At 58.3% G+C, this 56,325-nt stretch carries 51 protein-coding genes, 2 tRNA genes, 3 rRNA genes and 1 pseudogene; 46 read left to right on the top strand and 11 right to left on the bottom strand.

Annotated elements, in window-relative coordinates; genetic code table 11:
* Positions 1–157: 157 nt before the first annotated feature.
* Positions 158–1,633, bottom strand: a complete 1,476-nt coding sequence (locus C8C98_RS04745; RefSeq protein WP_121453335.1) for a flagellin — start codon at positions 1,631–1,633, stop codon at positions 158–160.
* A gap of 333 nt (positions 1,634–1,966) precedes the next feature.
* On the opposite strand from C8C98_RS04745, the gene C8C98_RS04740 reads away from it, so the two are divergent.
* From C8C98_RS04740 to C8C98_RS04725, 4 genes are all read left to right on the top strand, one after another.
* Positions 1,967–3,442, top strand: coding sequence for a flagellin (locus C8C98_RS04740; RefSeq protein WP_121453334.1), 1,476 nt, complete (start codon positions 1,967–1,969; stop codon positions 3,440–3,442).
* Positions 3,443–3,657: 215 nt separating this feature from the next.
* Positions 3,658–5,091, top strand: coding sequence for a flagellar filament capping protein FliD (gene fliD / locus C8C98_RS04735; protein WP_121453333.1), 1,434 nt, complete (start codon positions 3,658–3,660; stop codon positions 5,089–5,091).
* A gap of 62 nt (positions 5,092–5,153) precedes the next feature.
* Entirely contained in the window at positions 5,154–5,609 is a 456-nt protein-coding gene (gene fliS / locus C8C98_RS04730) for a flagellar export chaperone FliS (RefSeq protein ID WP_121453332.1), read from the top strand.
* 3 nt (positions 5,610–5,612) lie between these two features.
* The gene (locus tag C8C98_RS04725) at positions 5,613–5,912 is read left to right on the top strand and encodes a flagellar protein FliT (protein WP_099656757.1); all 300 of its coding nucleotides are present in this window, start codon (positions 5,613–5,615) and stop codon (positions 5,910–5,912) included.
* Positions 5,913–6,006: 94 nt separating this feature from the next.
* On the opposite strand, the gene fliE is transcribed toward C8C98_RS04725, so the two are convergent.
* A complete protein-coding gene (fliE, locus tag C8C98_RS04720; protein ID WP_099742110.1) occupies positions 6,007–6,318 on the bottom strand; it encodes a flagellar hook-basal body complex protein FliE in 312 nt (103 codons plus the stop codon).
* A 173-nt stretch (positions 6,319–6,491) separates the two neighbouring features.
* Between fliE and fliF the strand changes: the two genes are divergently transcribed.
* From fliF to fliR, 13 genes are all read left to right on the top strand, one after another.
* Positions 6,492–8,180, top strand: coding sequence for a flagellar basal-body MS-ring/collar protein FliF (fliF, locus tag C8C98_RS04715; RefSeq protein ID WP_121456029.1), 1,689 nt, complete (start codon positions 6,492–6,494; stop codon positions 8,178–8,180).
* 26 nt (positions 8,181–8,206) lie between these two features.
* A complete protein-coding gene (gene fliG, locus C8C98_RS04710; RefSeq protein ID WP_121453331.1) occupies positions 8,207–9,202 on the top strand; it encodes a flagellar motor switch protein FliG in 996 nt (331 codons plus the stop codon).
* A complete protein-coding gene (locus C8C98_RS04705; RefSeq protein WP_099743589.1) occupies positions 9,186–9,923 on the top strand; it encodes a flagellar assembly protein FliH in 738 nt (245 codons plus the stop codon). The genes fliG and C8C98_RS04705 overlap by 17 nt, the downstream gene beginning before the upstream one ends.
* Positions 9,924–9,948: 25 nt before the next feature.
* A complete protein-coding gene (gene fliI / locus C8C98_RS04700) occupies positions 9,949–11,307 on the top strand; it encodes a flagellar protein export ATPase FliI (RefSeq protein WP_233195030.1) in 1,359 nt (452 codons plus the stop codon).
* Positions 11,308–11,321: 14 nt separating this feature from the next.
* Positions 11,322–11,786 carry a flagellar export protein FliJ gene (locus tag C8C98_RS04695; protein WP_121453330.1) on the top strand — a complete coding sequence of 155 codons (465 nt, stop codon included), beginning with the start codon at positions 11,322–11,324 and terminating at the stop codon, positions 11,784–11,786.
* 124 nt (positions 11,787–11,910) lie between these two features.
* Complete coding sequence (locus C8C98_RS04690; protein ID WP_233574454.1) at positions 11,911–13,107, top strand: flagellar hook-length control protein FliK; 1,197 nt, start codon at positions 11,911–11,913, stop codon at positions 13,105–13,107.
* Positions 13,108–13,298: 191 nt separating this feature from the next.
* Entirely contained in the window at positions 13,299–13,883 is a 585-nt protein-coding gene (gene fliL, locus C8C98_RS04685; RefSeq protein ID WP_233574453.1) for a flagellar basal body-associated protein FliL, read from the top strand.
* Positions 13,884–13,901: 18 nt separating this feature from the next.
* Positions 13,902–14,906: a flagellar motor switch protein FliM gene (fliM, locus tag C8C98_RS04680; RefSeq protein ID WP_099656752.1), complete on the top strand. Its 1,005-nt coding sequence runs from the start codon at positions 13,902–13,904 to the stop codon at positions 14,904–14,906.
* Positions 14,896–15,327, top strand: coding sequence for a flagellar motor switch protein FliN (gene fliN, locus C8C98_RS04675; protein ID WP_099656751.1), 432 nt, complete (start codon positions 14,896–14,898; stop codon positions 15,325–15,327). Before fliM ends, fliN begins: the two co-directional genes overlap by 11 nt.
* A gap of 7 nt (positions 15,328–15,334) precedes the next feature.
* On the top strand, positions 15,335–15,682 hold the full coding sequence (locus C8C98_RS04670; protein WP_121453329.1) for a flagellar biosynthetic protein FliO: 348 nt from the start codon (positions 15,335–15,337) through the stop codon (positions 15,680–15,682).
* Positions 15,675–16,475: a flagellar type III secretion system pore protein FliP gene (fliP, locus tag C8C98_RS04665; RefSeq protein WP_370450326.1), complete on the top strand. Its 801-nt coding sequence runs from the start codon at positions 15,675–15,677 to the stop codon at positions 16,473–16,475. Before C8C98_RS04670 ends, fliP begins: the two co-directional genes overlap by 8 nt.
* Before the next feature lie 15 nt (positions 16,476–16,490).
* Positions 16,491–16,760 (top strand): flagellar biosynthesis protein FliQ, encoded by a 270-nt coding sequence (gene fliQ, locus C8C98_RS04660; RefSeq protein ID WP_099656748.1) that lies wholly within the window; start codon positions 16,491–16,493, stop codon positions 16,758–16,760.
* 13 nt (positions 16,761–16,773) lie between these two features.
* Positions 16,774–17,544 carry a flagellar biosynthetic protein FliR gene (fliR, locus tag C8C98_RS04655; RefSeq protein ID WP_121456025.1) on the top strand — a complete coding sequence of 257 codons (771 nt, stop codon included), beginning with the start codon at positions 16,774–16,776 and terminating at the stop codon, positions 17,542–17,544.
* 57 nt (positions 17,545–17,601) lie between these two features.
* Here fliR and C8C98_RS04650 read toward each other — a convergent pair whose 3' ends face one another.
* Both C8C98_RS04650 and C8C98_RS04645 read right to left on the bottom strand, forming a co-directional pair.
* The gene (locus C8C98_RS04650) at positions 17,602–18,234 is read right to left on the bottom strand and encodes a response regulator (protein WP_370450325.1); all 633 of its coding nucleotides are present in this window, start codon (positions 18,232–18,234) and stop codon (positions 17,602–17,604) included.
* Positions 18,224–19,342, bottom strand: coding sequence for an ATP-binding protein (locus C8C98_RS04645; RefSeq protein ID WP_121453328.1), 1,119 nt, complete (start codon positions 19,340–19,342; stop codon positions 18,224–18,226). The genes C8C98_RS04650 and C8C98_RS04645 overlap by 11 nt, the downstream gene beginning before the upstream one ends.
* A gap of 179 nt (positions 19,343–19,521) precedes the next feature.
* On the opposite strand from C8C98_RS04645, the gene C8C98_RS04640 reads away from it, so the two are divergent.
* The 7 genes from C8C98_RS04640 to C8C98_RS04610 all read left to right on the top strand — a co-directional run bounded on the left by C8C98_RS04640 (position 19,522) and on the right by C8C98_RS04610 (position 26,022).
* On the top strand, positions 19,522–19,968 hold the full coding sequence (locus tag C8C98_RS04640) for a hypothetical protein (protein WP_121453327.1): 447 nt from the start codon (positions 19,522–19,524) through the stop codon (positions 19,966–19,968).
* 49 nt (positions 19,969–20,017) lie between these two features.
* Positions 20,018–20,380 (top strand): response regulator, encoded by a 363-nt coding sequence (locus tag C8C98_RS04635; RefSeq protein WP_007853722.1) that lies wholly within the window; start codon positions 20,018–20,020, stop codon positions 20,378–20,380.
* 36 nt (positions 20,381–20,416) lie between these two features.
* Positions 20,417–22,561 (top strand): chemotaxis protein CheW, encoded by a 2,145-nt coding sequence (locus C8C98_RS04630; protein ID WP_121453326.1) that lies wholly within the window; start codon positions 20,417–20,419, stop codon positions 22,559–22,561.
* A 52-nt stretch (positions 22,562–22,613) separates the two neighbouring features.
* Positions 22,614–23,102, top strand: a complete 489-nt coding sequence (locus tag C8C98_RS04625; RefSeq protein ID WP_121453325.1) for a chemotaxis protein CheW — start codon at positions 22,614–22,616, stop codon at positions 23,100–23,102.
* Positions 23,103–23,209: 107 nt separating this feature from the next.
* Complete coding sequence (locus C8C98_RS04620) at positions 23,210–24,115, top strand: CheR family methyltransferase (RefSeq protein ID WP_121453324.1); 906 nt, start codon at positions 23,210–23,212, stop codon at positions 24,113–24,115.
* A gap of 77 nt (positions 24,116–24,192) precedes the next feature.
* Positions 24,193–24,894, top strand: coding sequence for a chemoreceptor glutamine deamidase CheD (cheD, locus tag C8C98_RS04615; RefSeq protein ID WP_099742104.1), 702 nt, complete (start codon positions 24,193–24,195; stop codon positions 24,892–24,894).
* 15 nt (positions 24,895–24,909) lie between these two features.
* Positions 24,910–26,022, top strand: a complete 1,113-nt coding sequence (locus C8C98_RS04610) for a chemotaxis response regulator protein-glutamate methylesterase (RefSeq protein ID WP_121453323.1) — start codon at positions 24,910–24,912, stop codon at positions 26,020–26,022.
* 94 nt (positions 26,023–26,116) lie between these two features.
* On the opposite strand, the gene C8C98_RS04605 is transcribed toward C8C98_RS04610, so the two are convergent.
* On the bottom strand, positions 26,117–28,012 hold the full coding sequence (locus C8C98_RS04605; protein ID WP_121453322.1) for an ATP-binding cassette domain-containing protein: 1,896 nt from the start codon (positions 28,010–28,012) through the stop codon (positions 26,117–26,119).
* A 567-nt stretch (positions 28,013–28,579) separates the two neighbouring features.
* On the opposite strand from C8C98_RS04605, the gene C8C98_RS04600 reads away from it, so the two are divergent.
* The 16 genes and pseudogenes from C8C98_RS04600 (at position 28,580) to C8C98_RS04525 (ending at position 45,063) form a co-directional block, all read left to right on the top strand.
* Positions 28,580–30,108, top strand: a 16S ribosomal RNA gene (locus tag C8C98_RS04600).
* 91 nt (positions 30,109–30,199) lie between these two features.
* A tRNA-Ile gene (locus C8C98_RS04595) sits at positions 30,200–30,276 on the top strand.
* 32 nt (positions 30,277–30,308) lie between these two features.
* A tRNA-Ala gene (locus C8C98_RS04590) sits at positions 30,309–30,384 on the top strand.
* A 371-nt stretch (positions 30,385–30,755) separates the two neighbouring features.
* Positions 30,756–33,634 (top strand): 23S ribosomal RNA (locus C8C98_RS04585).
* Between the two features lie 152 nt (positions 33,635–33,786).
* Positions 33,787–33,899: ribosomal RNA gene (gene rrf / locus C8C98_RS04580) — 5S ribosomal RNA — on the top strand.
* The 16S, 23S and 5S rRNA genes sit together here with 2 tRNA genes alongside, the layout of an rRNA operon.
* Positions 33,900–34,095: 196 nt before the next feature.
* Positions 34,096–35,102, top strand: a pseudogene (locus C8C98_RS04575) (IS3 family transposase); the annotation flags it as partial.
* Between the two features lie 179 nt (positions 35,103–35,281).
* Positions 35,282–35,677, top strand: a complete 396-nt coding sequence (locus C8C98_RS04570) for a MerR family DNA-binding transcriptional regulator (RefSeq protein WP_121453320.1) — start codon at positions 35,282–35,284, stop codon at positions 35,675–35,677.
* 121 nt (positions 35,678–35,798) lie between these two features.
* Complete coding sequence (locus tag C8C98_RS04565) at positions 35,799–36,182, top strand: PaaI family thioesterase (protein WP_121453319.1); 384 nt, start codon at positions 35,799–35,801, stop codon at positions 36,180–36,182.
* Between the two features lie 30 nt (positions 36,183–36,212).
* Positions 36,213–37,403, top strand: coding sequence for an isovaleryl-CoA dehydrogenase (locus C8C98_RS04560; protein ID WP_121453318.1), 1,191 nt, complete (start codon positions 36,213–36,215; stop codon positions 37,401–37,403).
* A gap of 28 nt (positions 37,404–37,431) precedes the next feature.
* Complete coding sequence (gene can, locus C8C98_RS04555) at positions 37,432–38,091, top strand: carbonate dehydratase (RefSeq protein ID WP_121453317.1); 660 nt, start codon at positions 37,432–37,434, stop codon at positions 38,089–38,091.
* Positions 38,092–38,144: 53 nt separating this feature from the next.
* A complete protein-coding gene (gene aceK, locus C8C98_RS04550) occupies positions 38,145–39,944 on the top strand; it encodes a bifunctional isocitrate dehydrogenase kinase/phosphatase (RefSeq protein WP_121453316.1) in 1,800 nt (599 codons plus the stop codon).
* 65 nt (positions 39,945–40,009) lie between these two features.
* The gene (locus C8C98_RS04545; protein ID WP_121453315.1) at positions 40,010–41,215 is read left to right on the top strand and encodes an acetyl-CoA C-acyltransferase; all 1,206 of its coding nucleotides are present in this window, start codon (positions 40,010–40,012) and stop codon (positions 41,213–41,215) included.
* 96 nt (positions 41,216–41,311) lie between these two features.
* On the top strand, positions 41,312–42,391 hold the full coding sequence (locus tag C8C98_RS04540; protein WP_121453314.1) for a DUF695 domain-containing protein: 1,080 nt from the start codon (positions 41,312–41,314) through the stop codon (positions 42,389–42,391).
* 62 nt (positions 42,392–42,453) lie between these two features.
* Entirely contained in the window at positions 42,454–43,107 is a 654-nt protein-coding gene (locus C8C98_RS04535; RefSeq protein WP_121453313.1) for a pyridoxamine 5'-phosphate oxidase family protein, read from the top strand.
* A 106-nt stretch (positions 43,108–43,213) separates the two neighbouring features.
* Positions 43,214–43,882 carry an SDR family oxidoreductase gene (locus tag C8C98_RS04530; RefSeq protein WP_121453312.1) on the top strand — a complete coding sequence of 223 codons (669 nt, stop codon included), beginning with the start codon at positions 43,214–43,216 and terminating at the stop codon, positions 43,880–43,882.
* A gap of 50 nt (positions 43,883–43,932) precedes the next feature.
* Positions 43,933–45,063, top strand: coding sequence for an acyl-CoA dehydrogenase family protein (locus tag C8C98_RS04525; RefSeq protein WP_121453311.1), 1,131 nt, complete (start codon positions 43,933–43,935; stop codon positions 45,061–45,063).
* Between the two features lie 88 nt (positions 45,064–45,151).
* Here the strand turns inward: C8C98_RS04525 and C8C98_RS04520 are convergent, their stop codons facing one another.
* The gene (locus tag C8C98_RS04520) at positions 45,152–45,628 is read right to left on the bottom strand and encodes a DUF421 domain-containing protein (RefSeq protein ID WP_121453310.1); all 477 of its coding nucleotides are present in this window, start codon (positions 45,626–45,628) and stop codon (positions 45,152–45,154) included.
* A 131-nt stretch (positions 45,629–45,759) separates the two neighbouring features.
* On the opposite strand from C8C98_RS04520, the gene C8C98_RS04515 reads away from it, so the two are divergent.
* The 4 genes from C8C98_RS04515 to C8C98_RS04500 all read left to right on the top strand — a co-directional run bounded on the left by C8C98_RS04515 (position 45,760) and on the right by C8C98_RS04500 (position 49,206).
* Positions 45,760–46,464 carry a DUF4197 domain-containing protein gene (locus C8C98_RS04515; RefSeq protein WP_099742089.1) on the top strand — a complete coding sequence of 235 codons (705 nt, stop codon included), beginning with the start codon at positions 45,760–45,762 and terminating at the stop codon, positions 46,462–46,464.
* Positions 46,461–46,895, top strand: coding sequence for a YchJ family protein (locus tag C8C98_RS04510; protein ID WP_121453309.1), 435 nt, complete (start codon positions 46,461–46,463; stop codon positions 46,893–46,895). The genes C8C98_RS04515 and C8C98_RS04510 overlap by 4 nt, the downstream gene beginning before the upstream one ends.
* Before the next feature lie 116 nt (positions 46,896–47,011).
* Complete coding sequence (locus tag C8C98_RS04505) at positions 47,012–47,665, top strand: HAD family phosphatase (protein WP_121453308.1); 654 nt, start codon at positions 47,012–47,014, stop codon at positions 47,663–47,665.
* Between the two features lie 68 nt (positions 47,666–47,733).
* Positions 47,734–49,206, top strand: a complete 1,473-nt coding sequence (locus C8C98_RS04500; protein WP_199726547.1) for a patatin-like phospholipase family protein — start codon at positions 47,734–47,736, stop codon at positions 49,204–49,206.
* A gap of 97 nt (positions 49,207–49,303) precedes the next feature.
* Here the strand turns inward: C8C98_RS04500 and C8C98_RS04495 are convergent, their stop codons facing one another.
* The 4 genes from C8C98_RS04495 to C8C98_RS04480 form a co-directional block, all read right to left on the bottom strand.
* Positions 49,304–49,984: a glutathione S-transferase family protein gene (locus C8C98_RS04495; RefSeq protein WP_121453307.1), complete on the bottom strand. Its 681-nt coding sequence runs from the start codon at positions 49,982–49,984 to the stop codon at positions 49,304–49,306.
* A 132-nt stretch (positions 49,985–50,116) separates the two neighbouring features.
* Entirely contained in the window at positions 50,117–50,791 is a 675-nt protein-coding gene (locus C8C98_RS04490) for a glutathione S-transferase family protein (RefSeq protein WP_121453306.1), read from the bottom strand.
* A 100-nt stretch (positions 50,792–50,891) separates the two neighbouring features.
* Positions 50,892–51,380 (bottom strand): limonene-1,2-epoxide hydrolase family protein, encoded by a 489-nt coding sequence (locus tag C8C98_RS04485; protein ID WP_233574451.1) that lies wholly within the window; start codon positions 51,378–51,380, stop codon positions 50,892–50,894.
* A gap of 48 nt (positions 51,381–51,428) precedes the next feature.
* Positions 51,429–52,187, bottom strand: coding sequence for an SDR family NAD(P)-dependent oxidoreductase (locus tag C8C98_RS04480; RefSeq protein WP_121453305.1), 759 nt, complete (start codon positions 52,185–52,187; stop codon positions 51,429–51,431).
* Between the two features lie 146 nt (positions 52,188–52,333).
* Between C8C98_RS04480 and C8C98_RS04475 the strand changes: the two genes are divergently transcribed.
* On the top strand, positions 52,334–53,224 hold the full coding sequence (locus C8C98_RS04475; protein ID WP_121453304.1) for an AraC family transcriptional regulator: 891 nt from the start codon (positions 52,334–52,336) through the stop codon (positions 53,222–53,224).
* Between the two features lie 188 nt (positions 53,225–53,412).
* Here C8C98_RS04475 and C8C98_RS04470 read toward each other — a convergent pair whose 3' ends face one another.
* A complete protein-coding gene (locus C8C98_RS04470) occupies positions 53,413–54,420 on the bottom strand; it encodes an AraC family transcriptional regulator (RefSeq protein ID WP_121456021.1) in 1,008 nt (335 codons plus the stop codon).
* A gap of 318 nt (positions 54,421–54,738) precedes the next feature.
* On the opposite strand from C8C98_RS04470, the gene C8C98_RS04465 reads away from it, so the two are divergent.
* Positions 54,739–56,289 (top strand): histidine-type phosphatase, encoded by a 1,551-nt coding sequence (locus tag C8C98_RS04465; RefSeq protein WP_121453303.1) that lies wholly within the window; start codon positions 54,739–54,741, stop codon positions 56,287–56,289.
* Positions 56,290–56,325: the final 36 nt, after the last annotated feature.

Below are 56,325 nucleotides of genomic sequence, written 5' to 3'. Positions count from 1 at the left end.
CTGGCAGCTACTGTTTTTGATGCTTTGGTGTGCGCTGTTGCCGCACCTTGTGGTGCCAGGCAACAAAAAACCCCGGTACCTTTTACGGCCACCGGGGTGTGAGGGCAGGGTGGACTGCAGGCCCACCAACCTGCCATCCAAAGGCAATGGCGCTTTTTTACTTGAGCAGCGACAGCACGCCCTGCGGGATCTGGTTGGCCTGGGCCACCATGGCTGTACCGGCCTGTTGCAGGATCTGGGCGCGCGACAGGTTGGCGGTTTCTGCCGCAAAGTCGGCATCCAGAATGCGCGAGCGCGAAGCGGACAGGTTTTCAGAAGTGATGTTCAGGCTGGAGATGCTGGTTTCAAAGCGGGCTTGCAACGCGCCCAGTTTGGCTCGCTCGCCACTGATGAAGGCCAGCGCTGAGTCTACGGTTTTGAGGGCCTCGGTGGCTTTGCCAAAGGTGGTGATGTCCAGGTCCGACACCTTTTGCAAGGTGGATGCCGAGTCGGCAAACACGTCGGTGGCCGCTGCGGTGGAGTTGTCGATGGCAAACGACTTTTCCGAATCCAGCGTGATGTAGCCGCTGGTCAGGGTGCTGTCGGCTGTCGAGTCTGCCGCTAGCGTTGCGGCTGCGCCCGAATTGGTGCCGTCGGCCGCCAGTTTTTGTACCGTCACGGCCCCGGAGTTCACTACAGCGGTGTCGGCCACGCGGATGTCATTGCCTGTGGCATTCGTCAGGATGATGGCGGTGCCGGTGTTGTCCAGCGCAGCAGTCACCCCGGTCTTGGACGATTGGTCGTTGATGGCGGCAATGGCGGAAGACAGACCGTCCGCTGTGCTGGCGGCACTCAATGTGAAAGAAACGGCCTGATCGGTGCCATTGTCAGAGCGCAGATTCAGCGAGTAGGCGCCCGCTGAACCGAAGGCCAGCTTGACTTCTGTGCGGGCGGTCGCGGTCACGCCGGTGTCGGCTTTGACAAAGTTCACGTTGTCAGCCACCGTTTTGGCGGTTTGGTTGGCGGCGACGTTGACCACTTTGCTGCCGATAGAACCATTGATGGTGACGGCCGCGCTGGTGACACCGTTGGCACCCCATGCGCCAGAACCAGTGGCGACACCTGGAGACTGGACTTGGTTGTTGCCGTACACCGTGGTGCGCAGATTGGCCGTGGCCGCTGTGATGGTCTGGTTGGCGTTGGCGCCCACTTGGAATTGCTGGGTTCCAAACGTGCCGTCCAAGAGCTTTTGTCCGTTGAACTCGGTGGTTTGCGAGATGCGATCGAGTTCGGCCACCAGCTGCGAGACTTCTTGCTGCAGCGCTTTGCGGTCGCCGGAGCTGTTGGAGGCATTGGCCGATTGCACCGCCAATTCGCGCACCCGCTGCAGGATGTCGCCTGCGGATTTCATGGCCCCTTCCGTGACTTGCGCCAGGGAAATACCATCGTTGGCATTGCGTGCCGCCTGGTTCAGCCCACGGATCTGGCTGGTAAAGCGCTCTGAAATCGCCAGCCCGGCCGCATCGTCCTTGGCGCTGTTGATGCGCAGGCCCGACGACAGGCGTTGGATGGAAGTGTTCAGCGAACTTTGGCTCATGCCGAGGTTGCGCTGTGCGGTCAACGATGCGACGTTGGTATTGATAGTGGCTGCCATTGCGTTACTCCTGCAGAGCTGAAGACAAACATTTCTGCCGGTTTAAGCGTTGCCCCTCCGGCGGACTTCTTGGGAACGATGGATGAATTGTGGGCAGCGGCTGTTTTTGTGTTAGGGCGATAAGACACAGAAAAACCGCTCAATCTGTGCGTTTGCCCCTAAAGTTTTCCCAGGAACACCCGAAAACCTAAGCAACGGGACGCATGACACAAGAGTGAGGCCCGCCGTTCACCCGAAAGCCCCGGAGCTGCTGGTGAGCACTGTGGCCAGGTAGACCTGGCGCCCAGTTGGCGGAAACGCCATATTCAGTCAGTTCTTTTCAGGAGATTTGCCATGGCAGCCACTATCAATACCAACGTTGCATCGTTGACCGCACAGCGCAATCTGGGCGCAAGCCAGAGTTCGCTGAACACTTCCATCCAACGCCTGTCGTCGGGCTTGCGCATCAACAGCGCCAAGGACGACGCCGCTGGCTTGGCGATTTCGGAGCGCTTCACTTCGCAGATCAAGGGCCTGAACCAGGCAGTGCGTAACGCCAACGACGGTATCTCTTTGGCGCAAACCGCTGAAGGCGCGCTGAAGGCTTCCGGTGACATCCTGCAGCGTGTGCGTGAACTGGCGGTGCAATCGGCCAACGCCTCGAATAGCGCTGGTGACCGCAAGGCGCTGCAGCAAGAAGTCTCGCAGCTCGTTTCTGAGCTCGATCGCATCTCGCAAACTACCGAGTTCAACGGCCAAAAGCTGCTGGACGGCAGCTTTGGTACCCAGCAATTCCAAGTGGGCGCTAACGCCAACCAGACCATCACAGCGGCTACCGGCAACCTGCGCACTGCGGTGTACGGTAACAACCAAGTTGCTGCGGCTGGCGCTGCGGCCACCTCGGGTGCTTGGGGTGCCAACGGCGTGACGAGCTCTGCAGTGACCATCAATGGCTCTGTGGGCAGCAAGGTGGTCAATGTGGCCGCTAACGACACTGCCAAGACCATTGCTGACAATGTGAATGCAGTGAAGGGCGATACCGGCGTGACGGCTACGGCGCGTACTGAAGTGAGCCTGACATTTGGCGCTGCGGGCTCTTACTCGCTGAATCTGCGTTCGGATAACAGCACTGATCAGGCCATCTCTTTCACCCTGAGCGCGGCTGGTACCGCAGATGGTTTGTCGGCCGCGGTGTCTGCCATCAACGACCAAAGCTCCAAGACAGGCGTGACTGCATCGTTGAACACTGCTGGAACGGCAGTGGTGCTGACAAACGCTACCGGCAATGACATCCGTGTGGCTGACACCGCAGTGGCAAACTCTGGTGCTGTCACGGTGCAAAAGCTGGCAGCCGATGGCAGCAATTCGGGTGCAGCAGCCACCCTGGCCGTAAACACAACGGCAGATAACTCCGTATCGAGCGGCTACATCACGCTGGATTCTGACAAGTCCTTCTCTGTGGATGCCTCTACTGCGGCGGCGACAGATGCGTTTGCTGACAGTGCTTCTACCTTGAAGAAGGTGTCTGACCTGGATGTGACCACCTTTGCCAAGGCCACGGATGCGCTCAAGACGGTGGACTCGGCCCTGTCGTTCATCAACGGTGAACGTGCCAAGCTCGGTGCTTTGCAGTCTCGCTTTGAAACCTCGATTTCGAACCTGCAGGTGACTTCTGAAAACCTGTCATCCTCGCGTTCGCGTATCCTGGATGCTGACTTTGCTTCGGAAACTGCCAACCTGTCGCGTGCCCAGATCCTGCAACAGGCCGGTACCGCCATGGTGGCCCAGGCCAACCAGTTGCCTCAAGGTGTGTTGTCTCTGCTGCGTTAAGCGAGTCGCAGCAAGAGGTGTAGAAACACCTTGATTGGCATGGCGGCGGCAGTTTTCTGCCGCCGCCATTTGGCCTTTGAACGCCGGGAGGCGGTAAAGCGTTTGGACGTGCAAGCCAGGAGCGTCCGAATTGAGGGGTTTCCTGGCGTGTTTACGGGCGTTCTTGGTGCGTGATCAGCACCATAATTTCTGTAGAAGCAGTTCAGGAGGTTTCCATGGCTACTATTTCATCGGTTGGGGTTGGCACCACTGGGCTGGACTCTGCCGGCATCATCGAAAAATTGGTGAACCTGGAGAAGGCGCCGCTCACCACGCTCACCACCCAGAAGGCCACGGTCAACGCCAAGATTTCCGCGTTTGGCCAGATGAAGTCGCTGGTTTCCACGTTGTCGGATGCCGCGAGCAAACTCAGCAGCGTGACGGGCTGGAATGCGGTTTCCACAACCTCCTCAGACAGTAAGTACGTCAGTGCTACTGCGGTGGGTGGCACATTGCCCACCACTTTCAGCGTGGAGGTGCAAAGCCTTGCCAAAGCGCAGGCCACCGCCTCTGCTGCTCTCTTGCCCGTAGGTGGCGCGCTGGGGGCTGGCACGTTGCGGCTTGAGTTGGGCAAGTGGAGTGTTTCGCCGGCTTCGTTCGCGCCGGCTTCTGGCGTTCCTGTGGATATCGAGATTTCGGCGTCTGACAAGCTTAGTGACGTGGCCAGCAAGATCAATGGCGCCAATGCCGGGGTGACGGCCAGCATCCTCACCGATGCATCCGGTGAGCGCCTGCTGCTGCGCAGCAAAACAACGGGTGAGGCTGCCGGGTTTCGCTTGAGTGCGATGGAGGGCGGGGATACAGACATCACCAGTGCTGCCAACACAGATGCCTCTGGTCTGTCGCGTTTGGTTAATGGCAGCACGGTGACCCAGGCGGCGGCGGACGCCAAAGCCAAGGTAAACGGCATTGCCGTTTCCTCTGGCACCAATACCTTTGCGAGCACTGTCTCTGGTGTGTCATTCACGGCCGTGCAGGTCACTACCGCTCCGATTGATATATCGGTGGCGCAAGACACTTCAGCAGTTTCGACCAATATCGACGCCTTTGTTTCTGCATACAACGCCATCAATCAGCTGATCAACGAGGCGACCAAGTTCGACTCGACGGCTGGCACGGGGGCGTTGTTGCAAGGCGACTCGACCACCATTTCCTTGCAGAACATGCTGCGCTCTGCGGTGCAGACGGTGTCGACGGGTTCTTCGGTGTTTCAGCGCTTGGCAGATGTGGGCATTACCCAGCAGCGGGGTGGCGATTTGGCGGTGGATAGCACCAAGCTGAAAAAAGCCATGACTGAGAACATGGACGAGCTTAAGAACATGTTCCGCAATACGGGTGGAGGCTCGGCTGATGGTGTTGCAGTCAAGGTCAAGGCCATGGCCACCAACTTGCTCTCTGATGCAGGCTTCTTCAAGTCCAAAGACAATGCCTTGCAATTGGCGCTCAAGCGCAATGCGAGCGAGGTGACGCGGGTGGAAGCCAAAGTGGATGCGTTTGAGAAGCGGATCACCGCACGCTACAACGCGCTGGACACCCAGATGTCCAGCCTGACGGCCTTGAATGCCTACATTTCCCAGCAAGTCACCACATGGAATAAATCCTCGGGTTGATGGCCTTTAGTTTGCGCGGCATTGGCCGATAACTAAATCATCACCTCGGAAGGATTGTCAGCATGTTTACCGCCCACAACCCTCGTGCAGTCAACGCTTACCAGCGTATCAATGTAGAAACCAGCATGCACACCATTGACCAGCACCAGCTGGTTAGTTTGTTGTATGAAGGCGTGCTTGGTTCCGTGGCCACGGCCAGGGGGGCATTGGCGCGCGGCGATGTTCAGGTCAAGTGCAACAGCATTGCCAAAGCCATCCGCATCATTGAAGAAGGTCTGAGCACGGCGTTGGACCGTGTCGATGGCGGTCCGTTGGCTGAAAACCTGGGTGCGCTGTATGACTACTGTGTGCGAAAGCTGATCTCTGCCAATGCGCACAACGACGACGCCATGCTGCAAGAAGTCATGCGCTTGATCGAGCCCATCGCTACGGGTTGGAACGAAATCAAAAAGAACGCCATGTCTCCGCAAGTTGCTGTGCCAGCCATGTCTGGAAAGCCAGTGCTGATGGAGGCTTAAATCATGTCCAGCATGTTGATTGATTACTACAAAGCCATTGAAGACAGCAGCGCCAAGATGCTGGAGGCCGCCAAGCTCAAGGATTGGGACGGTGTGGTGCGCTATGAAGGCGCTTGTGCCGTGCTGATAGAGCAATTGCGCTTCAAGTCGCAAGAGCACGAGTTGTTGCCTGAGCACCGCCGTGAGAAAACGCGCATCATGCAGCGCATTTTGCGCAACGATGCCCAGATCCGCTGCTTGGCCGAGCCCTGGCTGGCCCAGTTTGAGCACCTGTTTGAAGGGCAGCCGCAGATGATGCATTGACTCCCTGGCCTCGTGTGCCGGGGCTTGGCGATCGATCACCCATAAAAAAAGCGCTTGCAATGCAAGCGCTTTTTTTTATGGGTTGGTGGGAGGCTCACACCTGCATGTTCATGATGTCTGTGTAAGCCTGGACCATGCGATTGCGAACGTGCAGCGTGGCTTGGAAGCCAACCTGTGCTTTTTGGATGGCCACCATGGTTTCTTCCAGGCTGACAGCAGGGTTCTCCATCTGCACTTCTTTTTGCAGCTCGGTTGATCGGTTTTGTGCTGCGCTGACCGACTGCAGTGCGCCTTTCAGCGCGCTGGAAAAGCCGACGTCGTTGCTGTCTGCCTGGGGGGCGACTGCGCGGCGTGCCAGGCCGGCGCCCGCCAAGGGGGCTGTGGAACTGGAGATGCGAAGGTCCATGGCAGTGTCCGTAGGGAATCGGGGTATGCTGCAATCCTATCCAGGGCGCAGGGACCGATCCTGCGGAATAGATGGACAAAGGCGCGGCTTATCCAGCCAACGTTTAAGAGTCTTCGCCGAATAATCGCTCCAACGCTAGGTCTTTTGCCGGGCCTGTCATATTGGAAAGCAAGATGTCTGCTGTTGCTGAAGTCCCCCTCGTCACTCCCCCCGCAAGTCCTAACTGGCTGCAGCGGCTGTCTACTCTGGACCGGGGTCAGCGTATGCGCTTGGGTGCCGGCGTGGCGCTGCTGGTGGCAGCAGCCGTCGCTGCGACGGTGCTGGGGCGGCAGCCGGATTACAAGGTGCTTTTTGCGAACCTGAACGACAAGGACGGTGGCGCCATCATCGCCCAGCTGTCGCAAATGAACGTTCCCTACAAACATGCCGATGGCGGTGGGGCGATCTTGATTCCTTCGGAGCGTGTGCACGATGTGCGCTTGCGCCTCGCTACGCAGGGCCTGCCCCGTGGTTCGGTGGCCGGGTTTGAGTTGATGGAAGCCAATCGCTTTGGCATGACCCAGTTTCAAGAGCGCCTGAATTTCCAGCGCGGGCTTGAGGGCGAATTGACCCGTTCCATTCAGGCGCTTTCTTCGGTGCAAGGTGCCCGTGTGCATTTGGCCTTGCCTAATCAGAATGGGTTTTTCCGCGAGCAGCAAAAGCCTTCGGCTTCAGTCTTGGTGAGTTTGCACCCTGGCCGCATGCTGGACCGTGCTCAGCTGGCGGGTATCGTTCACTTGGTGGCTTCCAGCGTGCCAGAGCTGGCGCCTTCTGCTGTCAGTGTGTTGGACGACACGGGCAAGCTGCTGTCTCAGTCGCCTGATGCGGCCGCTAATAATGGGGTGGATGCGCAGCAGCTGTTGTACGTGCAGCAGATTGAGCAACAGTACACACGCCGGATCATGGACATCTTGGAGCCCGTGGTGGGGCGCAACAACGTTAAGGCACAGGTCAGTGCTGAGTTGGACTTCAGCCAGACGGAGTCCACTTCGGAGCAATTCCGTCCCAACCAAACACCCGACTCCAGTGCCGTTCGCAGCCAGCAGGTGCTTGAGAGCAAAGGCAATGCCAATAAGACGGCCACTGGTGTGCCAGGTGCTGTCTCTAATCAACCTCCTGCCCCATCCACCGCTCCAGTCAATGGCGCTAATCCAGCGCCTGCAGCTGGGGGCCAGCAAGGGACAGAAGAGTCCAACAGCAAGCGCGAGTCCACCACCAACTATGAGGTGGACAAGACGGTGCGTGTGACTCGGGGCAATAACTGGGCCATCAAACGCCTGAGCGCGGCTGTGGTGGTTAACTACCAAGCTGGGGCCGAAGAAAAAGGTAAACCCTCGGTCAAGGCGCTGACGCCAGAACAACTGGAGCAGATGACGGGTTTGGTGCGCGAGACCATCGGCTTTAATAAAGACCGTGGTGATTCGGTGAACTTGATGAATACGCCGTTCCTCATGGATGACGCCCCAACTGCGGCTGTGCCACTGTGGAAGCAGCCTGAAGTGTTGGACTTGGCCAAGACCTTTGCTTGGCCACTGGGGGCGGTGCTGTTTGCCGCGTTGGTCTTGCTGGGCTTGGTGAGGCCTGCCTTGAAGGGCTCAGCGGCTAAGCCTGTGGATGTCACGCCCGTGGCGGGTGGACAGCTCAACGCGCTGGAGTCTGAGGAGCCTGATCGTCCCGCATTGCCTGCGCCGGCCAAGAAGGATGAAGTCGTGGAGGTGACCCCAGAGCAACTGCGTCTGGAGGAAGCGCGGGTATTGGCCAAGGCCAATCCGGTGGCCGTTGCGAATATCCTGAAAACCTGGGTGCATGGCGATAGTGCCTGAGCCCATGACTGACTGGACGATTTTCCATGGATGAACAAGGTCTCAACGACGCTGCAATTTTGCTGATGTCTCTTGGCGAAGAAGAGGCAGCAGAGGTTTTCAAGCATCTGTCACCCAAAGAGGTGCAGAAGCTGGGGGAGACCATCGCTCGCATGAAGTCGGTCTCGCGCGAAAAAGTGGACAGCGTGATCAACCGTTTTTCGGATGCAGCATCAGCACAAAGCCTGCTGGTGTCTGACACGGGTGACTATGTGCGCTCTGTGCTGCGGCGCGCGCTGGGCGAAGACAAGGCCTCTTTGCTGATCGACCGGATTTTGCAGGGCGGGGATGTCTCAGGCATTGAAAGCCTGAAGTGGATGGACCCACTTTCGGTGGCCGAGTTGCTGCGCAATGAGCATCCGCAAATTGTGGCTGCCATTTTGGTGCACTTGGATTCGGAGCAGGCGGCTGCGGTGCTGATGCAACTGACAGACCGCCAGCGCAGCGAAGTGTTGCTGCGTGTGGCGACGTTGGAGGGCATTCAGCCCACGGCCTTGAAGGACCTCAACGAGGTGTTGTTCAAGGTGCTGGCCGGTGGCGACAAGATTCGCAAGAGCTCGCTGGGCGGGGTCAAGGCCGCTGCTGAGATCATCAACTTGCTGGGTGGCAATATGGATGCGGTGGTGCTGGAGTCCATTCGTGGTTACGACCCGGATCTGGCCCAAAAGATCATGGACAAGATGTTCGTGTTCGAAGACGTGCTCAAGCTCGACGATAAGGCGATCCAGACCGTGCTCAAGGAAGTTGCTTCGGAAACGCTCATCGTGGCGCTCAAAGGGGCCGTTCCAGAGTTGCGCGAGAAGTTTCTCTCCAACATGTCTTCGCGCGCGGCAGAGGCCTTGCGCGACGACCTGGAGTCGCGTGGCCCAATGCGGCTTTCCGAGGTGGAGGCGCAGCAAAAGGAAATCCTCAAGACCGTGCGCCGCCTGTCGGACGAAGGTCAAATTGTGATTGGCGGTGGTGGTGATGATGCCTTCGTCTAATCAGCGTTACTACTCCCGCTTCATCCCCAGCGAAGAGGTGGGTGCCGTCACGCAGTGGAAGTTTGGCGCGGTGGATGGCTCTGATTTGGTGGAGCCAGAACCTGAGCCAGAGGCGTTGCCGGAAGTCCCGGTGATTGATGAAGCGGCGCAGTTGGCCCTTGTGCAACAGGCTTGTGATGACGCCTATGCCCAAGGCTTTGCTCAGGCGCAGGCTGAAACGGCCTTGGAATGGCAGCGCCGCATGGATGACTATGTGGCACAGCAAGGGCAGGAGCTGGCGCAAAGCCTGCATGCTGTGTCGCAGTCTCTGGACGCGTCTTTGGCGGGTATCCAGCAAAAAATGGCCCAGGATGTTTTGGCCCTGGCCTGCGATATTGCCCGAGAGGTGGTGCGCCAGGAGTTGTCTTGCAATCCGCAGGTTTTGCTCCCGGTTGTTCAGGAGGCGGTCGGTATGCTGCTGTCTGAAGGGCGGCCCGCTGTGGTGCGCATGAACCCGTCAGACATGGAGGCGGTTCAGGCACCGTTGACGTCATTGGTTGGGGGCTCAGGGGTGCAATGGCTGCCTGATGCAGCGATTGCAGCAGGTGATTGCCAGGTTGAGTCTGGTGGTACGGTCGTAGATGCGACGCTTGCCAAGCGCTGGGATCGCGCTGTGGCTACTTTGGGACTGCAATCGCCTTGGCAAGAGCCCTCTTTGGAGGGGGATGAGCATGCCGATTGAACCTGCCTCGTCTTGGGAGCGGTTTATGACCGACGCACGTGAGCGCGTGGCCGCAGGCACCCCGTTGGAGACGCGTGGAACCCTCACACGCTTGACGGGGTTGGTGCTGGAGGCTGCCGGTATCCGCGTACCTGTCGGTTCGCAGTGCATGGTTCAGATGCCTGGCCATGCGCCGGTGTTGGCTGAGGTGGTGGGTTTCTCATCTGACAAGGCATTTTTGATGCCTGCTGGAGATATCCATGGTTTGTCCAGCGGGGCGAGCGTCGTGCCTGCTGCGCCCTATGTGCCGACACCGCGCCTGGGCGAGACGGCACGCCCTGTTCCACGGGCCGGGGTGCTTCGGTTGCCCATGGGGGATGGGCTTCTGGGTCGCGTGGTGGATGCGCAGGGGCTGCCTTTGGACCATGGCGGGCCTGTGCAAGATGTGGTGGCTGAGCCGATGGACCGCCGTCAGATCAATGCCATGGACCGTGATCCGGTGCGTGAGTCGTTGGACACAGGGGTGCGCGCCATCAATGCATTGCTCACCGTAGGGCGGGGGCAGCGCCTGGGGTTGTTTGCAGGCTCTGGTGTGGGCAAAAGCGTGCTGTTGGGCATGATGGCCCGTTACACCCGTGCCGATGTCATCGTGGTGGGGTTGATTGGCGAGCGGGGCCGCGAGGTCAAGGAGTTCGTCGAAGATATTCTGGGGGAGGAGGGCCGTGCCAGATCAGTGGTGGTGGCCGCTCCTGCCGATGCACCGCCTCTGCTGCGGATGCAAGGCGCTGCTTACGCAACGGCTGTGGCCGAGCACTTCCGTGACAAGGGCAAGCACGTGTTGCTGCTGATGGACTCGCTGACCCGCTATGCCATGGCCCAGCGTGAAATTGCGCTGGCCATTGGTGAACCACCGGCGACCAAGGGGTATCCCCCTTCATGCTTTGCCAAATTGCCTCAGTTGGTGGAGCGCAGCGGCAATGGTTTGCATGGCGTGGGGTCGATCACGGCTTTCTACACGGTGTTGTCGGAGGGGGATGACCAGCAGGATCCTATTGCTGATGCGGCCCGGGCGATTTTGGACGGACACATTGTGTTGTCCCGAGCGTTGGCGGAGTCCGGGCATTTCCCAGCCATCGACATTGAGCAATCGGCTTCGCGCGTGATGCACAACGTGGTTTCCAGGGGGCACTTTGATTTGGCTCGACGCTTCAGGGCGGTTTACTCGCGCTATCAGAAGAGCCGTGACTTGGTGCAGGTGGGGGCGTACATGAGCGGCTCAGATCCAGCTTTGGATGAAGCGATCCGGTTGCAACCCCAAATGGCCGCATGCCTGCAGCAAGACATGTTTGATGCCGCGTCCATGGACCAGAGCGTTGCGGCCATGGCCGCAGTGCTTGACAGTTAGCCGAGGGTGATGTCATGTCTGCCCTGAATGCTCTGATGGTGGCCGTGAGCGTTGCGGAGCGTAAGCGCGATGAGGCGCGGCAAACGCTACAGAACGCCCAAGGGGCGCAACAAGCGGCGCTGAACCAGTTGTCGCAACTGGAGGGCTATGCACAGGAGATCCAGGGGCGCTGGGGGGCCAAAGAAGGTGCCACCCTCAAGCCCGAGGTGATGTACCACCACAACCAGTTCATGGGGCGCTTGGGGCATGCTGCGGGCCTTCAGTCAGGGGTGGTGCAGGAGCAGGTTCAGCGGGTGGATGTCGCATCTCGGCAGCTTTTGGCGACTGAGCTGCGTTTGGCCAGTTTGCGAAAGGTGTTGGAGGCGCGTCGCCGTGATGTGGCGTTGCAGCAAGCACGCCGCGAACAAAAGCAAACGGACGAGCGAGCCGCAATCAAGTACCACAGTACTGCCAATGGCCCTGTAGGGCAGGAGAGTTGAAATGGAACAGTCTCGAATTACCAACCAGCAGTCTTCGCAAGGTGCCCATGGCGCCGTCCGTGCCAAAGGCGCAACCAAGCCCGCTAACGACGCTGCGCAGGATCCGGCGGCGCAAGGGGGCTTTATGGCCCTGATGGCTGCACTGGAGGATGGTCTGCCTGCCGAAGATGCGACAGAGCCATCGGATATTGGTGCGTTCATCGATTCTTCGTCTGCTACCGTCGGGCAGATGTATGACCCCGCTGCACTCTCTAACGTGCAGGGCTTCCTGGCTTCTGCACTGGGACGTGCTGCTCCCAGTGCCAGTAGCAGTGGTTTGCCAGGGGCGGCTGGTCAAGGGGGCGATGGTTTGGTAGGTAGTTCTCGCGTTGCTTGGGCTCAGGATCCCATGGGTGATGGCTTGGTTGCGCAAACCGCAGCCCTGGACGGGCTGGGTGATATCAAGGACGGCGATACCGCAGCAGGCTTGCTGGCTCAAGGGCGCCCCACACTCGTCGCGCGCGGCACCACGAGTTTTGCTCAACGCAGTGAAGCCCTGAGTGCATTGGCGGGTAGCTTTACCGGGAAGTCGGGGGTGCCAGAGCCAGGTAAATCCGCCAATGGGGCTGCTGATGCTGCGACTGTGCTGTCAGGAGCCCTTGCTTCTGTAGCGCCCACGCGTGAGTCTGGCGTTGTGCCTGCAGTGCGTGAAGGTTTGGGGGGGCGAGAGTCTTTGGGGCTGGCTGGGCTGGACAGCACAGCCGTGTTGGCAGAACTACAAGGGAGTGGCGGTGCTGAAAGCTGGCTGCGTGACTCCAGTGATATAGGTGCGACAAGCTATGGAGGTGAAGGGGGCTGGGGCGCGCAGGCTCTGGAGCCCGATGCATCCCGTGCCGATGGCGGTGCGGCAGTTGCCGGCGGCTCGGATGGATTGGTGCCCCCTGGAGCGGAGGATGCGCTGGCCGAGCAGGTCACCTACTGGGTGAATCAGAAAACCCAGAATGCCGAAATGACTTTGACGAGGGACGGCCAACCTGTGGAAGTTTCAGTTTCTCTGTCTGGTAACGAGGCCCATGTGACTTTTCGCAGCGACCAGGAGCAAACACGCCAAATGCTGGACGACGGCATGGCGCAGTTGAGTGACATGCTGCGTGGTCAAGGTTTGATCTTGTCGGGTGCCAGTGTGGGGACCTCAGCGCGTGATGGCCAATCGCGGGGGGGCGAGGCTCAGCAAGGGACAGATTCACGCACGGGTCAAGCGAGGGTCGTTGCGGCGGATAGCACCACGGAGCGTAAACCAGCCGGGGTGGATGGGCGTCGTGCACTGGATGTATTTGTTTGAGTGTGCCCACAGAAAGCCGCAGACGCTTGTTCTGTGGCTCCATCGATAGCGTGAGGTGCCGGACAGCCATGGTTTTGGGCTTTTATTCTGGCTATTATTGGTTGAATACCCGCCCGACAATGCAATCTAGCGTCTGGTCATTGCCTTGTTGGGCATGATTGGGCCGCTGAACACAGCAAGGAATCCGCCCCGTGTCCGCCAATGCACCCGCCGCTCCGGCCAAGGAGAAGTCCAAAAGCAAGAAGATGCTGGTGATCATCATTGTGGTGGTCGCCTTGCTGGTGGTCGCTGGCGGCGCTGCCGCTTGGTTTCTTTCCAGTCGTGCCCATCCAAAGGATGACGAGGCCGCAGAAGAGCCCGCGCCAGCTAAAGAGGCAGCCAAGACGCCACCGACTTTTTTGCCTATGGAAAACATGGTGGTGAATTTGGCAGACCCTGGGGGCGAGCGTTTTGCGCAGATTGGCATCACTCTGGAGGTGGTTGATGCTAAAACAGCAGACCAGGTCAAGCAGTACTTGCCTTCGATTCGCAGCGGGGTTCTGATGGTGATATCCCAGCGCACCTCTGGCGAGTTGTTGCAGCGCGAAGGCAAGGAGAAACTGGCCAATGACATTCTTCGGGAAGTGTCCAAACCACTGGGATTTTCAGTGCCCGTTGCTAAGAAGCGGGTGGTTGCTGAAGGTGAAGAAGAGGATCCCGAAGAGCGCGCTGCGAGGCGCAAGGCCGATAAGAACCCAGTGAAACGGGTACTCTTTTCGAGCTTCATCATTCAGTGACGCGCAAAGGGGTCATCTATGAGTGATTCGTTCCTGTCACAAGAAGAAGTTGATGCACTTCTTGAGGGAGTCACGGGCGAGAGCCAGAAGTCGGTAGAGGAAGTCGCCGAGGCTGGCTCGGTCCGTAACTACGACATCTCGAGCCAAGAGCGCATCGTACGTGGCCGCATGCCGACGATGGAAATCGTCAACGAACGGTTTGCTCGCAATTTCCGTATTGGGCTCTTCAACTTTATTCGCCGCAGCCCAGAGATTTCGGTGGGTACTGTCTCTGTGCAGCGCTACAGCGCGTTCTTGCGCGAACTGGCTGTACCCACGAACTTCAATATTGTGGCCATTCGGCCGTTGCGCGGCAGCGGTTTGATTGTGTGTGAGCCTTCGCTGGTGTTCGGCATCATCGATACCTTGTACGGCGGGGTGGGGAAATTCCAGACCCGCATCGAGGGGCGGGATTTCTCGCCCACGGAACAAAGGGTGATCAATCGTTTGGTGGACGTGATCTGTGCGGAATACAAAAAAGCATGGCACGGTATTTACCCGCTGGAACTGGAGTATCAGCGTTCAGAAATGCAGCCCCAGTTTGCCAATATTGCGACCCCGAGCGAAATCGTGGTGTCTACGGCGTTCCAGTTGGAAATTGGGGACCTGTCCGGTGCGATCCATGTGTGTATGCCCTATGCCACGTTGGAGCCTATCCGTGATGTTTTGTATTCATCGACCCAAGGCGACTCCATTGAGGTAGACCGCCGCTGGGTCCGTGTTTTGACCCGTGAGATCCAGGCCGCTGAAGTGACGCTGGTGGCCGAACTTGCCAAAGCCGATGCCACTGTGGAGCAATTGCTGGCGATGAAGCCGGGTGACTTTATTGAACTGGACCGTGAGCCGCGCATCAAGGCGTCTATTGGTGGGGTTCCCATTTTTGAATGCCAGTACGGAACGCACAATTCTAAATACGCTATTCGCATTGAAGAGTGCTTGCGCAGTGCAGACATGAGCTGGCTTGGAGAAAAAGATGTCAACTGAAGAAAACAACAAAGACGCTGCAGATGATCCATTTGCTGGCTGGGCTGAAGCACTGGAAGAACAAAAGCGTGACGACAAACCTGCCGATGCGGAGCAGGGGGGGCCTCTGTCTGGAGAGCCCGTGCGGCCTTTCTCGGGTGGCAGTGATGGAACGGTCAATGACATCAACATGGTGTTGGACATTCCTGTTCAGCTGTCGGTGGAGTTGGGTCGCACCAAAGTTCCGATCAAGTACATCCTGCAATTGGCTCAGGGGTCAGTGGTAGAACTGGATGCTTTGGCGGGTGAGCCAATGGATGTGCTGGTGAATGGCTACTTGATTGCCCAAGGCGAAGTGGTGGTCGTGAACGATAAGTTCGGTATCCGTCTCACCGATGTGGTGACGCCCTCAGAGCGTCTGCGGCGCGTGAGTCGTGGATAGTCCCGGTATGACCCAGACCTTGTCGGTGGTTGTCCTGTTCATTGCAGGCATGGCGTGCTTGCCATGGTTGGTGCGTTGGGTGCAACAACGAAAGGGTGCCTCGGGCGTCTCTGGTGCTGCGGCTGCGTCCAGGGTGCTCTCTGCAGTGGCCATAGGCCCTCAGCAGCGGTTGGTGACAGTGGAGGTTGGGCCTGAACACGCCAGAACACTGCTGGTTTTAGGGGTGACGGCACAGCATGTGAGTTGTTTGCATACCATTCCGGCCTCCCCGGTCCCCCTCCCGACAACAGAGCGACAAGTCTCTTTTGCGCAGGAAATCGCCCAGGCTTCGGCATTGAAAGAAACAGATGCGTAGTTCAGCGCGCAGCCGTTTCGCGTGGGCGCGCTGGTTGCGGCCTTTGCTGGCATTGGCCGGGGTTGCTACAGGGCTGGTGCTGGCACTGGTGCAGTCGCCCGCCATAGCCCAGACGGCAGGGAGTACTTTGCCGATCCTGGTGGGGGCAGGCGCTGGCGGCAATAGCTATTCGGTGCCCATCCAGACGCTGCTGTTTTTCACGGCGCTTTCCTTTTTGCCTGCCGTGCTGCTGTTGATGACAGGCTTTACACGCATCGTGATTGTCTTGTCGCTCCTTCGGCAGGCGCTAGGCACCCAGTCAGCTCCCCCAAACCAGGTCATCATTGGACTCTCTCTGTTCTTGACGATGTTCGTGATGGGGCCGACGTTGGATAGGGTGTACCAGGATGCGTATGTGCCTTACACCGCTAATGCCATTGGTTTTGAACAGGCGTTGCAAAAAGCAGAGGCGCCCATGCGTGAATTCATGCTTAAGCAAACGCGGCAGTCAGACTTTGCCTTGTTTTCCCGTTTGGCACGTTTGGGGTCCGATGTGACCGCCGAAACAGCGCCGCTGCGGGTGCTGGTGCCTGCGTTTGTGACCAGTGAGTTGAAATCTGCTTTCCAGATCGGGTTCATGATTTTCATCCCATTTTTGGTCATCGATATGGTGGTTTCCAGTATCTTGATGTCGTTGGGGATGATGATGTTGTCCCCAGTGCTGGTTGCACTGCCTTTCAAGCTCATGCTGTTTGTTCTGGCCGATGGATGGAACCTTCTCCTGGGTTCATTGGCTGCCAGCTTTGTGACTTGACCCGAGGAGCTTACGGTGACTTCTCAGATGGTTTTGACCATGGGGCGAGATGCCCTGACCTTGTTGCTCATGATCTCGATGCCCGTATTGGGCGTGGTCATGGCTGTGGGCTTGGTGGTCAGCATTTTTCAGGCAGTGACGCAGATCCATGAGGCTACGCTGGCTTTTGTGCCCAAGCTGATCGCAGCCATGATCGTGTTCGCCATTGGTGGCCCCTGGATGATCAGCACGTTGGTGGATTACATCCGTCGGACCATTGAATCCATTCCTAGCGTTGTCGGTTGACGTTGGATTTCGTGTGATCACCTTCAATGAGGCGCAACTGGTTGCTTGGCTCTCGCCAGTGCTGTGGCCATTTTTGAGGGTGCTGGCGGTATTTTCAGTGGCACCGATTTTCTCCATGCGCATGATTCCCATGCGGGTAAAGATCGGCTTGGCATTTCTTGTTGCCCTCTGCGCCCAGGGTGTTTTGGTCAATCAGCCAATCGTGGATATCAATGGGAGAGATGCGATTGGGGCCGTCGTGCAGCAGGTGGTGATTGGCTTGTCGATTGGTTTTGCTGTCCGTTTGGTGTTTTCTGCAGTGGAGCTGGCGGGGGAAATCATTGGTTTGCAGATGGGGTTGAATTTCGCTTCATTTTTTGACCCGGCAAGCAATGCACAAATCAGTGCGGTAGCTCGCTTTTTCGGCAATGTGTCCATGTTGTTGTTCATCGTGGTCAATGGGCACTTGATGGTCGTGATGGCGGTCGTCAAGAGCTTTGATCGATTTCCCGTCAATGGCAATTTTTTAAGTGCCTTGAATCAGATGCGGTTGTACGAACTCGGGTCATCGCTGTTCTCGAGCGCTTTGTGGATTGCGCTGCCGATGATTGCCTTGCTGCTGTTCGTCAATCTTGCGTTGGGGGTGATATCCCGTGTTGCGCCGCAGATGAATATTTATGCAGTGGGGTTCCCTGTGACACTCACGGTCGGGATGCTAGGTATTGCGGCCACCTTACCCATGCTCGAGCAGCCTATCTTGACGCTCATGCAGCAGGCGGTAGATATTTTTGCCGCACAGAGATAGCTCTCGGTTGCTGCTTTGACCGATACAGCGCGCTTGCAGCACGCTGCCAAACGTCTGCTAGACCAGTTGGTTGCGTATTGCGTACACCGTCAGTTCCGCATTGTTGGTTAGTTGCAGCTTCTCAAGGACCCTGGAGCGATAGACGCTCACCGTCTTGGGGCTTAGCATCAGTTCTTCTGCGATATCCGACAGGCGACGGCCTGATGCAATTTTGATGAGTGTTTGCAGTTCGCGCTCAGACAGTGCAGCGTGGGGTGTTTCTTGCACAGGCTGCGAAAGACTTTCTGCCAGCATCTGCGCCACCTCGGCAGTCAGATACTTGCGTCCCTGCATGACGGTGCGAACCGCTGCAATCAGTGCAACAGGATCTCCCGCCTTGTTGGCGTATCCTTGGGCGCCTGCTTTGAGGCAGCGCAGGGCGTATTGATCTTCTGGATACATGGACACCACCAGTACCTTGATATCCGAATTTGTCTCTTTCAGGCTTGCCAACACTTCCAGTCCACTGCGGCCAGGCATGTTGAGATCAAGGAGCAAAACGTCGCAGGGTGCGCTGCGCAAAACTTCTCGAAGCTCTGAGTAGCTGCCTGCCTCTCCTGTGACCTGAATGTCATGGGCTTCAATCAACGTGTCGCGGATGCCCCGACGCAGTACGGCATGGTCATCACACAGAACAACATTAATCGCCACAAACTTCCCCCTCTTGGTATTTTGTTGGTGACGATGTTAGCGGGACTGTCAGCGTGATGCATGTGCCTTTCGTGGGCTGACTGCTGATATCCAGCCAGCCGCCAACAGTACGAGCCCTTTCTTGAAGCCCTTTGAGTCCAAAGGCTTTGGGTTTGGTTTGCATTTCGGGGCCCATGCCGCACCCGTTGTCTGCAATTTCCAACGTCAGGACACCCTCATAGTCAGATAAGTCGATGCTCACTTTGCTGGGCTGCGCGTGTTTGCCGATATTGGTCAGTGCCTCTTGGGCGGTGCGGTATGCCACCAGCTGGATTTCTGGACTGACATCGATATCTTCCTTGCTGAGGCGCACTCGAGTCGGGATGTCTGTTCTTCTCTCAAAACCTGATGCCAGCCACTTGACCGCTGCGGCTAGCCCTTGCTCCAGTACCGGGGGGCGCAAGTTCATCATGATGCGCTGGCTGGCGCCCACAGCATGCTGCAACATGTCTGTGGCCGCCGCTGCATGCTCCTTCATTGCATCGGTCGTGGCGTGCCGACCTATCCATGCGATGTCAAAGCGAACGGCTGTCAGTGCGCCGCCGATGTCATCGTGAATTTCGCGTGCGATGGCTGCGCGCTCTTGCTCAATGGATGTCTGTAAGTGCTCAGCTAAAGCCGCCAGTCGTTTTTGAGACTCTGCCAACTCTGCCACGGCCAGCTCGCGTTCTTTATTGGCCTGGTGCACTTCAATGGCGCGAGCCATGACATGAGGGAGTCGGCCAATGTCGTCTTTGAGAAGGTAGTCGGCGATGCCGAGGTGCATGGCATCGACCGCAGCAGCTTCGCCAACCGCTCCTGAAACCAGAACGAAGGGGGGGCGGTGATGCAATTGCGCAACATGTTGCCATGCATCAAGCGCCGTAAACCCGTTGAGCCTGTAGTCCGCTAGGATGATGTCGAATGACCTCTGCGAAACAAGTGCCGCAAACGCATCCAGAGAGTCAACAGGTGTGATGGCTGCAGAGGGGTAAGACCGAAGAATGACTCGGTGCACCAGTTTTTGATCAGCAAGCGAATCTTCAAGGTGGAGTATTTGAAGCTGTTGCTCTGGTGCTATCGTGACCATAGGGGCGTTATCATAGGATACATTTTGGAACAAACAAGGGTGTTTGTCCGATTGAGGGGGTTGGTTGTCCAGCGTCCAATAAGTTCAGGCAATTGGGCTTGCTAGTAGCAAAATGTCCATAAAACGCCGTCTTTGATGGCACGCGCGTGCTTTGTGGCTGCTTTTGCGATGGAGAAACGATGCAATCTACGCTAACAACGCCTGGAGGGCCAGGGGTTCAAGTTCCTGTCATGGTGGCAGCTGAACTCCAGGACTCGTTGCTGGTTGTCATGCACGACTTGCACCGCTTGGAAGGGCTGCTCAGTCATGCAACAGACAACTTGCTTGAACGCTTTGGCGAGGCCAATGCTGTTTTGACGGACTCCTTTGTTGCAGACTCCCCTGAACTGCAGGCTGCGAGGAATGCCTTGCGCAGTGCTGTGACTGAATTGCAGTTTCAGGATATGGCATCTCAGTTGATTTGGCACACCGCCAAGGTATTACAAGGCTGTGCTTTTCGCCTTGCTTCAGAAGCCATGGGGCAAGAGGAGGGTGAAGAAGCAGCACCCTTTGCCGAAATGGAGCCCGACAGGCCAAATCCTGTTACACAGAGCGAAATGGATGCTGGTTCCGTCGATCTATTCTGATCGTCACGTTATTGGCTAACCTAAATATTCAAGTCAGTTGGAGCCTTACATGCAATCGATACTTGCCGTAGATGATTCACCATCCATGCGAAAAATGGTGTCTTTCACCTTGACTGGTGCGGGTTACCACGTGGTGGAGGCGGTGGATGGGCAAGATGCCCTGGAAAAAGCGGAAAGCCATGACATTCACCTGGTTTTGGCAGACCAGAATATGCCAAGGCTGGACGGTATAGGCCTCACGAGAAAACTTCGTGAACATCCAAAGTTCAAAACCATTCCTATTTTGATTTTGACAACCGAGTCTAGTGACCAAATGAAGCAGGCAGGACGCTCTGCTGGTGCTACGGGATGGTTGGTTAAGCCTTTTGATCCCAATCGACTCATTGAAGTGATTCAAAAGGTAATCCGCTAAAGCGGCCTAGTTTAAAAAATCAAATAGGAGCCAACCATGGCAGAAACCTACCAAGAAGGATCTGGGTCAGGCGCTGATTTTGATCTGAGTCAGTTCTATCAGATCTTTTTCGAAGAGGCTGGGGAGAATCTAGACCAAATGGAGCAAATGCTTTTGGATCTGGATTTAAGCAACGCCAATGATGAAGAACTCAACGGGATTTTCCGCTGCGCTCACTCCATAAAGGGGGGCGCTGCAACTTTTGGTTTCTCCGATGTGGCCGAGTTGACCCATCAGATGGAGTCGCTTCTCGACAAGCTGCGTCGGCACGAACTTCAGCCTATTCCACAAATGGTAGACGTCCTGCTGGAGTCAGCAGATGCCTCTCGCAGTTTGCTGGCCCGGCATCAGGCTGGTGGGCAAGGCGAAGCTGTCTCCACTACTGCTTTGGTGAAGCGCATCAGTGACCTTGCGGCAGGCCTTCCTCCGACCGATTCACCGCTTTTGGCGCAGCCCGCTGCTGCGCCCACTCCCGTTGCTGCCCCCCCGGTGGTAGCAGCAGCACCAGCGCTAGCACCTCATGTCCCTGGTCAGATTCGCCAACTGGAGATTCATATCGGACCGCTTGAGCGCCTGGAGCAAGCCGATGCGATCAAGGAGCTGTTCCGTGACATTGCGGGGCTGGGCTCGATACAGGATATTTCGGGTGCGGTTCCCGATATGCGTGTGTTTGCGGTAGAGACAACGTCTTCCACTGAAGACTTGCTTGACCTCTTTGCTTTCCATGTGTCCAAAGATCAAGTCCGTTTCGTTGATCCTGGTGCAGCGACGGCTACCGCTTTGCCTGACGCCGAGATGGCCTCTGTGGCGGCATCCGATACAGACGCGGCTTATGGGTTTTTTAACGATGCACCGGGAGCTCCCGCTGCCACCGCAGAGGTTGCACAGGCTGTGGTTCCTGTGGCTGATGAAACACCTCGTGCCAAGGCCGTGGCGCCTAAGTCGACTGAGCAAAAGGCGCCATCGCAAGCACAGATGGAGTCAACAACCATTCGTGTGGCCGTCAACAAGGTGGATCAGCTGATCAATCTGGTCGGTGAACTGGTGATTACACAAGCCATGCTGGCGCAGAACAGCCGGGGTTTGGATGCCGGTGCGTACCAACAATTGCTAGCTGGCTTGGCAGATCTGGATCGCAACACCCGAGATCTTCAAGAGTCGGTCATGTCGATTCGCATGATCCCCATGTCTATTGTGTTCAGCCGTTTCCCTCGGATGTTGAGAGACTTGGCGAACAAACTGGGTAAAAAAGTGGATTTGGTGACTTTGGGTGAAGCCACTGAATTGGACAAAGGACTGGTCGAAAAAATCACAGATCCCTTGACGCACTTGGTTCGTAATAGTTGTGACCATGGGATTGAATTGCCTGCAGATCGATTGGCGAAAGGCAAGTCTGAGCACGGAACGATCACTTTGTCAGCATCCCACCAGGGCGGATCGATTGTGATTGATGTCCGTGATGATGGTCGGGGCTTGTCTCGTGAAAAGATACTGAAAAAAGCCCAAGAGCGCGGGCTTGATGTATCTGATCAGATGACGGATTCAGAAGTGTGGCAGCTGATTTTTGCCCCTGGATTCTCTACCGCCGAAGAGGTTACGGACGTGTCTGGTCGCGGTGTCGGTATGGATGTAGTCAAGCGGAATATCGCTGCACTCAATGGCTCTGTTGAAATCGACTCAGCAGAAGGCTATGGCATGAAGGTTTCCGTGCGCCTTCCACTGACACTGGCCATCATGGATGGGATGTCGGTTGGGGTCGGAGAAGAGGTTTATATCTTGCCACTTTCCTCTGTGGTTGAATCTTTCCAGGTCAATGCTGACGATGTGAGTACGGTGGCGCAAGGCTCCCAACTGGTTAAAGTGCGTGATGAATATATGCCTGTCATCGCACTGGAGAAAATATTCCAGGTCCCACGATTTGATTTGAATAAATCAAGCAACATTATGGTCGTGGTGGAGGCCGATGGAAGTCGTGTTGCACTGCTTGTAGACGAATTGCTTGGGCAGCACCAAGTCGTTGTGAAAAACCTAGAGTCTAATTACCGCAAGGTTCCTAACGTATCCGGTGCCACTATTTTGGGCGACGGAACCGTTGCTTTGATTTTGGATACGGGTGGCCTGGTCCGCCGGGCGAGGCATTAAATATAAATTGTGATCAGTGAATTTGGTTTTGATCGCAATTTGAGGAGCTGTTATGAGTGTTGTTGGAAAAACTGCAGATGTGGCTCCAGCTGGAGCTAGAGAGTATCTGACTTTTCGGTTGGATCAAGAGGAATACGGAATTGATATCTTGAAGGTTCAAGAAATCAGAGGATACGAGCAGCCAACTCGTATCGCCAATGCTCCCGCATTCATTAAGGGGGTTGTGAATCTTCGAGGAACTATCGTTCCTATTGTTGATATGCGGCTAAAATTCAATTGTGCGCAAGCAGATTACAATAGCTTTACGGTTGTAATTATTTTGAATTTGCGCAATAGAGTGGTTGGAATTGTAGTGGATTCTGTAAGTGATGTCATGGAGTTGACGTCAGACAGTATTCGCTCTGCGCCTGATATTGAAAGTGCTATCGATAACAGTTGCATATTGGGATTGGGCTCTGTTGGTGAGCGAATGTTGATTCTTTTGGATATTGAAAAGCTGATGTCTGGTGTGGATATGGGGTTGGTTACTGTTGATGAGTGATTTTTAAAATTCGCTTGTCTGCGCGCGATGCAGGCGAAAGGGATTTTGTTGGCTTGCTTGTGATTGGCAAGAAATCTGTATTGGTAAATATTCCCTTTGGATGAAATATGCCCCAAGCCACTAACGCATTAAAAAATGCCCGTGCACCCGTTGCTCGAATTGATGTGGCGGGTAACGGTGCTGCGTCCACGGGGCCTCTTGCACAAGGCAGAGAGTTCGTATGGACAAATGCTGATTTCGCCAGAGTTCAATCACTGATTTACCAGCGTGCGGGAATTAGCTTGCATGATGGAAAGCACGCAATGGTTTATAGCCGGCTTTCCCGCCGTTTGAGAGAGACGGGGCATGCTAGCTTTCATGACTATTTAAGTTGGCTTGAAACCAACGATGGTCCTGAATGGCAGGAATTTGTTAATGCTTTGACGACAAATCTCACGGCCTTTTTTCGGGAGCAGCATCATTTCGAAATATTTGCTTCCCATCTTCAAAGCCGCCCCTCTGGAACTCAATGGAAGGTTTGGTGCAATGCCGCATCTACCGGCGAGGAACCCTACTCTATTGCTATGACGGCCTTTGAAGCGCTCGGTTCAAACCCCTCTTTCAAATTGGTTGCGAGCGATATTGACTCCAAAGTTTTGGCAACTGCTGGAAATGGTGTTTATCGTCTTGATAGCATGAAGGGGGTTAGCCAAGACAAGATGCAGCGTTTTTTCCTGAAAGGAAAAGGCGCTAATTCAGGGATGGTGCGCGTCAAGCCGGAGTTGCGTCGGTTGATCGACTTCATGAGCGTGAATTTGATCAGGGACGATTGGCCTTTCAAAGAGCCCTTTGATGTGGTTTTTTGTCGGAATGTCATGATTTATTTTGATGCTCCGACACAAAGGCGCGTTCTGGAGAAAATTCACCGTGTGCTGAAACCAGGTGGGATGCTTTTTGTCGGGCACGCTGAAAATTTCAGCGAATCCAAGGATCTTTTTACTTTGCGGGGGAAGACGGTTTATGAACGCCGTTGACCTTGTTGAACAATAAAGCCACCGTTCCCATGACCAACTTTCACTCTGGTGTACCCTCCAGTTCTGGTGCCGCTGGAATGGCATCTCAGGCTGGCCTAGAGCGGCGTAGAGCTCCGCGAATAGCACCACTGAGTGCTGATATTTATTCAGCAGGAGGGGCGGCAAGGGATTCTTCTTTAGATGAATTGAAGGCCCGGCCTAAACGCCCTGGTGAAGCGTCTTTTTTCTACCTAGATCATCATTTTCAGCACAATGCCGTCAAGGTGTTGCCTGGCGAATATTTTGTTGCCAATGAGAATATGGTGATTATGACTGTACTCGGATCGTGTATTGCGGCCTGTCTGTGGGACAGTCGTGCACACATCGGTGGCATGAATCACTTTATGCTTCCTGATGGCGATATGGCTGATTCATCTGGTCGATATGGTTCTTATGCAATGGAAGTATTGATCAATGAGATGCTGAAGCTGGGCGCCCGGCGAGAAACCATGCAGGCCAAGATATTTGGTGGTGCGCAGGTTATGCATAACTTCACGACAATGAATGTCGGTGAGCGAAATACAAATTTCGTGCTGAATTACCTACACACGGAGAGAATTCCGATTGTTTCTGAAGACGTTCTCGATATTTATCCTAGGAAGGTGGTTTTCTTCCCGGTCACGGGCAAGGCGATGGTCAAGCGATTGGCCCATGCCCATCCAGATGTTGCGCAAGAAGTCCGGGGCAATGCTGCTACTGTCGCCAAGAGCAATGCGGGTGGCTCTGTGGACTTGTTTTGATAAAAGGTCGAGTTGATGAGTAAGAAAATTCGGGTGGTTGTTGTGGATGACTCGGCTCTGGTTCGTAGCCTGCTTGCCGAGATCATCAACCGCCAGCGTGATATGGAGTGCATTGGAACAGCCAACGACCCTCTGATCGCACGAGAAATGATTCGGGAGCTCAATCCAGACGTGATTACTTTGGATGTTGAAATGCCCCGGATGGATGGCATCGATTTCCTGGGGCGGCTGATGCGCTTGCGTCCCATGCCTGTTGTGATGATTTCCACGCTGACAGAGCGGGGCGCTGAAGTGACTATGAAGGCGCTGGAGTTGGGCGCCATTGATTTTGTTGCAAAGCCGCGTGTGGGGCTGGCCAATGGTTTGAATGATCTGGCCGAGCAAATTGTGGACAAAATCCGTGTTGCTGCTGTTGCGCAAGTGCGCCGTGGCGTCATCCGCGAGGCGCCTGCTCAGGCTCCGGCACCTCTGCACGCGGGTGGGGCCGTTACAGCTCCCGCGTCTGCCATGGGGTTGCTGGGGCGTTTGTCCACTGAAAAGCTCATCTGCATCGGCGCATCCACAGGCGGGACTGAGGCCATCAAAGAGGTTTTGGTGCAGATGCCTGCGGACTCTCCAGCGATTGTGATCACGCAACACATGCCGCCAGGCTTCACCACCAGTTTTGCTGCCAGGCTTAATGGGCTTTGCCAGATCATTGTGAAAGAGGCCGTGAACGGCGAACGGATATTGCCCGGGCATGCTTACATTGCGCCCGGCGGAAAACAGTTTCATGTGGCGCGCAGTGGAGCCAACTACGTAGCAGTCGTTGATGACGGACCTGCCGTCAATCGGCACAAGCCTTCCGTTGAGGTCTTGTTTAAATCAGCCGCAGCAGTGGTTGGGCGCAACGCCTTCGGCATTATGTTGACGGGAATGGGTAACGACGGCGCCGCTGCGATGCGAGAGATGAAGGATGCTGGCAGCTACAACTATGTGCAGGACGAGGCCAGTTGTATTGTGTTTGGCATGCCCAGAGAGGCCATAGCGCATGGGGCTGCTGATGAGGTTCTTCCGCTGGGTCAAATTGCGGGGGCGCTGTTGGCCAAGCTGAGGGGGTCTTCGGATCGGGTGCTGCACCGCATTTGATCCAGAGAGTGCTCCATTGGGCGAGATCGCCCGAGTGCGTGAGAAAAGCACCTGGCAATCGGTGGATTAGTTTGGTTGCCAAGTGCTTTAAGGGCTAAGCAGACAGTGCTTCCCAGCGTTCTAGTGCCAATAGCAGCTCTTCTTCAATAGCTGCGACCCTTGTCATCATTGCTGTTGCCTTGATCCCATCAGATGCATACAGGCTTCCATCGGCAAGCTGCTCGTTCAGCATCTTTTGCTCTACCTCGAGCGCCTCTATGGTCGCCGGTAATTGCTCCAGCTCTTTCTGTTCTTTGTAGCTAAGCTTCTTTTTTGATAGCTGCTCGCGCTTGTTAGATAAGCCTTGGACGGCTATCGGAGCTGGAGTTTCCGCGGAAACCTTTTTGTTGTTGTCTGCGGGGGCTTGAGTGCGGGCCCGCTTGGATTGGATTAACCAATCCTGAACGCTGCCCTCGTACTCCCGCCAGTGAGCGTTGCCTTCGAAAGCAATAGTGCTGGTGACGACGTTGTCCAGAAAAGTTCGATCGTGGCTGACCAAGAAGACGGTGCCTGGATAGCTTTCTAGCAGCTCTTCCAGTAAATCCAGGGTATCGATGTCCAGATCGTTCGTCGGCTCGTCCAGCACCAGAACATTGGCTGGCCGTGCAAACAGCCTTGCCAGAAGCAATCTATTTCGCTCCCCCCCTGAGAGTGAGCTCACTGGTGAATGAGCGCGAGCTGGTGAGAACAGGAAATCGCTGAGATAGCTTTTGACGTGTTTGCGTTGATTGCCAATCTCAATCCACTCGCTGCCAGGACTGATGAAGTCTTCCAGCGTCGCATCGAGATTGATCGCATGGCGCATTTGGTCAAAGTAGGCGATTTGAAGATTAGCCCCTTGCCTGATGCTGCCCTCGTCGGGTTGGAGTTCGCCCAAAATGAGTTTCAGCAAGGTGGTTTTGCCTGCGCCATTGGGGCCAATCAAGCCGACCTTGTCGCCGCGCAAGATGGTGCCAGTAAAGCCTTGGACAATCTGCTTGGAGCCAAACGCCTTGCCCACATCAGTGAGTTCTGCAACGATCTTGCCCTGATATCCATTGCCTGATCCGGTTGCAACGTCCATTTTGACGCTACCCACCACATCGCGCCGTGCTTCACGCCTCTGGCGCAAAGCTTCCAGTCGGCTGATTCGGCTTTGGCTTCGGGTGCGTCTTGCTTCCACGCCTTTGCGAATCCACACTTCTTCTTGTGCTAGTAGCTTGTCGGCCTTGGCCGCGATGACGGCCTCTTGCGCTAGCTGCTCTTCCTTCTGGAGTTGGTACTGAGCGAAGTTGCCAGGATACGAGCGCAGCTGACCTCTATCTAGCTCCACAATCCGGGTTGCAATTCGGTCAAGGAATGCCCGATCGTGTGTGATGGTGACTACGCTGCCCGGAAAGTCCAGCAGCAAATCTTCCAGCCACTCAATGGAGTCCAGATCCAAGTGGTTGGTCGGTTCATCCAACAGCAATACATCTGGGCGCGACACGAGCGCTTGGGCTAACGCCACTCTCTTCTTGGTTCCTCCCGAAAGAGTGCCCACGACCGCTTCAGGTGGAAGGTGAAGCCTTTGCAGAGTTTCTTCCACGCGCTGCTCCCAGTTCCAAGCATCAAACGCTTCAATTTCTGATTGCAGGGCGTCCAGATCCACGCCTTCCTCAGCTGCCAGGTACTGCTCCCGTATGGCGATCACCCGCTGCAAGCCTGCGGATGCTGCCTGGAAGATCGTGGCTTCGGCGTCTAGGATGGGCTCCTGTGCCACGTACGCGATGCGTACGCCTTGCTGTACCTGCAGACTGCCGTCATCAGGCTTTGCCAGCCCTCCCAGAATCTTGAGCAAGGACGACTTCCCTGCGCCGTTGCGGCCAATCAGACCTACACGCTCCGTCTGCTCAAGAGAGAAGCCTGCGTGGTCTAGTAATGCAACGTGGCCGAAGGCCAGTTGCGCATTGATGAGTGTGATGAGTGCCATAAGGCCTGAATTATGAGTGGCTCACTTAAGTCACCCTCTGACGCGGCTCTCTGTCTGCGACTATGGGGGGCGGGGTTGCTGAGTAGGTTCTTAAAAACTTTCGAGAATTTGCTGTGTGCTCTAAAACGGTGCTATGATCGAGGGCTTCGCTACTGAGACGGTTTAGATTGTTGGGGTAGCGAAGGGGTTGCAGAAAGTTAGGTTTTTGTTGTCGGCGGGTTAAAAACTGTTGTACAATTTAAGGCTGCGCTAAATGCAGTAGTTGTTCTGAAAAGAGTAATTGCTGCAAACTGCAAAGACCCCAAAGTTTGACAGGACTTTAAAAACTGTGCTAGAATTCGAGGCTCAGCTGATTGCAGCTAAGTCGGGAAAGCAAAGAAAACTTCGGTTGATTTGTGATCCGGTTCATTAAAAATATACAGCCGATAAGCGTGGGCGTTTGATGGCGAGTGCCAAGTTCTTTGGAACTAGTGCTTAGCACTACAAACGCTCATGAGAATAGAAGTGAAGTTCACTTCAATTCCGTTTTTATGAGTTAAGTCGAAAGACTTTAAATTTATCAAGATCGAACTGTAGAGTTTGATCCTGGCTCAGATTGAACGCTGGCGGCATGCCTTACACATGCAAGTCGAACGGTAACAGGTCTTCGGATGCTGACGAGTGGCGAACGGGTGAGTAATACATCGGAACGTGCCCGATCGTGGGGGATAACGAAGCGAAAGCTTTGCTAATACCGCATAAGATCTAAGGATGAAAGCAGGGGACCGCAAGGCCTTGCGCGAACGGAGCGGCCGATGGCAGATTAGGTAGTTGGTGGGATAAAAGCTTACCAAGCCGACGATCTGTAGCTGGTCTGAGAGGACGACCAGCCACACTGGGACTGAGACACGGCCCAGACTCCTACGGGAGGCAGCAGTGGGGAATTTTGGACAATGGGCGAAAGCCTGATCCAGCCATGCCGCGTGCAGGATGAAGGCCTTCGGGTTGTAAACTGCTTTTGTACGGAACGAAAAGACTCTGGTTAATACCTGGGGTCCATGACGGTACCGTAAGAATAAGCACCGGCTAACTACGTGCCAGCAGCCGCGGTAATACGTAGGGTGCAAGCGTTAATCGGAATTACTGGGCGTAAAGCGTGCGCAGGCGGTTATATAAGACAGATGTGAAATCCCCGGGCTCAACCTGGGAACTGCATTTGTGACTGTATAGCTAGAGTACGGTAGAGGGGGATGGAATTCCGCGTGTAGCAGTGAAATGCGTAGATATGCGGAGGAACACCGATGGCGAAGGCAATCCCCTGGACCTGTACTGACGCTCATGCACGAAAGCGTGGGGAGCAAACAGGATTAGATACCCTGGTAGTCCACGCCCTAAACGATGTCAACTGGTTGTTGGGTCTTCACTGACTCAGTAACGAAGCTAACGCGTGAAGTTGACCGCCTGGGGAGTACGGCCGCAAGGTTGAAACTCAAAGGAATTGACGGGGACCCGCACAAGCGGTGGATGATGTGGTTTAATTCGATGCAACGCGAAAAACCTTACCCACCTTTGACATGTATGGAATCCTTTAGAGATAGAGGAGTGCTCGAAAGAGAGCCATAACACAGGTGCTGCATGGCTGTCGTCAGCTCGTGTCGTGAGATGTTGGGTTAAGTCCCGCAACGAGCGCAACCCTTGCCATTAGTTGCTACGAAAGGGCACTCTAATGGGACTGCCGGTGACAAACCGGAGGAAGGTGGGGATGACGTCAAGTCCTCATGGCCCTTATAGGTGGGGCTACACACGTCATACAATGGCTGGTACAGAGGGTTGCCAACCCGCGAGGGGGAGCTAATCCCATAAAGCCAGTCGTAGTCCGGATCGCAGTCTGCAACTCGACTGCGTGAAGTCGGAATCGCTAGTAATCGCGGATCAGAATGTCGCGGTGAATACGTTCCCGGGTCTTGTACACACCGCCCGTCACACCATGGGAGCGGGTTCTGCCAGAAGTAGGTAGCCTAACCGTAAGGAGGGCGCTTACCACGGCAGGGTTCGTGACTGGGGTGAAGTCGTAACAAGGTAGCCGTATCGGAAGGTGCGGCTGGATCACCTCCTTTCTGGAAAACTGCATTCAATATTGAACGCCCACACTTATCGGTTGTTGGAACAAGCTGCTGACTTGCGAAGTCATTCGCAAGAAGGCGGAATGGGTCTGTAGCTCAGCTGGTTAGAGCACTGTGTTGATAACGCAGGGGTCGTTGGTTCGAGCCCAACTAGACCCACCATATTCCAATAGACGGATACGTGAGAGGAAACTGGGGGATTAGCTCAGCTGGGAGAGCACCTGCTTTGCAAGCAGGGGGTCGTCGGTTCGATCCCGTCATCCTCCACCACCAACAAGCATCGGACTTCAACACCAAAGCGGCTTTGCAAAAGGCCACTTTGTTGTTGATCAATATCGATTGATCAATCGGCTGTTCTTTAAAAATTCATAGAGTCGAATCAGAGTTGTCAGAGGAAACTGCACATTCGTAAAGGTTTAGTGCAGACCGTGCCTCTGATGACAATTTTTTGATTGCGTCAAAACGAATATTCAATAAGCGAAAGCTGATTGAAGTTCAGTAATGACGAATGTTCTCGGATGAAAGGTAGAAATACCTGGAGTCGAAGAATAATTCACATTACGGCATAACGCGTCAGGTGAAAGACCTGGCAATTCCTTGAAAATAATGGCGATATCTTGAAAGAGATGTCAAAGTTATAGGGTCAAGTGAATAAGAGCATGTGGTGGATGCCTTGGCGATTACAGGCGACGAAAGACGTGATAGCCTGCGATAAGCTTCGGGGAGCTGGCAAATAAGCTTTGATCCGGAGATTTCTGAATGGGGAAACCCACCTTGCAAGAGGTATCGCATACTGAATACATAGGTATGCGAAGCGAACCGGGTGAACTGAAACATCTCAGTAGCTCGAGGAAAAGACATCAACCGAGATTCCGAAAGTAGTGGCGAGCGAAATCGGAAGAGCCTTCTAGTGATAGCACGACTGTTAGCAAAACGGAATGGAAAGTTCGGCCATAGCAGGTGATAGCCCTGTATGCGAAAACAGACGTGTGGTACTAAGTTAGAGAAAAGTAGGGCGGGACACGAGAAATCCTGTCTGAATATGGGGGGACCATCCTCCAAGGCTAAATACTCGTAATCGACCGATAGTGAACCAGTACCGTGAGGGAAAGGCGAAAAGAACCCCGGGAGGGGAGTGAAATAGATCCTGAAACCGCATGCTTACAAAAAGTAGGAGCCCGCAAGGGTGACTGCGTACCTTTTGTATAATGGGTCAGCGACTTACATTCAGTGGCAAGGTTAACCGAATAGGGAAGCCGTAGAGAAATCGAGTCCGAATAGGGCGAATCAGTCGCTGGGTGTAGACCCGAAACCAAGTGATCTATCCATGGCCAGGATGAAGGTGCCGTAACAGGTACTGGAGGTCCGAACCCACTAGTGTTGCAAAACTAGGGGATGAGCTGTGGATAGGGGTGAAAGGCTAAACAAACTTGGAAATAGCTGGTTCTCTCCGAAAACTATTTAGGTAGTGCCTCAAGTATTACCGTCGGGGGTAGAGCACTGTTTAGGCTAGGGGGTCATGGCGACTTACCAAACCTATGCAAACTCCGAATACCGACGAGTACAGCTTGGGAGACAGAGCACCGGGTGCTAACGTCCGGACTCAAGAGGGAAACAACCCAGACCGCCAGCTAAGGTCCCTAAAATTGGCTAAGTGGGAAACGAAGTGGGAAGGCTAAAACAGTCAGGATGTTGGCTTAGAAGCAGCCATCATTTAAAGAAAGCGTAATAGCTCACTGATCGAGTCGTCCTGCGCGGAAGATGTAACGGGGCTAAGCCAGTTACCGAAGCTGCGGATGTGCAATTTATTGCACGTGGTAGGAGAGCGTTCTGTAGGCCTGTGAAGGTGTCTGGTAACGGATGCTGGAGGTATCAGAAGTGCGAATGCTGACATGAGTAGCGTTAAAGGGGGTGAAAAGCCCCCTCGCCGTAAGCGCAAGGTTTTCTACGCAACGTTCATCGGCGTAGAGTGAGTCGGCCCCTAAGGCGAGGCAGAGATGCGTAGCTGATGGGAAACAGGTCAATATTCCTGTACCGATCAATAGTGCGATGTGGGGACGGAGAAGGTTAGCTCAGCCAACTGTTGGATATGTTGGTTCAAGCCTGTAGTCGTGCCTGGTAGGCAAATCCGCCGGGCTTAGATGAGGGGTGATAACGAGTCTGCTTGCAGACGAAGTGAGTGATACCCTGCTTCCAGGAAAAGCCACTAAGCTTCAGCTATTGACGACCGTACCGCAAACCGACACTGGTGCGCGAGATGAGTATTCTAAGGCGCTTGAGAGAACTCAGGAGAAGGAACTCGGCAAATTGATACCGTAACTTCGGGAGAAGGTATGCCCCAAGTAGGTGAACTCGTACAGAGGGAGCCAAAAGGGGTTGCAAAAAATCGGTGGCTGCGACTGTTTAATAAAAACACAGCACTCTGCAAACACGAAAGTGGACGTATAGGGTGTGACGCCTGCCCGGTGCTGGAAGATTAAATGATGGGGTGCAAGCTCTTGATTGAAGTCCCAGTAAACGGCGGCCGTAACTATAACGGTCCTAAGGTAGCGAAATTCCTTGTCGGGTAAGTTCCGACCTGCACGAATGGCGTAACGATGGCCACACTGTCTCCTCCTGAGACTCAGCGAAGTTGAAATGTTTGTGATGATGCAATCTCCCCGCGGAAAGACGGAAAGACCCCATGAACCTTTACTGTAGCTTTGTATTGGACTTTGAACAGATCTGTGTAGGATAGGTGGGAGGCTTTGAAGTGAGGTCGCTAGATCTCATGGAGCCAACGTTGAAATACCACCCTGGTGTGTTTGAGGTTCTAACCTAGGTCCATTATCTGGATCGGGGACAGTGCATGGTAGGCAGTTTGACTGGGGCGGTCTCCTCCCAAAGCGTAACGGAGGAGTTCGAAGGTACGCTAGTTACGGTCGGACATCGTGACGATAGTGCAATGGCATAAGCGTGCTTAACTGCGAGACTGACAAGTCGAGCAGATGCGAAAGCAGGACATAGTGATCCGGTGGTTCTGTATGGAAGGGCCATCGCTCAACGGATAAAAGGTACTCTGGGGATAACAGGCTGATACCGCCCAAGAGTTCATATCGACGGCGGTGTTTGGCACCTCGATGTCGGCTCATCTCATCCTGGGGCTGTAGCCGGTCCCAAGGGTATGGCTGTTCGCCATTTAAAGAGGTACGTGAGCTGGGTTTAAAACGTCGTGAGACAGTTTGGTCCCTATCTTCCGTGGGCGCTGCAGATTTGAGGAAGCCTGCTCCTAGTACGAGAGGACCGGAGTGGACACACCTCTGGTGTATCGGTTGTCACGCCAGTGGCATTGCCGAGTAGCTAAGTGTGGAAGAGATAACCGCTGAAAGCATCTAAGCGGGAAACTCGTTTCAAGATGAGATCTGCCGGGGCCTTGAGCCCCCTAAAGAGTCGTTCAAGACCAGGACGTTGATAGGTCAGGTGTGGAAGCGCAGTAATGCGTTAAGCTAACTGATACTAATTGCTCGTGAGGCTTGACCCTATAACTTTGATAGCCAGCGCACCCAACTAACGGTTGTGTGCAAAGCTCAAAGATTGTTATGCCAAGTTGACGCAGTCAAAACACATAAAATCTGATTCCAAACTCTATGAATTCGCTAGGCTGTTCCACGAACAGCACAGCACCAAGTTATGCCTGATGACCATAGCAAGTTGGTACCACTCCTTCCCATCCCGAACAGGACAGTGAAACGACTTTGCGCCGATGATAGTGCGGGTTCCCGTGTGAAAGTAGGTCATCGTCAGGCTCTTATAGCCCCAATACCCCCCAGTCCATAAGGATTGGGGGGTTTTGCGTTTGGTTTTGATATTTTTAGCCAGCTGCGCCCTGTATTAAATAGCGCACGCTAGCCTTGCACTAGCGGCTGCTGTTCGAGTACCCGACACCTTCGCTTTTTGCGCTTGCACCACGCAGTACGACGAAGAGGCGGCCGGGCGCCCAGGCGCCCAGGCGTTGGCAAGCCATTGACGGCCGAGCAGCAACGCATTCGGCAATTGGAGTCTCAGGTCAGGCAACTGCAATCGGACAATGAACTCTTAAAAAAAGCGTCGGCCTTCTTCGCCCGGGAAATGCAATGATTCAGGACCTGATGAGTGCGCAAGCACAGGCGCAGAAGGCCACGGTAAGCCAGTGGTGCAGGGTGTTGGGCATGAGCCGCTCGGGCTGGTACGCGGCGCGCATGCGCGCCACCACAAAGGCTGCAGTGAGCCCACTGAGCCTTCAGGCCAAAGCGGTCTTCCATGCCAGTGGGAGCAGCTACGGCAGTCGCCGCCTGAGTGCACAGCTGAAATTGCAAGGCTGGGCTGTTGGGCGCCACAAAGCACGCACTCTGATGGCCGCGCACGGGCTGCGAGCACGCTGGCGGCGCAAGTTCACGCACACCACCAACAGCCGCCATGGCTTGGCCGTTGCAGACAACGTACTGCAGCGCCAGTTCAAACCTGACAAGCCCAACCTGACATGGGCCAGCGACATCACCTACGTTCGCACACGCAGTGGCTGGCTCTATCTGGCGGTGGTGCTGGACCTGTTCTCCAGAAAAGTAGTGGGCTGGGCCATGGCCCCGAGCATGCCAGCACAGCTGGTGTGCGAGGCGCTGCGCATGGCCATCACAAGCCGCCGGCCCAAGCCAGGATTGCTGGTTCATTCGGACCGAGGCAGTCAGTACGCCAGCGAGCTGCACATGGGGTTGCTGCAGCGCCATGGCCTGGTGTGCAGCATGAGTCGCAAGGGCAACTGCTGGGACAACGCTGTGATGGAAAGATTCTTCCTGAACTTGAAGATGGAGCGTGTCTGGCAGCGCGACTATGCAAACCATGCCGAGGCCCAGGCGGACATCGCGGACTACATCGTGGGCTTCTACAACCCTATCAGGCTGCACTCCACGCTGGGATACCAGTCACCCAATAGCTATGAGATGCAGCAGGCGTTGTCAGCTCACTCAGCTTGAACGAACCTCCCCTATCGGAATGTCCGAAAAAACTTGACCACGACAGAGCGCCTGTTCAATCGGCCGTTCGTTGCAAGATTTCAGACATATGGGCTGCCTTGCGATAGCATTGACGAAAACGTAAACGTCAGTTTGAACCGGGTGGTGCTTTAGAGCTCCGCTACGCGTTTTCCTTCAGCATGGCCAACACTTACACCATCAGCGAGCTCGCCAAAGAGTTCGATCTCACTACACGGGCGATCCGTTTTTACGAAGACATGGGGTTGTTGCAGCCCGAACGCACAGGTGTAGGGGGACGGGTGCGGATTTACAGTGCGCGTGATCGAACTCGTCTGCGTTTGACGTTGCGCGCCAAGCGCCTAGGCCTCTCCTTAACGGAGGCTAAAGAGATCATCGATCTGTATGACAGCCCCAGAGACACGGGTGTGCAGTTGAAAAAATTTTTGGATGTGCTTGCAGTCCATCGCAAGCAATTGGAGGCGCAATTGGCAGACCTCCAGGCCAATCTGGAAGAAGTTCGCGACCATGAAAAAGAGGCCCGTGCGTTGTTGTTGAAGTCAGAAAAGCAAAAATGATTCATAATTGACGTTTACGTAAACGTCAATTCGTGGTGCTTTCGTGACAGCTTCTAAATTCGAGCCTCGGTGCACATCATTTCGGTCCCGTGTTGAATACAGCTTTCGCAAACAAGGCGCGATGGCAACGCTGGGCGCTCGCTTGGCTGCTATTGCACCGGGTGCGGTCGATATTGAACTGGACTGGGCCGACGGACTGACCCAGCAGCATGGCTTTTTACATGCCGGAGTCGTATCTGCTGCTCTGGACTCCGCTTGCGGTTATGCCGCTTTGACACTCATGCCTGAGGATGTTGCGGTTCTCACCATTGAGTTCAAGATCAATCTGCTGGCACCCGCTGCGGGAGAGTGCTTCCGCATGGAAGGTCGTGTGCTGAAGTCTGGGCGCACGATCACCGTATCTGAAGGCCGCGCCTTTGCGCTGCAGGCGGGGCATGAAAAGCTCATTGCCACCATGGGCTGCACCTTGATGGCGGTAGTGGGGCGCGAGCAACTGCGTGATTGACACCAACCATTCTGATAAGGAGACAACCCCATGAGCCTTCCATCCAACCTTCCTGGTTTGAACTTTCAACTGGGTGAAGACATCGACGCTTTACGGGATGCCGTGCGGGATTTTGCACAGTCGGAAATTGCGCCTCGCGCTGCTGAAATCGACCACACAGACCAATTTCCGATGGACCTGTGGCGCAAGATGGGCGACTTGGGCGTGCTCGGCATCACCGTGCCCGAACAGTACGGAGGCGCCGCCATGGGCTACCTGGCCCACATGGTTGCGATGGAGGAAATCTCGCGCGCCAGCGCCTCGGTGGGGCTGTCTTATGGCGCACACAGCAACTTGTGCGTGAACCAGATCAACCGCAACGGGAATGGGGCGCAAAAGGCCAAGTATCTGCCAAAGCTCATCAGCGGTGAACACGTGGGCGCCCTGGCAATGAGCGAGCCTGGTGCGGGCTCGGACGTGATCAGCATGAAGCTCAAGGCCGAGGACAAAGGCGGCTACTACCTGCTCAACGGCAACAAAATGTGGATCACCAATGGCCCGGACGCCGACACCCTGGTGGTCTATGCCAAGACGGAGCCCGAATTGGGCGCGCGCGGCGTCACAGCCTTCTTGATCGAGAAAGGCATGAAGGGATTTTCCATCGCTCAAAAGCTCGACAAGCTCGGCATGCGCGGCAGCCACACCGGCGAGTTGGTGTTCCAGGACGTTGAAGTGCCCGCCGAGAATGTGCTGGGTGGGGTGAACCAAGGCGCCAAGGTTCTCATGAGTGGCCTCGACTACGAGCGTGCCGTACTGACAGGAGGGCCCTTGGGCATCATGCAGTCGGTGATGGACAACGTCATCCCCTATATTCACGACCGCAAACAGTTCGGGCAGAGCATTGGCGAATTCCAGCTCATTCAGGGCAAGGTCGCAGATATGTACACCGTGCTGCAGGCAGGGCGCTCGTTCGCTTACACCGTGGCCAAGAACCTGGACATGCTGGGGACGGACCATGTTCGCCAAGTGCGTAAGGATTGCGCCAGCGTCATTTTGTGGTGCGCCGAAAAGGCCACCTGGATGGCCGGAGAAGGCGTGCAGATTTTTGGCGGCAATGGCTACATCAACGAGTACCCGTTGGGCCGCCTGTGGCGTGATGCCAAGCTGTACGAAATTGGCGCAGGTACCAGCGAAATCCGACGCATGCTGATTGGCCGCGAATTGTTTGCAGAGACCTGCTGACCGATATCCCAAAGACCCAAAGGACACCATGCCCACATCCATCGACGACCTGTTTGTACACAACCGCGCTTGGGCGGCACAGATGGAGCGTGAGCGGCCCGGCTTTTTCACCAGCCTGCTGGCGCAGCAAAAGCCCAAGTACATGTGGGTGGGGTGTTCCGACAGCCGGGTGCCGGCCAACCAGATCACGGGGCTGGAGCCGGGCGAGGTCTTTGTCCACCGCAACGTGGCCAATGTGGTGGTGCCTACCGATCTCAACTGCCTGTCCACCATCCAATATGCGGTGGACCAGTTGCATGTGGAGCACCTGATGGTGGTGGGCCACTACGGCTGTGGCGGCGTGCTGGCTGCGCTCGAGGGCATGCGTGTAGGGTTGGCCGATAACTGGATCCGCCATGTGACGGATGTGCGGGACCGCCACCGCGATCTGATTGCCTCGGTCGCCCCAGAGCATCGCCATGATGTGCTGTGCGAGCTCAACGCCATTGAGCAGGTGGTCAACATTGCGCAGACCACGGTGATGCTGGACGCTTGGGGCCGTGGCCAGAAGGTGACATTGCATGGCTGGTGCTACGGGCTCAAGGACGGGCTCATCAACAACCTGCACATGACGGTGGACAGCACCGAAGGCCTGGACGCTCTGTACCGCGCGGCCATCGCTGGCGTGGCGGCCGCTCGGCGGGGTTAAGGCGCCAGAACGGGCTCTGGGTAATCCGGCGATCAGCTCCCACCAGCGCAGCCATGTTCCCCCAGCGGCTCGACTCCCCCCAGGCCTACGCCATCGCCAAGGCGATGATGGACGGTTTTAACCGCCATTACCGCCTGTTTCGCACCGAATCGGCCCGTGCCAAGCACCGGTTTGAAACCGCCGATTGGCTCGGTCAGCAGCGGGCGCAGCGTGAACGCATCGAGTTCTACGACCTGCGCGTCAAAGAGTGCGTGCGGCGGCTGGAGAAGGAGTTCGGGGCAGGCGCGCAGCCCATGGCGGTCTGGCACCAGGCCAAGCTCCACTACATCGGGCTGTTGGTCAATCACCACCAGCCCGAACTGGCCGAGACGTTTTTCAACTCGGTCACCTGCAAGATCCTGCACCGAACGCATTTTCAGAACGACTTCATTTTTGTGCGCCCAGCCGTCAGCACCGAATACATCGAGAGCGACGAGCCCACCGCCAAACCCACCTACCGCGCCTACTACCCCTCGCGCGATACGCTGCACCAGACGCTGATCACCATCGTCGAGAACTTTGGGTTGCAGCGCGCCTTTGCCCACCTCGAGCGCGACACGCGCCATGTGCTGGCCGCCATGCAAACCCGGCTGGCGCAGGTCAAGCTGCGGGCCAACTTCCAGATCCAGGTGCTCACCAGCCTGTTCTTTCGCAACAAGGGTGCCTACGTGGTGGGGCGGATCATCAATGGCTTCACCGAGGTGCCCTTTGCCCTGCCCATCCTGCACGACGACCAGGGGCATCTGACCATCGACGCCGCGCTGTTTGGCGAGGAAGACCTGCAGATTCTTTTCAGCTTTGCACGGGCGTACTTCATGGTCGACATGGAAGTGCCCAGCGCCTACGTGCAGTTTCTGCGCAGCCTCATGCCGCGCAAACCTCGGGCCGAAATCTACAACGCGCTGGGCCTGGCCAAGCAGGGCAAGACGCTGTTTTACCGCGATTTTCTACAGCACCTGCGGCACTCCACCGACCAGTTCCGCATTGCGCCCGGCATCAAGGGCATGGTCATGCTGGTGTTTGACCTGCCCAGCTTCCCGTACGTCTTCAAGCTCATCAAAGACTACTACCCGCCGCAAAAAGACACGACGCGCGAACAGGTCAAAGGCAAGTATTTGCTAGTGAAGCAGCACGACCGCGTGGGGCGCATGGCCGATACGCTCGAATACAGCGAGGTGGCGTTTCCGCGCAGCCGCTTCAGCGACGAGCTGATTGCCGAGATCGAGAAATTTGCGCCCAGCCAACTAGAAATCAGCGACCGCGATGGCGATGGCCAGACCGAAGTCATCATCAAGCACCTGTACATCGAGCGTCGCATGATTCCGCTCAACATCTACCTGCAAGAGGCGCTGGACGCTGGGCCTGATGACCCGCACGCATGCCAGCAGATCGAGCGCTGCGTGATTGAGTACGGCAACGCCATCAAAGACATGGTGGCCGCCAACATCTTCCCTGGCGACATGCTCTGGAAGAACTTTGGCATCACCCGCCACGGCAAGGTCGTGTTCTACGACTACGACGAGATCGAATACCTCACCGACTGCAACTTCCGCCGCGTGCCCGCGCCCCGCAGTGAAGAGGACGAGATGAGCGGCGAGGTCTGGTACACGGTGGGCCCACGCGATGTGTTTCCCGAAACCTTCGGTCCCTTCCTGCTGGCCCAGCCCGTGGTGCGCGATGCCTTCATGCGGCACCACGCCGACCTGCTGGACGCCGCCTTCTGGCAGGCGCACAAAACCCGCATTCAGGCCGGTCATGTGATCGACGTGTTCCCCTACGACCAGGAGCGGCGTTTTGTGCACGCCCCGGCCTGAATGGCACGCACGCGCCTGACGCAGTTTTTCATGCTTCGTTCCACTTTTTAAAACAGGAGACACCCATGCCGACACCTCACACACCAGCCCACCAAGACCCTATCGTCATCACCGGCGCCGCGCGCACGCCCATGGGCGCGCTGCAGGGCGACTTTGCTGCGCTGGCTGCGCACGACCTGGGCGGCGCAGCCATCCAGGCCGCTGTGCAGCGTGCCGGCATTGCCCCCAGCGCCGTGGGTGAGGTGCTGTTTGGCAACTGCCTGATGGCAGGCCAGGGCCAGGCCCCCGCACGCCAAGCCGCCTTCAAGGCCGGCTTGCCCAAAGAGGCGGGCGCTGTCACCCTCAGCAAGATGTGCGGATCGGGCATGAAAGCCGCCATGATGGCGCACGACATGCTGCTGGCCGGCACCCACGACGTGATGGTGGCGGGCGGCATGGAAAGCATGACTAATGCCCCCTACCTGCTGCAAAAAGGGCGCGGCGGCTACCGCCTGGGCCACGACCGCATCTTTGACCACATGATGCTCGACGGCCTGGAAGACGCCTACGAGGCTGGCCGCTCCATGGGCACCTTTGGTGAAGACTGCGCCGCCAAGTACCAGTTCACCCGCGAGCAGCAAGACGCCTTTGCCACGGCCAGCGTGCAGCGCGCCAAGGCCGCTACCGAGTCTGGCGCATTCGCCGCCGAGATCGCGCCCGTCACCGTCAAGACCCGTGCGGGCGAGGTGGTTGTGTCGGTGGACGAAGGCCCAGGCAAGGTCAAGCTCGAAAAGATCGCCACCTTGAAGCCCGCCTTCAAGAAAGACGGCACCATCACCGCCGCCTCCAGCTCCAGCATCAACGACGGCGCTGCGGCGCTGGTGCTCATGCGCCAGTCCACTGCCCAGCAGCTGGGCAGCCAGCCCGTGGCCCGCATCGTGGCCCACGCCACGCATGCGCAAGAGCCCGAATGGTTTGCCACCGCACCCGTGGGCGCCACGCACAAGGTGCTGGCCAAGGCGGGCTGGCAGGTGGGCGATGTGGATCTGTGGGAGATCAACGAAGCCTTCGCCGTGGTGCCCATGGCCCTCATGAAAGAGCTGAACCTGCCCCACGACAAGGTCAACGTCAACGGCGGCGCCTGCGCGCTGGGCCACCCCATCGGTGCCAGCGGTGCGCGCATCATCGTCACGCTGATCCATGCCCTCCAGGCCAGGGGCCTGCGCCGTGGCGTGGCCACGCTGTGCATTGGTGGGGGCGAGGCCACGGCCATGGCCATTGAGCTGGTGTGATGGCCCGCCGCTGGCCTTGATGTAAAGCAGCCCATCCCGCGCGGAGTGGGCTGCTGCTTCTGAAATACTACGGGTTTTCACCCCCTCAGGAACCCCATGCCGTCCACACCCCACATCGCCGCGTTCTGGCGCGATTTCGCAGCCGCCGAAGCCACCCTCCAGGCCGTGCCGCTGCGCGAGCGCGTGGAGCAGGCCAACGACCTGCTGACGCCCCATGTGCAGGGCCTGGCGCTGGAGATGCAGGGCGGTCCGGACGACGAAGTGATCGAGCTGATCGTCACCGCGCACGGCAGCATTGAAAACTTTCCGCTGCTCTCGCAGGTGGTGGCTGCCGCCCCCAAGCTGGCGCACTACCGGGTGACCGCGTTCCGCGAGCGCAGCAAGCACCCTGACTTCCCCATCGGCATGGACGGGTTCGAACTTTCCACCAACGACGTGCTGGTAGCGCTGCAGCAAGACAACGGCCAGGTGGCGCTGGAGCTGCGCTTTGCCCGCGAGATTCCGCACGACTTTGAGGACCATGCCCGTCACATGACCTTCATCATGATGGACCACGTGCTGGGTGAATTCGACTTTGCCGTGAAGGTGGGCGCGGTGGACTTTGTGGGCGAAGACTACGACCAGGACGCGACCTGGACGCCGCTGGGCCAGCTGCAGCCCGTGTTCGATGCCTACTGGGTGCAGACCCTGGGACGCACCGGCCACTTCCCCACGGGCGAGCCCAGTTGGGACGGGCTGGAGCTGCAGTTCAACTGTGCGGTGGACGACGAAGGCAATGACGTCGAAGACGGCGATGGGGAGGGGGACGGCGAAGGCCCGCAAGAAACCGGCGTGGTGATGATCAACACCAGCGCCAACGCCGTGGCCATGCGCGCCGACCTGGCCTACGCCCTGACGTTGGACCTGGCCGTGCCCGACAGCGAGACCCTCACGGCAGTGCAAGACCTGCACGACCAGGCCGCCACGCTGCTGCAAATCCCGCAGCTGGGCATTTTGGCGATGACGCTGATGCGCGCTGGCCGCCGCCAAGCCCTGTACTACGTGAGCGACGAGCAACTGGCCAAGCAAACCCTGGCGCCTTTGCTGCTGCGTGACGAGGCCGCCTCGCTGGAGCTGAAGGTGGGGTTTGACCCCGCTTGGTCGGGCTACTTTGAGTACGCGGGCTACCTGTCCTGATCCCCTTGTCCATCGGTGGGCGTGCCACGCTTACCGTCACGGTTTGAACGCTGGAGTCCCCCATGATCGACACCCTGGAGCAGCTGCGCAGCCTGTACGCCCAACCCGCCGAGCGGGCCCTGCGCAAACAGCAACCGTTGCTGGACGCCCATTGCCAGCACTTCATCGCTCTCTCGCCGTTTTGTGTTGTGGCCTCTGCCGGTGCCACCACAGCGCTGGGTGGGCCGGGCGGGGCGCTGCTCGATGCGTCCCCGCGCGGTGGCGCACCAGGCTTTGTCAAAACGCCCGATGCCCAGACGCTGCTGCTGCCTGACTCGGGCGGCAACAACCGGCTCGACACCCTGACCAACCTGCTGGCCGACCCGCGCATCGGCCTGCTGTTCATGATTCCCGGCGTGGACGAAACCCTGCGCGTGAACGGCACCGCCCGGCTGCGCGAAGAGACCGCTTTCACCGACCTGTTTGCCGCCGAGCGCCAGCGCCCCCGGCTGGTCATCGAGGTGCGGGTGGCCGAGGCCTATTTGCACTGCTCCAAGGCCTTCATGCGCTCGCGCCTGTGGCAGGCCGATGCGCAGGTAGACCGCAGCGTGCTGCCGTCCATGAACCAGATGATCCACGACCAGATCGGCCTGGCCACCGAGCCCGAAACCCACGCGGCGATGCTGCAGCGCTACCGCGCCCAACTGGCGCAAGAGCAGCAGTTGGGCGATGCGTGAGATGAAGCCGCCCTGCGGCAATGGGTTGTTTGTTTTGCTCACTTATTGATAGCTGCCTGCGCTTTATGAAAAAGCGCTGGAGGCCCATTTCATTCAAATTTCATACATGAAATCCATCCTCATCATCGGCGCCTCCCGTGGCATTGGCCTGGAGCTGGTGCGCCAGTACACCGAAGCGGGCCGCCGCGTGATCGCCACCGTGCGCGACGACGCCGGGCGCGAGCGCGTGCAGGCCCTGGGCGCAGACGTGCTCACCGTGGACGTAGCCAACCCCGCCAGCGTCAGCGGCCTGGCTTGGCAGCTGGACGGTGAAAAGCTCGACCTGGCGCTGTACGTGGCGGGCGTCATCCGCCGCCCCAACGCGCTGACGCCCCCTACGCAGCAAGACTTTGATGCCGTCATGCACACCAACGTGCTGGGCGCCATGCAGGCCATCCCGCAGGTGGCCCCGCTGGTGGCCGATGCGGGCGGCGTGTTTGCCTTCCTCTCATCGTCCATGTCGCAGATCGGCAGCGTGCCCAACAGCGAATCGTGGCTGTACCGCACCAGCAAGGCCGCGCTCAACATGGCCGTGGCGGCGGCCCAGCACAACTACCCCGGCGCCACGCTGGTCACCATCGACCCCGGCTGGGTTCAGACCGACATGGGCGGCGGCACCGCGCCGCTGACGGTGGAGGACAGCGTGCGCGGCTTGCGCAACACCCTGGCCAGCGTGACCGCTGCCGACAAAGGGCGGCTGCTGCACCACGATGGCCGCCGCGCCAGCCACTGGTAGGCCGCCATCGCAACCCCTCATCCCACATAAAAACTCTGGAGACAAAAACCATGCTGCTCACCCAAGACCAGGAAATGATCCGCGACGCCGTGCGCGATTTTGCCCAAACCGAGCTGTGGCCCCACGCCGCCCGCTGGGACAAGGAACACCACTTTCCCAAAGAGGCCCACCAGGGCCTGGCCGCCCTGGGCGCCTACGGCATTTGCGTACCCGAAGAGTTCGGCGGCGCCCACCTCGACTACGTCACGTTGGCCCTGGTGCTGGAAGAAATCGCGGCGGGCGATGGCGGCACCAGCACCGCCATCAGCGTGACCAACTGCCCGGTCAACGCCATCCTCATGCGCTACGGCAACGCCCAGCAAAAGCGCGACTGGCTCACGCCCCTGGCGCGCGGCGAAATGCTGGGCGCCTTCTGCCTGACCGAGCCGCACGTGGGGTCTGATGCGTCGGCTTTGCGGACTACCGCCGTGAAGCAGGGCGACGAATATGTGATCAACGGCGTCAAGCAGTTCATCACCAGCGGCAAGAACGGCCACGTGGCCATCGTGATCGCCGTCACCGACAAGGGCGCGGGCAAGAAGGGCATGAGCGCTTTCCTCGTGCCCACCAGCAACCCCGGCTACGTGGTGGCGCGGCTCGAAGACAAGCTGGGCCAGCACAGCAGCGACACGGCGCAGATCAACTTCGACAACTGCCGCATCCCGGCCGAGAACCTGATCGGTGCCGAGGGCGAGGGCTACAAGATCGCCCTGGGCGCGCTCGAAGGCGGCCGCATCGGCATCGCCGCCCAAAGCGTGGGCATGGCGCGCAGCGCGTTCGACGTGGCGCTGGCGTATTCCAAAGAGCGCGAAAGCTTTGGCACCGCCATCTTCAACCACCAGGCGGTCGGCTTTCGCCTGGCCGAGTGCGCCACGCAGATCGAGGCCGCGCGCCAGCTCATCTGGCACGCCGCCGCGCTGCGCGATGCGGGCAAGCCTTGCCTGAAGGAAGCCGCCATGGCCAAGCTGTTTGCCAGCGAGATGGCCGAGCGCGTGTGCAGCGCTGCCATCCAGACGCTGGGCGGCTACGGCGTGGTGAACGACTTCCCGGTGGAGCGCATTTACCGCGACGTGCGCGTGTGCCAGATCTACGAAGGCACGAGCGATGTGCAGAAGATCCTCATCCAGCGTGCGCTGGCCTAAGGCCCTCCCTTTGCAGAGTATTTGCTATTGATTTAATAGCTGCTGGCGCTTGTTGAATAAGCGCTAGCAGCCATTTTTGTTTGAATATTCAGGGTGTGCTGCGCGGCTTCAGCACCACCGTGATCTGGCCGTTGGTCTCGATGGTGGCGCGCTCCACCTCGTGCAATGCCAGGCAGCCGCTGGCGCGCAAGGCGGCGCCCAGGTCGTCGGCGGTGATCAGCTCCTCGCGCATCAGCCGCTCGTTCACCTGCCCCTTGTCCACCAGCACCTGGGGTGTGCCATCCACCCAGCGCGCTAGGCGGGGGGACCGGAAGGTCAACCGCGCCAACACCACGTGGCAGCCGATCAGCGTCAGCGCCGAAATCAGCCCGCCCACCAGCGAGTTGTCGCCCGCGTTCATCGAGTTTTGCACCGCGTTGGACAGCACCAGCAGCAGCACCAGGTCGTAGGGCGCGTACTGCCCGGTTTGGCGTTTGCCCGTCAGCCGCAAAAACACCAGCAGGAAGACATACACCACCATGCCCCGCACGACAAACTCCCACCACGGCACGCTCAATTGCCACATCGCACTACTCCTTGTTGCACCTTGTCTGGCGCAGCCAGTCTAGGGCTTCCCTCCTCTCGGCGAAAATCGGCCCCTGTTTGTCGCGCTGGCACTGCCAGTGTGTTGTCCACCTCCAATGAAAGACCCCCACCATGCAGCGCCGCCATTTCCACCAAGCCAGCGCAGGGGCGCTGGGTGCCCTGTTGCTGGCCATCGATTCCCGGGCCTGGGCCCTGTCGCTGGGCGACTTGACCAACGCCGACGCCTCCAGTGGCCTCAAGGCCGCCCTGGCGCAAGGCGCGCAGGCAGCGGTGTCCTTGCTCGGGCGCACCGACGGGTTTTTGGGCAACCCGCAGGTGCGCATCGGCCTGCCGGGCTACCTGCAAGACGCGGCCAAGGTCATGAAGTCCATGGGCCAGGGCAAGCGCATTGACGAACTGGTCACCTCCATCAACCGCGCCGCCGAGGCCGCCGTGCCCATGGGCAAAGACCTGCTGGTGGGCGCTGTGCAGTCCATGAGCGTGACCGACGCCAAGAACATCCTGGCTGGCGGCGATACCTCTGTCACCCAGTTCTTCGTCACCAAGACCCGCGCCCCGCTGGCCGAGCGCTTTTTGCCCGTGGTGAACCAGGCCACCGAAAAAGTCGGCCTGACCCAGAAGTACAACGCATTTGCGGGCAAGGCCGCCAGCTTTGGCCTGCTCAAGCCCGAAGAGTCCAACCTGGCCACCTACGTCACCGGCAAAACGCTGGACGGCCTGTTCTTCATGATCGGTGAGGAAGAGCGCAAGATCCGCCAGAACCCCGCCGGGGCGGGCAGCGCCATCTTGCAAAAGGTGTTCGGGGCCTTGCGTTGAACCCCAAGAAAGCGGCCCCTGCCACGGCGGCCTGCCCCTGTGGCCGCCAGCAAGGCACGGGCGCCAAAGCCCAACCCGTGGCGTATGCCGAATGCTGCGGCCGCTACCTGGACCACTGGGACACCCAGCCCGCCCCTGACGCCGAGCACCTCATGCGATCGCGCTACACCGCCTTTGTGCGTGAGCGCTCCGACTATCTGCAGGCCACCTGGCACCCCAGCCACCGCCCTGTGTCGCTGGACTTTGACCCTGCCACGCAGTGGCTGGGCCTGGAGGTGCGCGGCCACTGGGTGCAAGACGCCGACCACGCCGAAGTCGAATTCGTCGCCCGCCACCGGCAGGGCGGCCGCGCCGTGCGCTTGCACGAACGCAGCCGCTTTGTGCGCGAAGGCGGGCGCTGGTTCTATGTGGATGGTGACATGAACCCCTGATCGACACGGCCCTAACTCTCACAACCCCCTCCATCAACCAACCCCTGAGGCCGTGCCCCTTGCACGGTTTTCAGGTAAATAGGCCTCTAAGGCAATATTAATAAGCGCTGGAAGCTATGAAATTTGAAGCAATATTGTTTGATTGCGATGGCGTTTTGGTCGACAGCGAACCGATCACCAACGGCGTGCTGTGCGCCATGCTCAATGAAGCCGGCTGGGCCATCGGCGCGCAAGAATGCATGGACATCTTCATTGGCAAGACCGTGCGCAGCGAGGCCGCGCGCATCGAGGCGCACACCGGCCAGCCGCTGACGGACGCCTGGATGGCCGCGTTCTACGCGCGGCGCAACGCCGAGCTGGAGGCCCGCCTCACGGCCATTGAGCACATCCACCCTGCCATTGAACGGGTGCACGCTCACCATGGCGGGCGCATCGCCTGTGCCTCGGGGGCCGATCGGTTCAAGGTCGAGATGCAACTGGCCAAGGTGGGGCTCGCCCGCTTCTTTGAAGGCCGCGTTTTCAGCGGCCACGAAATGCCCGCCACCAAGCCCGCCCCCGATGTGTACCTGGCCGCTGCCGCCGCATTGCAAACCCCACCGCAGCGCTGCGCGGTGGTGGAAGACACCGTGACCGGCGTCACGGCCGGGGTGGCGGCCGGTGCCACCGTGTTCGCCTACGCGCCTCTGGACGACGGCGCTGCGCTGCGCGCCGCAGGGGCCGTGCATGTGTTTCGCAGCATGGCCGATTTGCCTGCACTGCTGGGCTGCTGACCACCGATCCGATTCGCGCCCCGTTCCGCCCCCCGTTCCCCACGCTCAAACTGCATCGGTGTTCCATCATGTTGAAGCACAAACCCCTCACTCTCCCGCTCCATGCCCTGCGCCGGGGCCTGGCCCTGACCTTGGCCCGGTGTGCCTTGGTGGCTGGCCTGGGGCTTTTGACCGCGTGCTCGTCGGTGCGCCCCTGGATCAACGAGCCCATGCCGGTGGAAGACCAAAGCGTGCCCCCGCGCAAGTCCGAGCGCGACCCCTCCATCCTGGTGGCCGTGACCTTGTCGGGCGGCGGCGCGCGTGCGGCGGCATTCGGGTTTGGGGTGCTGACGGAGATGCAGCAAACCCGCTTTGACTGGAACGGCGAGCCCACTACGCTGCTGGACGCCACCGATGTGGTCAGCGGCGTGTCGGGCGGCAGCATTGTGGCCGCCTACTTTGCTGCCCACGGCATCGAGGGGCTGCCGCGTTTTGAGCAAGACTTTCTGCGCCAGAACTTTCAAAACAGCCTCATCACCCAGGCCCTGCGGCCCGGCAACCTGATCGACCTCACCTCGCCCTGGCTGGGGCGCACCCACTTACTCGCCCGCCGCTTGGATGAGCTGTACGAAGGGCGCACCTTTGGCGATGTGGAAAAGCGCCCGCGCCACCCGCAGCTGTTCATCACCGCCACCGACATGTCGCTGGGCACGGGCTTTGAATTCACCTGGGAGCAGTTTGCGTTGATCTGCTCTGACCTGCGCAAAGTGCCCTTGTCGTTTGCGGTGGCGGCTTCCTCGGCCGTGCCCTTGCTGCTCAGCCCTGTCACTTTGCGCAACTACGCCGACCAATGCCCCGAGCGCCAACGCACCACCACCGTCGCCGCTGAGCGCGCCGCGGCCAACGACTACCGCGCGCGCCTGTACCGTGCGCACGAGCTGAGCTACCAAGACGCCGAGCGCAGGCCCTACATCCACCTGGTGGATGGGGGGCTGGCAGACAACCTGGGCGTGCAGCGCTTGCTGGACCGTGCCATGGCCGTTGGTGGCCTGCGCGAGACCTTCAGCGAAGTGGGCATCCCCCCGCGCAGCATCCGCAAGCTGGTGCTCATTACCGTGAATGCCGAGCGCGACCCTTCGTACCACATCGATGCGCAGGACAACGTGCCCAACATCGCGCAGGTGGTGGACACCCTGCTGTTTGGCGCCGGTTCGCGTTCCACCCGCGAGACGCAGGAGTTTCTGCGCGACATCACCCAGCGCTGGCGCAAATCCCTGGCCGAGGGCGCACGCGGCGGCTTTGATGCGTTTGCCGACGATGCCGAGGTCCACGTCATCCCCGTCAACCTGCGCGATGCCCCAGACGCCGTGGCACGCCGCAGGCTGCTGCAAGTGCCCACGGCGTTCTCGATTGCACCCGACGAAGTCACCGGGCTCATCGAAGCCGGGGGCAGCGTGCTGCGCCATTCGCCAGAGTTTCAGGCGCTGGTGCGGTCGCTGAAGGGAGCGGCTGCACCACCTGCACCACCTGCACCACCTGCACGGCTGCAGGCGCAGGATTGAGCGGTAGACCACTCTGCCTGGACCGAACTGGCTGGGAGCCGCCAAGAAGGTAAAGGCGCGGGGGGCACAAAGAACCCGCAGTCGCACCCACGGCCGTTCAAGGCCGTGTGTCGGGGGCCGGGGTGGTTGGCACGTCTTGTTCTTCTGCCGCACGCGTTTGCGCAGCCATGGCCCGCTGGTAGCCAGGCCGCGCCTGCAGCCGCTGCCAATAGGCCTGCGTGGCCGGGCCACACTGCTCCACCAGCCCCAGGTGCTGCGCCAACAGCAGCGCATACCCCACCGCCACATCGGCCGCCGTGAAGCGGCCCGCACACAGGTAGTCGCTGTGCGCCACGGTAGCTTCCACCGCCCGCAGCCGGGCCAGAAACCAGCGGCTGTAGTCCTCCACCACCTGCGGCTGCTTGCGCTCTGCAGGCTCAAAGCGCCCATAGCGCAGCACCAGCGTCTGCGGAAAGGTCAGCGTGGCATCGCTCATGTGCAGCCAGTTCAGGTAAGCCCCATACGCCGGGTGCGTGGGCACCACATCCAGCCCTGCATCGGAGTGCGTGGCGGCGAGGTACTGGCACATGGCTGCGGATTCGGTCATGCGCACCTCATTCGGCGTCTCACCCTGCACCATCAGCGGTACCGTGCCCAATGGGTTCTCTTCCAGAAACCACCGGGCCTTGGCGCGCGGCGGGAAGGGCAGCATGTGGAGCTGGTAGGGCAGTTGCAGCTCTTCGAGCATCCACAGGGGGCGGAAGGAGCGGGCGCTGATGCAGTGGTGGAGATGGAGCATGGGTGTGTGTACGCGTGACTGTGACTGTCCTTAGCTTAGCTTGCGACGCACGGTGGTCAGAAGCGAGGACGTTGGTGAAAGTACTGCCGGGCAGTCTTCTGGTGAGCCGTGTTGTGCAGAGCGGGATAGCTATTACGGTGCCAGCCAAGAATCGTATCGCTGCAAGTGGGCGTGAAAAAGCGCTGCATAGTCTGAAGGTGCCGCGGCGATCACACTGGGCCGCGCTGCGAGGCTGTAGCGCCAAGCACCTATCTTCGGCATTCCCTCAAAGAGCGCTGAATTTTTGTCAGGCGCCAGCCCCTCAAAATAGCGAAATACGGGAGCGAACACGGCATCGACCATGCTGAACTGGTCTCCTCCAAAGTAAGGGCCAGTACCGAGTGCGTCTTCCAGACGGTCAAGCTTGTCCCTGAAAGCCACGGCTTTCATGCTGGCAGCGGTGAAATCCTTGGCATTCAAATAGCCCCAGGCATCGGCCAGAGTCGCCGATCCAAACTCGATCCAGGCACGGTGTTGCGCGCGTACCAGTGGGTCGCTGGGGTGCAGCGGTGTCCCGGCCTGTGTCTCTTCCAGATACTCGCAGATGGCCATGCTTTCGAACAACACCTTGTGCGTACCGTCGTTGCCATGGATTTTGAGCAAAGGCACTTTGCTGGTCGGAGACATCGCCAGGAACCAAGCAGGCTTTTCCGAAAGGTCCACGTCAATCCTGGTGAAGGGAATGCCCTTCTCCAGCAGCACGATAGCGGCGCGCTGTACGAATGGGCAGAGAGGGTGGCTGATGAGGCTGAGTGCAGAGGTTGACATAGGTGGTTTAAGAATGATGGGCGAAGTCATGCACAGTTAGCGCGTTGCGCGACAAAACCTTCCTTGATTTCTGCTCTGGGGCTTCTGACGGCTGTTGAGCCTATTTCTGTGTATTCGATATCTTTTTGGAAAAGTTGACATCAAAGTAGTCCCACCAAGCGACGATGCAATCGCCCTCTACCTCGAAGATGCCCATCACCTTTACCGCGGCGACGGAACTCCCATCCTTGCGGACGAAGCGGTCGAGTCGCTCGGTCAGCACGCGATTGCCATCCGCAGCGATGGCAAGCATGTCGAAATGAACGGCGGTGATGTCGGGCGATTTGCCGGGGCGATTGAGAAACGCCAGTGCCTCTTCGATGCCTGTGGTTGTCGAAACGCCTTCGTTGACCCAGACGGTTCTGGGGGTGAACCATTGCCGAATTGCAAAGGTTCCGTTGTCCTTTGGGAAGGCAGCGCTGAAGGCGGTGACGGTTTCGATGGGTGTTCGCAACTTTCGATGCTCTGCCTCGCTGGGCGTGGTGCAGGTCTGCGACCAAACCGTCGGTGAAAAAAAGGCGACAGCCATTGCCAACAGCGCAAATTTCATGTGAACTTCTCCCGGTGGTTTGGTTGTGAAATGCGACGCGCTGTCCACCTACAGCAGCTGCCCGCCCGACACATCGAACGACGTGCCATTGGCCCAGGCCAAGTCGCTCGAAAGAATGGCCGCCACGGCTCGCCCGATGTCATCGGGCTGGCCCACGCGTCCCAGGGCGATACCTTGAGCTACGTAGGCATTGACTCCTTCGTTATCACGCACCGCGCCGCCCATGAAGTCGGTTGCGATTGCGCCCGGCGCGATCGTGTTCACCCGGATGCGGCGTTCGCCCAGTTCGACGGCCATGTAACGTGTCAACACTTCGACGGCAGCCTTGACCGCCGCGTACACGCTGTAGCCGGGCAGCGTGAAACGCGTGAAGCCTGTAGACATGTTCAGGATGCTGCCCCCGTCTTCGAGAAGTGGTAGCAGCTGCTGTGTCAGGAACAGCGGTGCGCGCAGATGGGCGTCCACGAGTGCGTCGAACTGTGCTTCGGTCGTTTCGGCGAACGGGGCATGCAAGCCTATGCCAGCGTTGTTGACGAGGTAGTCAAAACGGGGGCGCTGAAAGCGATCCTGCAAGGACGCACGGACTGCTTCGCCGAATGCGGCAAAGGACGCGGTGTCAGCCACATCCAGCCGGAGCATCACCGCCTTGCCGCCGCTTTCTTCAATCTGTCGCTGAAGCGCAGCTGCTTCATCCTGGCCCGTACGATAAGTGCCGACGATGCCGATGCCCCGCTCGGCCAGATGCAGAGCCATGTTGCGGCCAAGCCCACGGCTCGCGCCGGTAATCAGAGCAATTTTTGCTGTCATAGTTGAACTCACTTCATTTCTGTGCTTGAAATGGCGGATATCGCCAAGAGCTCACAATTTAGGGCGAAGCGCTTTTCAGGGCTTGCCCGATGCGCTTGTTCTCTTGCACGATTGACTCAACCACCGTGATACCCGCCGAGCCACCCATGGACACCCACCTTTCAAGCCCGCTGGAAACTGTGTTGCACCGCATCCAACCCGGTACTTTGAAGTCGAACATTCCCCGCATCGAGTTACATGTCGATCAAGGACAGGAAAGTGAAAATGCCTGCCAGTACCGCGCCATGGCGTGTTTCATCCTGCAAGGAAGCAAACGCGTCTCCTTCGGTGACAAGGTACTGCGCTACGAGGCCAGCCACTATCTGGTCAGCGCGCTGGATCTGCCGCTGATGGGGCAGGTCTACAGTGATGCCCAGCAACGGCCCTATGTCGCGCTGACGCTGGTTTTGGACCCGGTGCTGCTCAATGAATTGATCCTGTCCATGCCTGTTTCGAGTGATGGCGGAAGCAGCGAATTTGGGCTATCGACTGCGCCCATGACCCGGGAGCTGGAAGATGTTTTGGCCCGTGCCCTGGTGCTTATGGGGCGGCCGCAGGATGTCCCGGTTCTTGCCCCCCTGCTTGAGCGAGAACTGCTGTATCGGCTGTTGTCAGGTCCGCATGGAAAGCTGTTGCGCCAGATTGCAAGTGCCAAGGGGCCATTGCCGAAGGTGCGAAAAGCCATCGGCTGGATTGGCCAGAACTTTGACAGGTCATTCAAGGTCGAGGATGTCGGCGTGGCCTGCGGGATGAGCCGGGCCAGTCTGAATCGCAGCTTTCGGGAGATCACGGGTCTTAGTCCGTTGCAGTACCAGAAGCAGCTGCGGCTACTGGAGGCGCGTCGCCTGTTGATAGGCGGGGAACACAACGTATCCGGTGCGGCTTTCGCAGTGGGATACGAGAGTTCTTCGCAGTTCAGTCGCGACTACCTGAGGCATTTTGAAGCCACCCCCAGCGAGGACTTGCGGCGGACTGTGCATGCCAACTCTGGGGTTTAGAAAAAGCGAGAAACACTGCGCCAGGGTTCTGGTGCTTTCGCCGTCATTCGAGTTGCGTTGGAACTTGGTTTGAATGGTGTCTGGTGTCGGGCTGGTCAAGATGTTCTCGTACACAGGCGCTTGTTCTGAGATGTAAATAGAAAAGCATCCAGCGGATCGACCCCATTCAATCTGGTTTCTGCTCACGCCTACGGCACCCGCACCACCCTCCGAAACTCCGCCGGCGACTGCCCCGTCCACCCTCGAAACGCCCGGATAAAACTCTTCTCGTTCTCAAACCCCGCCGCCTCCGCCACCTGCTTGATAGGCCGTTGCGTACGGTGCAGCAGCTCCACCGCGCGGGTGCGGCGCACTTCGTCTTTCAGTCCCTGCAGCGTGGCGCCTTCTTCCTTCAGTTGCCGGTGTAGCGTGCGCGGTGACACATGCAGCAGCGCGGCCAGCGATTCGGCGCTGTGCTGGGGCAGGGCGTGGGCCGGTTGCCCCGGCAGGGGCGCGGCCAGCAGCTGGCGCACGCGCTGCACCAGCAGGCGGTCGCGGCGGTAGTGCAGCACCGTCAGGGGCAGGGCGTGTTGCAGCATCTGGCGCAGGGCCTGTTCGTCGCGGCGCAGGGGCAGGTGCAGGTAACGGGCGTCAAAGTGCAGGGCGGTGCGCGGTGCGTGGAAGGTGGCGGGGCCGCGGAACAGCACGGCGTAGGCATCGGCATGGGGTGGCGCGGCAAACGCAAACTCGGCGGCGATGAGGGGGATGCGCGAGTCCACCATCCAGCACGCCAGTCCGTGCGCATTGCGCAGCACTGACACCAGGCAGAACTCGCGCAGCGCGCCCAGGTCGCGGGCCTCGGTGATGGCCAGGGTGGCTATGTCGCCCTGGGTGGTGAGGTGCAGCGCAATGTCGTCCGCCAGCAGCCCATGGTGGCGGCACCAGCGGGCCAGTGCCACCTGCAGCGTGGGCGAGCTGATGCTGGCACGCGCCAGCATGCCGTAGCTGCCCCAGGGCAGGCGGCGGCTGAACCAGCCCAGGGCTTCGTCGTCCAGCTCGCGCATGGCGGCGTCGGAGATGCGTTCCATCTGCCAGGCGGTGATGCAGGCGCTGTCGTCAGCCAGCAGCTGCGGCGCAATGTGTGCCTGGGCCAAGGCTCGCTCGGGGCTCAGGCCGCGCCGTTTGTACGCCAGGACAATGGCTTGCACAAAGGCCATGGGCGTGGCGGCAACGGGGCTGGTGATAGAGGGGGCATTGGGCTGCGCCGTGGGCAGCGCCAAGCGTGACTTGGAGGGCGGCTCAGACGGTGCAGCGGCAGAAGGCAGGGCGCGTGGGGGCGTGGGCATAAGCCCGCCCAGTGTGCCAGCCGTGGCGTGGTTTGCAACCTTTGTGCCCCCTTAGCCCGCGCCAGCGGCGGTGCGTGCCAAGTGGGCAGCGGGCATATGGGCGTGGGGCTGAGATGGCGCGGTGTGGCGTCACGGCGCTGTCACACGTGGGGCGTAGTCTGCGCCACCTTTTCAATTTTTGCGCTCGCCATGACCTTTGCTGCTGCTGCCCTGCGCCGGGCCGTTCCGCTCGTTGCCCTTGTTCTTGCTGCATGCGGCGGCGGTGGGGGCGGCGATGCTGCAGCGCCGTCGGGCGCGTATGCCACTAAGACGGCCTACCAGCCGCGCCAGGCGCTTGCCAGCTACGAGGCGCCGCCGACGGGCTTTGCCAAGGTGTATGCCGAGTTGGTTGCACGGCATGGCTCGCGGGGGCTGTCCAGCCTCAAGTACGACGATGCTGTGCTTAACCTGTGGAGCCGCGCCCAGGCCGACGGTGCCTTGACGCCCCTGGGCCAGAGGCTGGGGCCCGATGTCGAGAAGATCATGCGGGCCAACTTTTTGCTGGGGTGGGGCGTTGCCGGCATTGGAACGCCGGGCTACGGCAACCTGACCCAGGTGGGCATGACCGAGCACCGCCAACTGGCTGAGCGGCTTGCCCGGCGCAACCCAGAGCTGTTCTCTGGCCAGACCTTCCAGGGCGTGCCCCGGCGGGTCGAGGTCTTGCACTCCGGGCAAGACCGGGCGGTGGACAGTTCGCAGTTCTTTGCTGCATCGCTGGCAGGCGCGGCACCCGCCGTGGCCGGTGCCATCGCGCCGGCCGTGGTCAACCGCTATCAGCTTTATCCGCACAAGCTGTCGGCGTCGGGGGATGCGGTGGCCGATGCCACCAGCGTGAATGCAGCGGTGTTGGCTGCCAGCCTGGACTACCAAAGCTATGCATCGTCCAAGGATGCCGCCGGCTTTGGTGCAGAGGCCGCCGCCAAGGTGGCCGCAGCGCGGGCCGCACCACAGGTGCGCAGCCATGCCCGCGCGGTGCTGGAGCGGTTGTTTACCAGCACCTTCATCGACAAGCTGGATGCAGGCGCGTACAGCTTTTCCAACAACGGCACACACACCTATTCGAGTGCCGACGGGCGCTTTACCAACACCCTCACGGGCGATGGCAAGACCAAAATCCAGGGCATCGTGGACGCTGCTGCGTTGATTTACGAGCTGTACATCATTGCCCCGGGCATGGCGCAAGAGACGGGCTCGCTGGACTTTGGGGCGTACATGCCAGCCGAGTACGCACCTACTTTTGCCTACCTGCAGGACATTGACGATTTTTACGGAAAGGGGCCTTCTGCAACCGAATACGGCGGTGTCACCACCCGCTTTACCCAGGCGCTGCTCAAGGATTTTTTTGACGAAGTGGGCCTGATTGCGCAAGGCCGTCTGGAGCGCGTGGCACGGCTGCGCTTTACGCATGCCGAGGTGATGATTCCGTTTGTGGCGCGCATGGGGCTGCGCAATGCGTCCACCCCCATGCCGCGCGCGCAAACCTACACCTACGGCAACAACCCCTGGCGCGGCGAAGACGTCTCGCCCATGGCCACCAATGTGCAGTGGGACGTGGTGCGCGACAGCCGGGGTACGGTGCTGGTGAAGATGCTGTTCAACGAGCAAGAGGTGGACTTTCCGGCCGCTTGCGACGCAGCACGCTACGCCACGGGCAGCCGTTACTACGAGTACACCGGCCTCAAGCGCTGCTACGGGCTGTGAGCTGCAGCCTGTGGGTTGTGACTCAGGCGGGCGGTT

The organism is Acidovorax sp. 106 (assembly GCF_003663825.1).
GTDB lineage: Bacteria > Pseudomonadota > Gammaproteobacteria > Burkholderiales > Burkholderiaceae_C > Acidovorax.
Note: the sequence above shows the minus strand (reverse complement) of the source record. Positions and strands in the feature narration are given on the sequence as shown.

Bases quoted from the DNA above. Each gene is read 5' to 3' on its own strand.
- C8C98_RS04490 (WP_121453306.1), bottom strand. From the start codon at position 50,791: ATGTCAACCTCTGCACTCAGCCTCATCAGCCACCCTCTCTGCCCATTC.
- C8C98_RS04670 (WP_121453329.1), top strand. From the start codon at position 15,335: ATGACCCAGACCTTGTCGGTGGTTGTCCTGTTCATTGCAGGCATGGCG.
- C8C98_RS04620 (WP_121453324.1), top strand. From the start codon at position 23,210: ATGCCCCAAGCCACTAACGCATTAAAAAATGCCCGTGCACCCGTTGCT.
- C8C98_RS04465 (WP_121453303.1), top strand. From the start codon at position 54,739: ATGACCTTTGCTGCTGCTGCCCTGCGCCGGGCCGTTCCGCTCGTTGCC.
- C8C98_RS04635 (WP_007853722.1), top strand. From the start codon at position 20,018: ATGCAATCGATACTTGCCGTAGATGATTCACCATCCATGCGAAAAATG.
- C8C98_RS04705 (WP_099743589.1), top strand. From the start codon at position 9,186: ATGATGCCTTCGTCTAATCAGCGTTACTACTCCCGCTTCATCCCCAGC.
- fliD (WP_121453333.1), top strand. From the start codon at position 3,658: ATGGCTACTATTTCATCGGTTGGGGTTGGCACCACTGGGCTGGACTCT.
- C8C98_RS04625 (WP_121453325.1), top strand. From the start codon at position 22,614: ATGAGTGTTGTTGGAAAAACTGCAGATGTGGCTCCAGCTGGAGCTAGA.
- C8C98_RS04470 (WP_121456021.1), bottom strand. From the start codon at position 54,420: ATGGCCTTTGTGCAAGCCATTGTCCTGGCGTACAAACGGCGCGGCCTG.
- cheD (WP_099742104.1), top strand. From the start codon at position 24,193: ATGGCATCTCAGGCTGGCCTAGAGCGGCGTAGAGCTCCGCGAATAGCA.
- C8C98_RS04520 (WP_121453310.1), bottom strand. From the start codon at position 45,628: ATGTGGCAATTGAGCGTGCCGTGGTGGGAGTTTGTCGTGCGGGGCATG.
- C8C98_RS04570 (WP_121453320.1), top strand. From the start codon at position 35,282: ATGGCCAACACTTACACCATCAGCGAGCTCGCCAAAGAGTTCGATCTC.
- C8C98_RS04725 (WP_099656757.1), top strand. From the start codon at position 5,613: ATGTCCAGCATGTTGATTGATTACTACAAAGCCATTGAAGACAGCAGC.
- fliS (WP_121453332.1), top strand. From the start codon at position 5,154: ATGTTTACCGCCCACAACCCTCGTGCAGTCAACGCTTACCAGCGTATC.
- fliF (WP_121456029.1), top strand. From the start codon at position 6,492: ATGTCTGCTGTTGCTGAAGTCCCCCTCGTCACTCCCCCCGCAAGTCCT.
- C8C98_RS04495 (WP_121453307.1), bottom strand. From the start codon at position 49,984: ATGCTCCATCTCCACCACTGCATCAGCGCCCGCTCCTTCCGCCCCCTG.
- C8C98_RS04485 (WP_233574451.1), bottom strand. From the start codon at position 51,380: ATGAAATTTGCGCTGTTGGCAATGGCTGTCGCCTTTTTTTCACCGACG.
- C8C98_RS04535 (WP_121453313.1), top strand. From the start codon at position 42,454: ATGATCGACACCCTGGAGCAGCTGCGCAGCCTGTACGCCCAACCCGCC.
- fliI (WP_233195030.1), top strand. From the start codon at position 9,949: ATGACCGACGCACGTGAGCGCGTGGCCGCAGGCACCCCGTTGGAGACG.
- C8C98_RS04565 (WP_121453319.1), top strand. From the start codon at position 35,799: ATGGCAACGCTGGGCGCTCGCTTGGCTGCTATTGCACCGGGTGCGGTC.
- C8C98_RS04610 (WP_121453323.1), top strand. From the start codon at position 24,910: ATGAGTAAGAAAATTCGGGTGGTTGTTGTGGATGACTCGGCTCTGGTT.
- C8C98_RS04695 (WP_121453330.1), top strand. From the start codon at position 11,322: ATGTCTGCCCTGAATGCTCTGATGGTGGCCGTGAGCGTTGCGGAGCGT.
- can (WP_121453317.1), top strand. From the start codon at position 37,432: ATGCCCACATCCATCGACGACCTGTTTGTACACAACCGCGCTTGGGCG.
- fliG (WP_121453331.1), top strand. From the start codon at position 8,207: ATGGATGAACAAGGTCTCAACGACGCTGCAATTTTGCTGATGTCTCTT.
- C8C98_RS04480 (WP_121453305.1), bottom strand. From the start codon at position 52,187: ATGACAGCAAAAATTGCTCTGATTACCGGCGCGAGCCGTGGGCTTGGC.
- C8C98_RS04540 (WP_121453314.1), top strand. From the start codon at position 41,312: ATGCCGTCCACACCCCACATCGCCGCGTTCTGGCGCGATTTCGCAGCC.
- fliM (WP_099656752.1), top strand. From the start codon at position 13,902: ATGAGTGATTCGTTCCTGTCACAAGAAGAAGTTGATGCACTTCTTGAG.
- C8C98_RS04515 (WP_099742089.1), top strand. From the start codon at position 45,760: ATGCAGCGCCGCCATTTCCACCAAGCCAGCGCAGGGGCGCTGGGTGCC.
- C8C98_RS04500 (WP_199726547.1), top strand. From the start codon at position 47,734: ATGTTGAAGCACAAACCCCTCACTCTCCCGCTCCATGCCCTGCGCCGG.
- fliN (WP_099656751.1), top strand. From the start codon at position 14,896: ATGTCAACTGAAGAAAACAACAAAGACGCTGCAGATGATCCATTTGCT.
- fliP (WP_370450326.1), top strand. From the start codon at position 15,675: ATGCGTAGTTCAGCGCGCAGCCGTTTCGCGTGGGCGCGCTGGTTGCGG.
- C8C98_RS04560 (WP_121453318.1), top strand. From the start codon at position 36,213: ATGAGCCTTCCATCCAACCTTCCTGGTTTGAACTTTCAACTGGGTGAA.
- fliE (WP_099742110.1), bottom strand. From the start codon at position 6,318: ATGGACCTTCGCATCTCCAGTTCCACAGCCCCCTTGGCGGGCGCCGGC.
- C8C98_RS04530 (WP_121453312.1), top strand. From the start codon at position 43,214: ATGAAATCCATCCTCATCATCGGCGCCTCCCGTGGCATTGGCCTGGAG.
- C8C98_RS04640 (WP_121453327.1), top strand. From the start codon at position 19,522: ATGCAATCTACGCTAACAACGCCTGGAGGGCCAGGGGTTCAAGTTCCT.
- C8C98_RS04475 (WP_121453304.1), top strand. From the start codon at position 52,334: ATGGACACCCACCTTTCAAGCCCGCTGGAAACTGTGTTGCACCGCATC.
- C8C98_RS04505 (WP_121453308.1), top strand. From the start codon at position 47,012: ATGAAATTTGAAGCAATATTGTTTGATTGCGATGGCGTTTTGGTCGAC.
- C8C98_RS04605 (WP_121453322.1), bottom strand. From the start codon at position 28,012: ATGGCACTCATCACACTCATCAATGCGCAACTGGCCTTCGGCCACGTT.
- C8C98_RS04545 (WP_121453315.1), top strand. From the start codon at position 40,010: ATGCCGACACCTCACACACCAGCCCACCAAGACCCTATCGTCATCACC.
- aceK (WP_121453316.1), top strand. From the start codon at position 38,145: ATGTTCCCCCAGCGGCTCGACTCCCCCCAGGCCTACGCCATCGCCAAG.
- C8C98_RS04525 (WP_121453311.1), top strand. From the start codon at position 43,933: ATGCTGCTCACCCAAGACCAGGAAATGATCCGCGACGCCGTGCGCGAT.
- C8C98_RS04630 (WP_121453326.1), top strand. From the start codon at position 20,417: ATGGCAGAAACCTACCAAGAAGGATCTGGGTCAGGCGCTGATTTTGAT.
- C8C98_RS04690 (WP_233574454.1), top strand. From the start codon at position 11,911: ATGGCCCTGATGGCTGCACTGGAGGATGGTCTGCCTGCCGAAGATGCG.
- C8C98_RS04645 (WP_121453328.1), bottom strand. From the start codon at position 19,342: ATGGTCACGATAGCACCAGAGCAACAGCTTCAAATACTCCACCTTGAA.
- C8C98_RS04740 (WP_121453334.1), top strand. From the start codon at position 1,967: ATGGCAGCCACTATCAATACCAACGTTGCATCGTTGACCGCACAGCGC.
- C8C98_RS04745 (WP_121453335.1), bottom strand. From the start codon at position 1,633: ATGGCAGCCACTATCAATACCAACGTCGCATCGTTGACCGCACAGCGC.